We start from the raw sequence: 57,671 nt of genomic DNA on the forward strand, positions 1-57,671 counted from the left end.
ATGACTCGTCCCATGTCCATGGTGGTCCTTGTCTGTGGTGTGGTGACTGTCGCTTCGGAGATCGTGGATGTGCGCGTTACGGGAAAGTGGTCCGCGACTCCGTCCGGTGGCGAGATCATGCGTGCTGTTGTGGACGGGGGCCACTGGTGTGGGTGGTACCCGATGCGCCGACGGGTGCGCCGTCGGCTTCCAAGGGGGTGGCGCTGAGAGCGAGAAGGGCCACGTCGTCCGCCGGGCCGACGGGGAAGGTCGCCAGCAGGGCGGCGAGGTCGTCGATGACGGCGGCTGCGCGGGGGGCCGTACTGGTGGCCGCGTGATGGGTGAGGTGCGCGGCCAGGCTTTCCTCGTCGAAACGGGCGCCGTGGGAGGTGCGCGAGGCGGTCAGGCCGTCGCTGTGCAGCAGGAGTGCCTCGCCCGGTGCCAGGCGCAACGTCCGGGAGACGATCGGGACGCCGTCGAGTGCACCGAGAAGCATGCCGCCGGACAACTGCATCGGTTCAGCACGGGGGCGTAGTCCCCGGCGGGCCGGGCGCAGGTGGTATGCGGGAGGGTGGCCGCCTCCGGTCAGGGTGATGGTGAACCCGCCTGCCGGGTCGGGAACCAGGGTGCCGAAGATCAGGGTGCACAGGCGGACGCCGGCGGTCGGGTCCGCCAGCAGAGCCGTGTTCAGCGTCTCCAGCACGGTGTGCGGGTCGGGCTCCAGCAGCGCCGTGGAGCGAAGCGTGTGGCGGATCATCGAGGTGAGCGCGGCCGCCGTCGTACCTCTGCCGCTCACGTCACCGAGGCAGAACGCCCACCGGCCGGCGCCCAGGGGGAAGATGTCGTAGAAGTCGCCGCCGATGTCGTGGACGGAGGCAGTCGTGTAGTGGCAGGCCGCCTGGAGGCCCGGCACGTGGGGCAGGGCCGGCGGCAGCAGGGAACTCTGCAGGGCCGTGGCGAATGCGGCGGTCCGGGCCCGGTCCTGCTCGGCCCCGTCGCGTGCCGCGCGTGCGACCTCCAGTAGTTCGCGTTCCCTGCGCAGCATGTGCAACGCGGACAGCCTCAGCTCCAGTTGGTCCATGACCAGCGTGGCCAGATCGGTCAGCGCGGCGGCCTGCTCGGGGGTGGTCCGGCGGGGCCGGGTGTCCAGGATCTCGACGGCGCCGAGCCGGTGGCCGTCGGCAGTGGTGATCGGTGCCGCGGCGTAGAAGCGGGTGCCGGCGGGGCCGGTCACCATCGGGTGTGCGCGGGTCAGGGCATCGTGATGGGTGTCGGGGATGACCAGGGGCCCGTCGGAGAGGATTGCCGAGCTGCTCAGACTTGCGTCCCGGCCGGTCTGGGTGGCGCCTTCCAGCCCGTAGGCGGCCTTGAACCAGACTCGGTCGGTGTCCACGATCGTCACCGTCGCCATCGGGACGTCGAAGAGGCGTCCGGCCAGCGCGGCGATCCGGTCGAACGCTCCGTTCGGCGGAGTGCCCAGGATGTCGTAACGGCGAACCGCCGCGATACGTCGCGCTTCTCGTTCCCGGCCGTCCTCGGAGGCGAGTTCAGGCTTCCTGCTCTGTTTGTCGTCCGGCATGTGCCCACCTCGTTTCCGGTTGCCCAGGGCGCTGCGTACGGGTGTCGTGCGCGAGGACGCGGCGGGCAGCATCGTGCCCGTTGCGCCACCGGTCCGGAGAGCCTGCGGACCTGTCCGATGTCCTGCCACCCCACGCCGGAAAGGCACGGTGGGCGGCGTGGCCGGCCTGATCCGCCGAATTCGCGCTGAGCGAGGCGTGGACCGCTCCTGGCCTGGTCCGGGTCTGGTGCCCGTCACGGTGTGCCTGCCGGAAAGGGAGCTGGCCATGGTGAGGACGTGCTTCCGCGGTGGCTCGCTGTAATGCCGCCCAGCAGCAGGGCAGAGTTGCCGTGCGAGAGGATGCGTCGTAGAGCGAGCGGCGGATGATGCAGTCGCAGCCTTCTGCCTGTCTGCGTGGCCTGCGCGGCGGCGTGCAGGAAGGCGTTGAGGCCGCTCACGTCGCAGAAGGTGACGGCGGTCAGGTCGATGTCGATGGTGCGCATGGTGCCGTACAGGCATTCCCGCAGGGACGCGCTGACCAACGGCGCCGTCGTCAGGTCGATCTCACCGGCCAGAGTGATCAGTGCACGGTCCCGCTTGTCGTGCCGGTAAACGTTCAGACCGGGCAGGGACATGGCGCCTCCGGTTCCGGGCGTCCGGGCCGGGACGGCCGGCGGCGGTGCGGGCCGTGGTCCCGGCAGGTGTGCGCTCAGCAGCAACGCGCCGTCGGGGTCTGGAAGGTCGACGTCCTGATATGAGGGTAGCCCCGGGCCCAGCGGACCGGGAGCGGGAGGCCTCAAAATGCTCACGGGCGGAGCCAGTTCGGGTAGGACGCTAACGGGTCGGTCAGGGTCGGGGAAGCGGTCGAGGGCACGGCAGCGCGCAAGACGCGGGTCCGGCCGGGCTGCGCGTGGAGCCCGACTCGGGCATCGGCGCGACCGCCGGGAGGTGTGCGGGGGCGCGGCGACTACACGCACATCGGCGCGGCTCGTCGGCCCTCGAATCCGTACGGGCACCGAGTGCCGCCCGCGGCAGGCCCATGATTGCTGCCGCGGCACGGCAGGCCCGGTCACAGGCCCGCCACGTCGCGCTGTTCTCCCTGTCAGAACCTCCGGCCCTTGAAGGATCCGGTGGTCCTGCGCCGCGGGCGCAGGCGTCCGCGGCCTCCGTCCCTGTGGTCCCGGCGGGTGTGAACGGGGAGAGAGGCGGCGGTGACCTGCTGCGGCCGGGCCGGGCTGCGGGAGCCGCGGCGGTCCGGAAGGCGGCGGCTGTATCGGTGCAGCGCGATCCGGTCGTTGTGCTGGGCGTTCAGAAGGTGGATCACGAATACTCCCAGAGCGATCATCGCGAGTATGACGGTGACGGTGAGGCCGGTGCCCATGGCCGTGTCACTTCCCGTCGGTCGTGGAAACGGGCGCGGCCATGGCGCCGCCCTCCGCTTCCCATGTCTCGGTGCGGCCCGGCGAAGCCGCCTCGGCAGAGGCCGTGGGGTGACGAGCCAACTCGGCCCCCAGGAGTTCGCTGCCGGTACGGGCGGTGTGCGGGTCCGAAGCGGCGCACATGAGCCGTGCGGCGGCGGCCGCGCCGGTCTCCGGAGGGACGATCAGCAGGTCCCAGCGCCCGACGCGGTAGGAGAGCAACAGGAGCTGATGCGGGTCCTGCTCGTCGGTGAACCAGCCCACCTTGATCACACGGCCGTTGGCAGGGATCTTGCGTGGCACGACCGGCCAGTGCGTCGGGTTGACCGTGATGCGCGTGATGCGGCCCCACAGGGGTTCCAGCTGTCCGGTCAGGGTGGGAAGTTCACGTGCGAGGTCGCGCGAGCGTGGCCACCAGGCGCCGTCGAGCAGCCCGGTGCGCGGGCTCGAGGGCTTGAGGGAGAGCCGGACCGGCGGGTGGCCGGAGGGGCTGACAGCCGGCGTGGCCGGCGGGGCTCGTTCGGTGATCACCGTCATGGTGTCGACCCGTCCCCGGACCCGGCGTGCTCGGCCCGGAACTTGGAACCGGGAGAGATACCGGCAAGGAAGCCGGTCAGGAAATGCTCTCGGTACCACCAGCGTACTCTGCCGGCAGTGCCAACCACGACTGCCGACTGCCGGAGCCCTGGGCACAGACCCTGACCAGGGAAGCGGTGGTTCAAGAGTAGGCTGGTGACACCGAGGGCTCCTCGTACGCGGGCTCCGTTTCCCGTGTCGTTCTCGGCGAAGCACCATACCGGGGCTGCCCCGGGCGAGGTCGCGTGATGACCACGAACACACTCGGTCCGCCGGTGATCGGCAAACGAGCCTCCGGCCATGGACGCCTCAGCGACTGCTGCCGCATTCGGGTGCGGACGGTGCGCCATGACCGTTGACCCTTTGCTACCCGTGATGCTGCCGGACGGCGTCCGAGTTCATCAGGCGGGCCCAGGGACAGCCGTACTGAGAATGGAGACGACTCCTCGCCGCGACGGGACCTTCGACGGTACGTGGTGGCCGAGGTCCCGGCATCTGGAGACCGAGTCGCCCGGCTTGATACGCGTGTTGACCGAGCGGCTGGGCCCCCTCGCACGTCTCGGACTGGACGCGAGCGCCTGGGACGCGCACCCGCACCACTTGGTCGTCGACGGTCACCTGATCCGTATCGACTGGTCCGAGGTCGGCGACGGCACGATGCTCGTCACCCGCGGGCGGCAGGACATCTTCTCTTTCCTGATGCTCCCGCCACAGGCCGACGCGTCCGCGGCACGCGCAGCCATGGCCATGGCTGTCCAGGACGGCAACAACACATCGGCCGCGGAGATCTTTGCCGCCACCGGAGTCGTTCCCGCTTGAGGAGCAGAGCCCCGGCCGGCCAACGGCCAGGGTGCGGTGGCCACGGTCGTCCAGCTGTTCCCCGGCACGGCGCTCACCGTGCGCGGCGCGGCCGACGCCCTCCTCGACTCGCTCCGCAACCCCACTTCGTTGCGCACGTACGCGATCGGCCTGGGCAAGACCGTCGAGCGGCTCGGCGAGGCCCGGCCGGTCGCGGGATCGCGGACGACGAGGTTGGCGAGGCCCTGGAGCAGTCGTGGGGCACCGCCGCGGTCAACACCTGGAACGCCCGGCGGGCAGCGGTGCTGTCCCGCCTGGCCTGGTGCCGCGAACGCGGCTACGAAGTGCCGGCGGTGCTGGCCTGGACCAATCGGCTGGCCCGCCGGACAGTGGGACTCCGGCCCGCTCGAAGATGGCGACCGACCGGCTGATCGCCCGCCGGGAGGTGCATCTGCGGTCTGCGGGAGAAGACGCTGTGGCGGATGCTGTACGAAACCTGCCGCGCGGGCGGAGGAAATTCTCGGCGTCAACCTCGAAGAGCTGGACCTGGCGGGGCGCCGGGCTGCGGTGAAGGCGAAGGGGGCGAGGCCGCGGACCCGATGGCGCGGAGAGGGAGGGCTTCGTGCCGGCGACCGTGTTTTGGGATGACGGTACCGCCCGGCTGTTGCCCCGGCTGCTCAAGGGACGCGCCCGTGGGCCGGTGTTCACCACCCACCGCAAGCCGGGCCCGGCAAGGTCGTCAGTCCGCGCGATGTGTGCCCCGGACACCGGGGCCCGCATGCTGCTGGACGCGCACACCGCCCGCGGCGACGCGACGGTGACCGGCTGGAATCTGCACGCATACCGGCACTCCGGGCTGCCCCACCTCGGCGAGACCGGAGCGTCCCTGCCCATGCTCATGGCCAAGTCGCGGCACAAGAAGGCGGAGAACGTGCGCCGCTGCTTCCATCCCTCGCCCGAGGCGATCACCGAGGACACCAGTCTGCTCGCGCCCGGTGACCGCACCCGCTGATGTGGCGGCGGCCCTGGAGAGGATGGTCATCACTCGTTCGAGTCGGGATCCGAACAAGTCGCCCTTCTGCAGCATCCAGCGCCGTAGCCTCGGGTGGTTGGCTCGGCCCCCAGCCCCTGGTGAGGGCTTTCGCTCGCGCTCTTCGCAGACCGCTCATTCGCGCACGTCACCAGGGATCAAGGGCCTCATACCCAACCCGCCGCGTACATCCCCGCTTGACCCCCGGCAGCATGGGCCCTGCGTCGTTGCGACGCTGCACGGCGAGATCGACATGCTGGTGGCGCCGGTGCTCGCCGTACAACTGGCCCGGCTGACCCACTGCCTGCAGTTGGATGTGCTGGTCCGCCTCCGGCAGGTGACCTTCATCGACGGAGCCGGCATCGAAGCCCTCGCGGTCGCCCGCGTTGCCGCCATCGCTCACGAAGGGCATCTCCGTCTGCTCTGCCCCCTCATATTGTGGATCTTTCGCCATCCGCGGCTGGTCCTTGGTTTCGATGTCCTCCGGGTACTCCCCGTGGCAGCCTGAGCAGGTCCGAGGCCTTGGCGGATCGGGCTACGGCCAGGGGTTGTCGGGGTTGTCCAGGCGGAGTCGGTGGTGCAGGACGTCACGGGCGGTGGTCAGCAAGGAGCGGTTGTGGCTGAAGGCATGGCTGCGCAGCCGGATGAGGGCCTGGGCGCAGCTGATGTGCAGTTGGGCGGAGAGCATCCCGGTGGCCTGGTGAACCTCGGCGAAGTGCAGGCCGGGCTCGTCCAGCAGTCGTGCGTCGGGGATGTCGGCCCAGGCGGCCTGGCTGATGATGGCCTGGGCCAAGGTGTCGGCGAGCCCGAAGGCGTCGGCCAGCTGGTCGGGGCTGAGCGGGCCGGGCCGGGAGCGGTGACCGGTGAGCGCGCCGAGGGCGATGACCCCGATGCGCAGCGGGAAGGCGAAGACGGCACCCACCCCGATCTCCCCGATGGCGCCGGGCAGTCCGGGCCAGCGGGTGGGGGCGAAGGCGGTGGGATCGGACAGATCCGGCAGCAGCATCAGCATCCCGTACTCGGCCGCGTCCAGGCTAGGCCCTTGCCCTTGGACACGCTGCAGGTCCTCCAGGGCCGTGGCGTGTTCGCCGAAGGACTGCACCAGCTCAGGAGGGTTGCCACTGGGGCCCAGCAGCAGCGCCAGGCCGTCCAGGCCCAGCTCCCGGGCGCATCCCTGCAGCGGCACCGGGCCCAACCCGGTGCCGTGATGCTCGGTGATGGCCCGCAGGTAGGACACCATCACCCGTTCCGGCACCATCCTTCACCCCCCTTGCAGATGGTCTGGCGACACGAGGGCCACCGGCCCGAGCCGGGCGGCGGTTCACTGCCCGGAGTCCAGCAAGGAGGAATCCGCGGTGCCGCGCAGGACCTGGCGGGCGATTTCGGTGAGCCGGATGCGATGGGTGCGGGCGTAGAGCCGCATCAGTGTGAAAGCCTCCTCGACCTCGACCTGGCGACGGTGGGAGAGGAAGCCCTTGGCCTGTTCGATGACGATCCGGCTGTCCAGCGCGGCCTGCAGCTGCGCGTTCACTGTCATTTGCTCACTCACCGCCCGCTGTTGGAGGACGCCGATGGTGGCGGTGTCCGCCAGTGCCTGGCCCAGCCGCAACTGGGCGGCGGGCAGCGGGCCGGGTTCGTCGCGAAACAGGTTCAGTGCGCCGATCACCTGGTCATGCAGCCGCAGCGGCGCCGCCGCTACCGAGGTGAATCCCAATTTCACGGCCGCCGGGGCGAAGTACGGCCACCGGGCCTGCACGGCGGGATCGTCGAGGCGGTCCACGGCGACCTGGGCACGGGAGCGGAAGCAGTCCCGGCACGGGCCCTCATCCCACTCGGTGCTGGCCAGCTCCAGCTTGCGGGTGCGCTCGTCCGAGGCGGCCGCGTCCACCAGCTGGCCCTGCGGGGTCGCCAGCAGCACCCCGGCCGCCGCCACGTCCAGCAGATCCACGCAGTGCTCGGTCAGGGAGTGGAGGAAGTTGATGACGTCGAAATCCTGCACCAGCGTGTCGGCAAGGTCGACGAACGCCAACGCCAGCCGGTCCTCATGCGACGACTCAGGCATGCCCCGCTCACCCCCAAGGGCGAAGGGGACACCCGCCGGGAGGCATCCCATCCAGGCCAGTCTCCACCTTGGGCGGCAAAGGCGCCAGCATGCCCACCCGGTGCACGCCGACGACCGACTGCGTGCGAAGTCGACCGACTGGGTGTACGGGCAAGTCCATAAATGCTGGACCCCCGCCGGGCACACGACTGTGCGGTGCCCCCACGGCCCGGTGTCGATCCCCTCCGCGCCTGGGTGGCCTGGCCCCGGCGTCCGTCCTCCCCCCCCCGGGAGTGGGACCTGGACCGGCCCCACCCCACAAAGCTCCCCGAGACCGGCCGCGGCGGGGGACGGCGGCCGCAGCCGCCCACGGGGCCTACCCGCTACGTCGCCACCGTCGGGTTACTCCTCGTCGCCTGCGTCCTTCTCCCACAGCGGCCGCAGGCCGCCGGGCAGCTCGGGAAGTCGGAAGGAATGGCGGCCCAGCACGTTGAGGTGGTGGCGCACGAACGGCGAGAGCCGGGCGACGTCCTCATCGCGGACGTCGAAGCCTTCCGCGCGCAGCTTCCTGACGGAACGTTTCTCCGTAGCGGAACTCTAAGCCGGTTGTCAGTGGACTCGGTCTTCGGTGTCTTCCTTGGTGTCGTCGTCGGGCAGGTGGACGTCGTTGACGGAGATGTTGATCTCGACGACTTCCAGGCCCGTCATCTGTTCCAGGGCTGAGGTCACGTTGTCGCGGACGTCGGCGGCGATGGTGGGGATGCTGCCCCCGTACTCGACGACCACGTCCAGGTCGATGGCCGTCTGCCGTTCACCGACTTCGACCTTGACCCCGCGGCTGAAGTTCGAACCACCGCCGGGGACTTTGTCACGCATCGCCCCGAAGGTACGGGCGAGGCCGCCTCCCAGTGCGTAGATGCCGGGCACTTCACGGGCTGCCATTCCGGCGATCTTCTCCACCACGCCGTCCGCGATGGTGGTCTTGCCCCGGGGCGAGGACAACTGGGCGGGGCCGGTCCGCCCGGATGGTGTCGTCGCGTTGTCCGGGCGGCGAGGCTCAGCGGATGTGTGCGTGCTCGGGCTGATCGGCTCCGTCATGCGAAGCCACCTCCTCAGGTGGTCCACCGGCTCCCATACTCCAACGGTCAGGGCTTTTTCGTACACCGTGAGTACCGGCCAACTCAGCAACTACGCAGGCTGTTGACGATGCCTCCGGGGCCTCGCGCCCCCGTCCGGGGCACCTGCGGCTGTGAGGTCCGGCTCCGCTGTTCATGACGGCCCCGGACGACAGAGTCACCACTACCCGGTGGGCGTGTCAGGGGCGGCCCGGGTCCCCTGGCGGATCGGGGTGCCGGCGTGGTGCAGGCTCTTGAGAACCTGCCGGTAGGAGGCGAACAGGCCGGCCTCCAGGTAGTCGATGTCTGCCTCCTGGCAGTACCGGCGGACGATGGGCTGCGCCTTGCGCAGATGCGGGCTGGGCATGTTCGGGAACAGGTGGTGTTCGATCTGGTAGTTCAGGCCGCCCAGTGCGATGTCGATGAACCAACCGCCGTGTACGTTGCGGGAGGTGAGGACCTGGCGGCGCAGGAAATCGAGGCGTTCGGGGCCGGCCAGGGTGGGCATGCCCTTGTGGTTGGGAGCGAAGATGGAGCCCAGATAGACGCCGAACAGACACTGGTGGACCGCCAGGAAGGCCACCGCCATGCCGGGCGGGAGCACCACGAACAGCGCCGTCAGGTAGAGCGCGAAGTGCGCGAACAGCAAGGTTCCTTCCAGGCCCCGGCGCTTGAGCGAGCGGTTGGCCAGTGCCCTGACACCGGCCACGTGCAGGTTGAAGGCTTCCAGAAGGATCAGCGGGAAGAACAGGAACGCCTGGGCACGGCCGAGCAGCCGGGGAAGTCCGGTGGCGGCACGTGCCTGGTTCTGGGACCAGACCAGCAGGTCCGGTACGACGTCCGGGTCAAGCTCTTCATGGTTGGGGTTGGCGTGGTGGCGGGTGTGCTTGTCCTGCCACCATCCGTACCCCATGCCGATGCCCAGATTCGCAGCCCCCCGGCCGGAGCGTTCACTGGCCCGGCGCAGCCGGAACACCTGGCGGTGCGCCACATCGTGGGTGACCAGGGCAACCTGGCCGAAGACCAAGGCCAGGAACGCGGCCACGGCCAGGCTCCACCAGCTGTCACCGACCAGGGCGAAAGCGGCCCAACCGACGGCGTACAGCACGGCCACCGAGGCTACCCGCACTGCGTAGTAGGTCGGCCGCCGTTCCAGCAGGCCGGCCTCCGCGATCTTCTTGGAGAGCCGGGCGAAGTCGCTGCCGCCCTTACGCCGGGGCGGCGGCAGAACCTGGTTCAGCGGGGTGTCAGAACTCATACAGCCAATCTCGCCGGCCCCGACGGGCCGGCTGTGCTCACGGAAGACGACAGGGCCGGACGCTGCCCGCGGTGCGACGCCACGGTGCACCGGCGTCGGGCCACACGGACACGTGCCGCAGGCGCACCGGAAGACGGGTCACCACGCTGAGCGAGGTCCGTGAACTCGTGGGCAGAGGGTCGAGTGTTGGGGCACTTGGCCCTCCGGGCGGATCCTCACGCGGTCGGGGGCTGGGGCCTCTGCGTTCACCGTACCCCTCCCCGCCCTCCTTGAACAGACGCGACTCCAGCCATGTACTCACACGCAGCAAGGGGGAAGGGAAGGGCCGGGAGTGCGGTCACCTTGCCGGATGGGAGGAAGACCGGAGGTCGGGCAGTCAACCGCTGGCCCGCCGCACGTTTCCAGGAGGCACCGCCGCCGCCATGGCTATCAAGCCAACAGGCCTCGGAGTTTGTCATGTGCGGTCGGCAGGGCTGTCATCACGCTGCATACTTGATTGATCCGGGCGGGCGGTCAGGCCCCGGCGCAGTTGCTCATTACTCGGCCCTCAGGACGCCCTGGGCGGCGTCCTTCACCGAGGAAACCGCCACCAGGCTCCACTCTCCATGTATCGCCTCACGCATGACGTGAACCATCTGTCGGCTATCGGTGCTCCCGATCCCGTTCGCGCTCCTCGCGGTGTCAACGGCCCCGGTGCTCCCGGCGGTACAACGGTCCCAGCGGGCACGGCGGTCGCGGCCCTCCCGACTGTTCTGTGAACCTTGGAGGGGGTCGGCCTGGTCGTCGAGCGGGTGACGGGAGTGCCGCTGCCACAGGCCACGGTCTGGCGCCTGCTGGCCGGCCGGTTGGGATGGAGTCCGCAACGGCCGGAGCGTCGGGCGGTGGAGCGGAACGAATCCGAGATCGCCCGCTGGGTCGCGCACGAGTGGCCACGCATCAAAAGGGGCGGTGAACACACGTGCCTGGATCGTGTTGCTCGACGAATCAGGCGTCTCGCTGTTGCCTGAGATCCGCCGCACCTACGCTCCCGGGGCGCACTCCGCTCCTTCGGCACCGGTTGGGCTGGAAACGGGCGCCGTGGACTGCAGCCGTCGGCTACCAAGCCACCGTCCCCGTTCTCCGTTCGCGCCTGTGTTTCCACCTCAAGCCCGGCAGCTACGACACCACCGCACTGATCGAGGTACTGGAGCAGGTCAAGGCGTGCTACGGCGGGGAGCGCGTAGTACTGGTCCGGGACGGGCTGTCCGCCCACCGGAGCCGTGCGATGCGCGCCAGCTTGCTGCTCAGGCGCTCGACGGTGTTGCGCTTCGTGCAGAGACCGGTGTCGTGGCGGACGGGCCGCCCGCCCGTGGCGCCTTCTTCTTCTGGTGGGCAGCCCGGTCCTTCGTCTCCGAAATGATCGCTTCGCTGTTGCGTTTGCGCAGGTAGGCACAGTTGTCGCGGGACGAACAGGCGTTGTCCGCGACAACCGCGCCGGTCGGCCTGGCGGCAGCCCCGACCGGCCTTCCACCCCGTCCGGAACCGCACTCGTGCCGCTGGCCGGACCGAGCCTGCCTGGAACCGGGTTGGCCGCCTCTGCCACACGTTCCACGGTCCGTCCAGGCCCTCACACCGGGCCGTCGGAGATAGCGCCTGCAGCGGGTGGGAGCCGGGCAGCGGCGGAGGAGGATGCGGAACCGTCCGCGGCCGCCGTCGGCTCTCCGTTCGCATGGTCGGCGGCGGTCATCCGCTGCCGCGACTCCCGTGGCCGGCCGGCTCCTTGTCGTGGGTCTTCTGCGGGCCGGCCTCATACATCTGCTGGAGCCGAAGCGGAAACGCGGGGATCGTCGGCTGTGGATTCCTCGGTGGTGCCCGGCGTGTAGAACAACTCGATGACGTCGTGCACCTCGATGTGCCGGTGCCAGTGGCCCTGGGGCACGATCGTGAACTGGCAGGCCGTCAGTGGTACGCGGTAGCGGTCGGTACCGGTGAGGATTTCGAGGGTGACACTGCCCTCCAGGACCATCAGCAACTCGTCGGTGTCGGGGTGCAGTTCCCAGTCGGACTGGTCGAGCCGGTCGCCGTAGTACACACAGAGCGGGGCGCCGTTGAACGGTGCGAGTTCCCGGAAGTCGAACGGTGCGAGTTTCCTGGCGACGGCGAGGGGGTCGTGTTTGCTCATGTCCCCACCATCACGGCCTTATGGGCGCCGGTCTTGTACGAATGGTCCCTGACCCGCCCACGCGGTGCCGTCCACCGCCAGCCCTGGGTCACCGGCCAGGATCGCCGGAGTTACTCCGGTGAACGCCCTCACCTCCCGATGGAGGTGGGACTGGTCGGCGTAACCGCCCTCCGGCGCGACCCGGGCCGCACTCGTGCCCATGGCCAGGTGGTGGGCGGCAGGGTTGAAGCGGACCAGCTTCGCAGCGCGCTTGGGAGAGCAACCGATCTGCGACCGAAACCGGGACCACAGGCGCCTTCGGCTCCATCCGACCTGGAAGGCCAGATCATCGATGCGCACCCGGCCACGGCTGACGACGATCCGGTCCGTGGCCCGGGCCACCTCCGGGGCCACGCACGGCCCCGTCTCGCATCGACGGGCGAGCAGGACGTCGGTCAACGCGAAACGACTCCCCCACGACGGGGCATCCCTCAGTCACTCCCTAAGCAGTGACGCGTCCCGGCCCCACAGATCGTCAAGGGCGATCACGGCGCGGTCCAGTTCCGCCGGGCCGGCGCCCAGCACGGCGCGCGCGACCGCCGGGGACAGATGCACCTCCACGCACTTGATGTTCTCGCCCCGCGTACGAAGCTCGCTCAGCGCGAGCCCGGCGACGAGGCTTCCCCGCCGCTGCCGGCCGGTGGCGTCGTCCACGACGAGTCAGCCCTCACCGAACTCCACAACCAGCGTGACGGCCGGATGCGGGACCGCCCGCAGATCGACCGGGCCCGTACCCCGGTCACGGAACCCGGCCATGCTGACACCCGACACCCGGCCGGGCCGCGACGGCCGCGCGACATCCCACCCAGTCACAGCATCCTGCTCGTGCACGGTGGATCGCATCTCCCCATACTACGCGCCGAAGACCGCCGGAACATTTGTCCAAGAACCGGCGCGCGGGGACGGTGACAGTGGAGTCATGCATGCTGCCACAAGGCTTGAGAAACGGATCCGAACGGCGGAAAGGCGCGTCGCCGCCGCCTACGGACTGACGATGACCGAACACCCCATCATGCTCGAAGATCCGCCGGTCCGGCTACGCGCCCTGACCACCGGCTCGGGTGCACCGGTGATCCACGTCAACGGTCTCTCGGTTCCGGCCATGGGGTTCGCCCCCCTCATTGCCCAACTGCCCGGCCACCGCCACGTCCTGCTCGACCTGCCCGGGCACAGTCTCGCGCCGCCCTACCGCTGGCAGGGCCGACCCGTTCGCGACTTGGCGGTCCGGGTACTGACAGGAGCCCTGGACGCGCTCGGACTCCAGCATGCGGCCTTCGTCGGCAGTTCCCTGGGCGGTTTGTTCACCCTGTGGGCGGCGATCGACGCACCGGCTCGCATTTCCCGGGCAGCGATCATCGGCACGCCCGCGACAGCACTGCCCACGATCCGCGGAACCGCTTCGATGGCGGCACTGGCCTCCCCGGTACGCGGCCCACTCGTCCAGTGGTCGATGCGACTGCCGTCGCCGAGGGCGCTGGCACGCGCGGCCCTCGCCGAGGCCATCGGAACCAACGCGGCGCACGGCATGACCAACGATCTGCTCGACCTGCACCGCCTCCCGCTCCGCCTGCCGGGGCAGGCAGCCTCCTACCGCGCGCTGCTACGCCGCCTGATGCACGGGCGCGCCGCACGCCGGGAGAACATCCTCACCGACACCGAACTGGCCGGTATCGCAGCGCCGCTGCACTTCATCTGGGGCGAACAGGACGTGTTCTGTTCCCCCCGACAGGGGCGGCCAAGCGTGGCGAAGATCCCCCAAGCCCAGTTGGCGGTCGTACCCGGCGGCCACAACCCATGGCTCGAAGACGCCGCCGGTTGCGCAACGCCGGTCCGCTCCCTCCTCACCGGCGCGCCGAAAACATGACACACAGATGGGGGCGGCGCCTGGGTGCCGTACGAGGCGTACCGCACCGCAGACGACCTCTACACCGACAACGAAAGTCCCACGGTACGGCAAACGCGTTCCGATAGGTCGCTTTCATCGGCAGAGTCCTATTTGCTTCCAACATATCCTCGTGGCGAGGTGGCACTCAGAGCTGGCGGTGGCTCAGGCGACGCCTGTGGTTCACGGTAGGCCCGTATCGCCTGTCTCATCCCGCAGGATCTGTCTCACTCCACGAGGTGTAGTTCATCCCGTTACGCACCTATCCGTCACGCGCAGATCCAGGAAACAAGCGGCGCCTGTGAAGCACTGAGACGCATAGTGGAGAACAAACCAGCAAAAACGACTCTCAGGGGCCTCGCCAGAGGTGCCCGGCTGTGGGCTCAGCCGGTGTGATCGGGGTCAGGGCGGGTGCCGGCCGGCCAGAGGCGGTCGGGGAAGGCTGCGGTGTCGGTGTCGGTGTCGGGCATGAGTGTGGTGAGCATCTGCTGGGCGGTCTTAGCGTTGTCGGTGGCGCGGGGCAGCATGACGGTTTCGTAGGCGTCGAGGGCCTCGCCGATGGTGGGGTGGCCGATGACGGCGCGGGCGAGGTCGGCGCCGTCGAGCAGAGCGAGGTTGGCGCCGACGCCGATGGGCGGCATCAGGTGGGCGGCATCGCCGAGCAGGGTGATCCCCGGGACGCGTTGCCAGGTGTGGGGCACCGGGAGGACGAACATCGGCCGGTTGATGAAGCCGCCCTCGTTGTCGCGCAGGATGCCCAGCAGGTTCTCATGCCAGTCCTGGTACCGGGCAAGGAGGCGGTCGCGTACGGCTCCGGTGTCGGTGAGGTCGAGTCCGGCGTGCCAGTCCTGGGGGCCGCGGAAGGTGATGTATGCGCGCACGTGTCCGTTGCTGTTGCGCTGCAACACCAGGCTGTGGCTGCCCGCTTTGGCCGACATGGTGCCGCGTCCGACCAGGTGGGCGATGTCGGGGTGGCGGTGGTCGACATCGTTGAAGTGGGCTTCCACCAACGTGACACCCGCGTAGGCGGGTTGGGCGTCGGAGAGTGCGGGTCGTATCCGGGACCAGGCGCCGTCGGCGCCGATGACCAAGTCGAAGTCGTCGGCGTGCGCGCCGGTGCGGTCGTGATGGTGCAGGCGGGCGGTGCCGTCGGGCTGCGGGGTGACGGCTTCTACGGTGCGGCCCCAGCGGACCGTGCCGGGGATAAGGGAGTCGAGCAGAAGCGCGCGCAGTCGGCCGCGGTCGATCTCGGGCCTGCTCAGGTCGCCCTCGCCGGCGCGGTCGTGACGTACGAGGGCGGCGTGGCGGTCGTACAGGCGCCATTCCTGGCCTTCGGGCCGGGACAGGGCCAGGAACTGGTCGAACAGTCCGGCTACGCGCAGGGCCGCCTGGCCGGTGTCTTGGTCGATGTCGAGGGTGCCGCCCTGGGAGCGGGCGTGGGGATCGCTCTCCTGCTCGAAGACCGTGACCGGCATGCCGTGCTGTTGCAGGATCCGCGCGCAGACGAGACCGCCGAGGCCGGCGCCGGCGATGGCGATGCGAGGGATGGTGGACATGAGGGTCACGCTCCATTCGGTGGGTGAAGAAGGTGCCGGTGTTGTGTGGTGAAGCCCTGTCCGGCGTAGCGGAGCAGTCATTCCGGTGGGAACGCTGCCCGAGTTCCGGTGGCCGGCGCCGGTCAGGCATGCCGCCCACAGAAGCACAGCAACTACAAAAGTACAACTGATCTGATTTTGCAGCCGATCGTCTTTGCGATCCGATTCCCCCACCGGGGTAGGGTGGAGGCATGGCCGAGACATCGACAGGACGCCGCGAGCGCAAGAAGACCCGGACACGGCAGGCACTGGCCGATGCCGCGGTGCGGCTGTTCACCGAGCGCGGCTTCGACCATGTCGGTGTGCGTGAGGTGGCGGAGGCGGCCGACGTCTCGCTGAGCACGCTCTTCAAGCACTTCCCCAGCAAGGAAGCCCTCGTCTTCGACCTGGACGCCGACATCGAGAGCGACCTGGTCGCCGCCGTGCGCGACCGGTCGCCCGGCCAGTCCCCGCTGCATGCCTTGCGCGACCACATGCTGCGCACCCGCACCGCCGTACGCACCGACGACCCCACATTCGTCCTCGTCGAATCCACCCCCGCGCTGCGGGACTACGCCCGGCGCATGTGGTCACGCCACGAGAAGACACTGGCCGCCGCCCTCGCCGAGGCCACCGGGCTCGCCCCGGAAGACCCCGCCGTCACCGGCCTGGCACGCTTCGCCCTGGAAGCTCCCGGCATCGCCCGGGCAAGCCAAGACCCGGCCCAGGCCGTACGCGACTTGTTCGCCCTGCTGGAACACGGCTGGGCCACCACCCCCCTGGCACGACAGGAGACCGCCCCGGCCGGAACTCACAACCGCGATCAGCGGCCGCATCGGCCTTCCCAGTGACGCACACACTTCGCCGCCGACTGCGGGGAACCGTGGTGAGTCGTACTCCAGCAGCGGTTCGTGTCCTGAGGTGCGTTTTCGGTAGTGGCAGCGGCGGGCGACGGCCTGGCGATGTCTTCTCCAGGCGGACCACTTCAGTGCATGGACGACAAGATCGCGGTCGGCTCGTGGGCGGGGCAGGAGAGCATCCAGGAGTCGCCGGATTTCTGCCACGGTGAGCGGGACGGGAGCCGATCCGTTTCTGCGGCCCCCTTTGCCTCGCCGCCGCCTCCGGCTTGTGCTGCGAGAGCGGCCAGGACGGCGTGGGCGAGCATGGCCAGGGTGATGTGCCGGTACCAGCCGATGTAGCGGCGGACCTCGTACTCGTCCAGGCCGCACTCGTTCTTCGCGGCCTGGAAGCATTCCTCGATCGCCCAGCGGGAGCCGGCGATGCGGGCCGGCCCAGCGAGTTCGACACTCACGGGTGCGTAGGCCAGGTAATATTAGCGCTTCGTTACGTCGGGTGATCTCGCCTGGTGGTGGACATCTTCCTCGTATGAGGCTGGGGGAGGTGGAACGGCTCCGGGGTGAGTTATCGGGGTTCGTTGCGGATGTGTTCGGGTCACTGCCGCGGCGGGATCAGCGGCGGTGGGGCGAGTGTTATATGCGGGGCCTGATGCTGGATGGCCGGCGCAAGTCGGTCCAGCCGATGGCCGAGCGGCTGCCGGACGGCAACATGCAGGCCCTGCAGCAGTTCGTGAACCAGTCGCCGTGGGGTCCCCGGCCGGTCAGGCAGCGGATCACCGAGCGGGTGTCGGAAGTTGTCAGGCCCGAGGTGTGGGTGATCGACGACGTATCGTTCCCCAAGTGCGGCAAGGCGTCGCTCGGGGTGGCCCGCCAGTACTGCGGAGCGGTCGGGGCTTGTCCGTGAATAACTGTCAGCGTTGACCTATGGGACGGTCGTCAGTGCAACGCTGAGACATGACTGTGCCTTTGCAAGTACGCCGTCGGGCTGCCGGTTTGCAGTGCAAGTTCGAGCAGATCCTGCCGCATCTCGACGAGCGACGTCGCCGGCTCTACCTCGCCAGCGAGGCCGTCTCTCTCGGTCATGGCGGAATCGCCCTGGTAGCCGCCGTCTCCCGGACCAGCGCCGCCACCGTCGCGCGCGGCATCACCGAACTGGAGGCGCACGCGGCGCCGACGCACCGTATTCGGGCTCCGGGAGGCGGCCGCCAACCGTTTACGGTCACCGACACCGGCCTGCTGCCGGCCTGGAGATGCTGATCGAGCCGCATACCCGCGGTGATCCCGTCTCCCCGCTCCGCCGGACCACACTGTCGCTACGGAGCCTGGCCCAGGCCCTGTCAGCGCAGGGGCACCCGGTCGGCGCCACGACCGTCGGACGTCTGCTGCATGCGATGGGCTACAGCCTGCAGGGCACGGCCAAGACCACGGAAGGTGCCCGCCATCCGGACCGCGACGCCCAGTTCGCGCACATCAACGCCACCGCCACCGCCTTCCTTGACGACGGCCAGCCAGTGATCAGCGTCGACACCAAAGCCAAGGAATGGATCGGCGACCGCGACCGGCCCGGCCGCGTCCGGCGCCCCCGCAAGGAACCGATCAAGGTGGACTGTCACTCCCACCTCTTCGATGACGACCAGCCGGCAGCCATCCCCTGCGGCGTCTACGACCTGGCCACCAACACCGGCTGGGTCAACCTCGGGACCGACCATGACACCGCCGAATTCGCGACGGAATCCATCCGCCGGTGGTGGCACCGTCGCGGCCGGGCGGACCATCCGGACGCGAACCGCCTGTTGATCACCGCGGATGCCGGAGGCTCGGACAATCCCCGCTACTGGACCTGGAGACAACAGTTGCACACCTTCGCCCGCGAGAGCGGGCTGAAGATCACCGTGTGCCACTTCCCGCCGGGTACTTCGAAGTGGAACAAGATCGAGCACCGGATGTTCTGCCACATCACCGCCAACTGGCGTGGTCGGCCACTGACCAGCTACCAGGTCGTGCTCGAGACGATCGCCGCAACGACCACCGCGGCCGGGCTGCGGATCGGCGCCGGGCTGGACACCGGCAACGACCCCCTCGGCGCCACCGTGACAGCCGCCGATTTCCACGCCCTACCGATCACATCCGACGCATTCCACGGCGACTGGAACTACACCCTGGCCCCGGACCCCCCGAGCCCTTCCGAAGAACCGGCGACTCGTCGGCCGATCGATCCCGCCGTGACTCTGCTGCTTACCACTCCGGCACTGACCGGCATGGCGCGGTCGGAGTTCGCGCACCTCGTGGCGGTCTCGGAACCGTACTGGGACGCCCTGGCCGAGGCAGCCTTCCAACGCCGCTTCCACCGCCCCCGGGGCTACCTCCATCCGCAAGCCAGCAGCCTGGACCATTTCCACCGGCTCCTGACCGCCCTCCTACGCCGCCGCAGAGCCGCCACCAGCACCCTGATGGCGCAGATGCTGGGCGTCACACGCACCAACCTGTCCAACCAGTTCCAAGACGGCTACCGAATCCTCGATCTGCACCGCATCGCCGCCACACCGATACCCGGCTCGCCTGCACGCACGCTCCAGCAACTGCAGGCTCGACTCACGCCCGCAGAAAAGAGCCTACAGATCAACCCTGACAGTTATTCACGGACAAGCCCCGGAGGTTCCGGTGTACTGTCGGCCGACCCAGGCCGAGGTGGTGCCCTTCTTGATGAACCCGGTGTCGTCGACGATCAGCACACCGTCCGGTCCGAGCCGTTCGGCGACGTAGGCACGCACGTCGTCACGCAGGGCGTCCGCGTCCCAGCGGCTGCTGTTCAGCAGCCGCTGGAAGCCGTCGGGGGTCCGGTGGACTGTCCATTCCGCGAGCTGCCAGCCGTTCTTGCGTGCCGCCCGCCCCAGCAGACCGCGGACGTAGTCCCGCATCCGCCACCGCAGGTCCACCCGGGCAAACCGGCCCCCCACCCGCACGAACTGTCGCCGCGCCGCCTGCCGGCCGCAGGATACCTTCGCGCTGGGTGATGCCTGGATGGGTGGGGACGCGCCCCAGCGGCTCAACGTTCCATCGGACGTACGGTCGCGTCACGCTGGCCCCGGCCTGCCACGCATTCATCACGGTCGGCGTACTGACCGCGCCCCCTTCCAGCGCGCCCGCGATCAGCCCGAGTACGTCAGTGGCGATCCCGAGCCCCCCCCCCGCAGGCAGCATGCCGTTGCCGTACTTCGGCGTCTGGGCACCGGTGGAGACGACGCCGTGAGCCCGAACGAACTCGGTGCAGCCTTCTACGACTTCTCCACCAGCGACGCCCCGGGTTGCGCTGGCACCTGCTGTTCGGGCCCTTCCCCGCTGAGCCGGTTATCCGGCACAACCGGGCACAGCCCTTCACCGCCCCCATGCCGTTCCCCTCCCCCCCCGGACGTGTCCGGGAGGTCATCGCCGCCCCCCAGAATCCGGACAACCGACACCACGACGATCGAGCACCCACACCCCGGTCAGCAACCACGCAGGTCAAGACACCACACTGGAGAAGAGCCGCACCCGCGGGCTTTCCGGCCGGGACCGCTTGTCCGGATAGGCGGGGGCTCGCGTGGATGGGTAGGGTCCCGCTGATCGCCGTTGGCATCGAGAAGTGGCGCCGGTTCGTGGACGGGCAGCAGTACAAGGTCGTGCTGGTCGGCGACGGGGCGGTAGGCAAGACGACGTACGTGAAGGAGTTCCTGACCGGGGAGTTCGAGGAGAAGTACGCCGCAGGATGCACCTCGTATCCTGTGGCGTCCCAACGTACGGCCAGCCGCGCCGCCTCATCCATCGTCAAGTCTCTTGCGGCGGCATTGCCTGGCCCAGGCGGCCCCCAGGGCCAGGACTGGCAGGCCGGAGGTGGAGGCTACGCCTCTGTGGCGTCGCCCTGCCTGGATGGGGTCTCCGAGATTGTTGCGGGCCTGGAGGGTGAGCTGCCGGGTGGAGAGATCGGCCAAGGACGCCTGCAGTTGCGCGGGCCCGTGGGTCAAGGCGCTCAGCAAGTTGAGGGCCGTCTGAGCGGCTTGTTCTTCGGAGAGTGTTTCGAGGATGAGGTCCTGCATGACGTCTTTGAGTGTGCCGCGCAGGGCGGTGGACAGTTTCAATCCGGGGTACAGGCAGCGAACGGACCCTTCGATGTTCGCGACGGATTTGCCGACGACGGAGGTCAGCGGGGTGATCTGGATCCCGCGTTGAGAGGAGTAGCGCAGCAGGGTCATCAGGGCGACGCCGAAGTTGAGCTCTTCCAGGGAGGCGTCGGTCCAGTGGGGGACGATGCGGCTGATGTCCTGGATGAAGGCCGAGGGGTTGCTCCACGGGGTGGCGGTGCCCAGGCTCACCCAGTGCCGGGCCATGGCCGCTCCGTCGTTCTGCGCCAGGGCGAGAAAAACTCCGAGGGTGGCGATGCTGGTGCCACGGTCGATGCGTCCGACCATGCCCCAGTCGATCAGGTGGGCTTTGCCGTCGGTGCTGACGATGATGTTTCCGGGGTGGGGGTCGGCGTGGAAGCGGCGGTCGATGAAGTAGCCGCGGAACATGAACTCCATGAGCTGGTAGGCGATGGCCTTGCGTTGCTTCTTGCTGAGTTCGTCGGGTTTGATCCGGTTGACCGGAGATCCTTCCGCGTAGGTTTGCACCAGTACCTTCGGTGTGGCGGTCAGCGGTTTGGGGACGCAGACCCGGTTGAAGCCCTTGGCGGCTTTGCGCGCGTCCTTCATGTTGTGTGCTTCTCTGGTGAAGTCCAGCTCGTCTTGCATGACGGTGAACAGGACCTCCAGCATGGCGCCGATGTCGACGACTTCGCTGAAGTGCGGTGCCGCCTTGGCGAACAGGCGGACGACCGTCTTCAGGACCGACATGTCGCCGAGAACGGCTTCGTGCGCGTCCGGCCGCTGTATCTTGACGACGCACGCTCGCCCGGTCGCGTCCACGGCCTTGTACACCTGGGCCAGTGAAGCCGATCCGAGGGGCTCTTCCGTCTGGATTTCCTGAAAGCCCGCTCGCCATCGGGGCCCGAGGTCCTGCTCCAGGACGGTTTCGAAGCGGGCGAACGGTTCGATGCTGGCTTGGTCGTTGAGGTTTTCCAGCTCGTCGCGGATGTACTGCGGAACGAAGTCGGGGCGAGTGGCCAGGATCTGGCCGACCTTGACGTACAGCGGCCCCAGTTCTTCCAGGGTGCGCCGGATGTGCCGGGCCCGGTCCAGCTTGGCGACTTCCGGCGGCTGCTGCGCCTGAGGCCGTCCGGCCCATGAGCGCACCGCCCGGGCGGCCTCGGCGCCGGCCAGCCGGGAGACGATGCGGGCAGTACGGCGGGTACGCCCTTTGGGCATGTTGCCTCCTGAGGGCGTAGACCGCCGGCCGCGCCGGTGCTAGCGGCCGGCTTCGCTGTCCTTGCGGGCGTCGGCCACGGTCGAGGTGAGCGCGGAGACCTGTTGGGTGAGGTGCCCCATCTGCTCGGTGAGGGCTTCGAGGTGCCGCTGGTTCTGCTTTGCCCGGGCCTTGGCCCCGTTCTTGTTCTTCTTTTTCTTCGTGCCGACGATCGTGTGGATGCCTTTGCGGGTGTCTTTGTCCATGCGGTCCACGCCGCTCATCACCCTGTCGAGGGCATTCTTTTTCCGTTTCTTCGTCATGGCGCACCTTTCTGGTGTGCGTATCGGACAGATGGAGGGCACCCACAGCCAGGCGCCAGCAGCACATCTTGTCTGGGCTTGAGTACGCGTTGGGGGACTCGGCCGGTGACCGCTCAGTAGAGACTCGCTCGAAGCGTTCAACATATGCCGCACTCGGCGGGAAGAGCGTCAGCAAACAGTCGCATCGCTGCATCTTTTGCGTGTTGCGCTCTTCGACGTTATCGCGATCGGACGCCGTAACGTCAACAGCCGCGATAAAAGAAGGCGAGAACGCACCTCTCGGCTGCTGTCTACGCTTCACCTCATTCGCCACAACGCAGGCCGGACGGCGCTGCCGTCTCTCGAACGCGAGCCCAGGGCAGGCGGAACCATTCGACTGAGAGGACCGTGGCGACCAGTCAACGGGTAGTGAAGGCGTGACGCGAGAAGTCGCCTGAGGTTACTGGTTGCCTCCTTTTTCTGATGTGGTGAGCTTTTTCGGCCACGTGATGGGGCGCATTCAAAAGTGCGTTCTGCTGTGCGGCGCGCCCATCTCACCGAGCGCCCCAATGCAGCGCTGCCGTGCGCCGCCTGCGCCTCTGTGCTGCTTTCCGTCGCGGAGTGGCCAGCGTGAGTTCCTTTTTTCGGGGTAGTGCGGATGAAGGATTCTTCCCCATCTCCGAAGGGCGGGTGCCGCATGTCCGAAGCCGAAGGAGGTTCGGGGAAAGTGAAAGCCGTCCTCCAGGGCGGACCGTCGACTTTGCCGAAGACGTTCCCCCTCGCCCAGGCGTTGATCGCGGACAGAAACCGGCTGGTGATCGCTCATTGTGGCCGCAATGAGCATTTCGCTTTCACCGGCAGACTCCTGGAACTGGAAGGCATGACTATGCCGGTCGCTGAATGGATGTACAGCACGGCAATCGCTGAGTGAATTGACGTTCACGGCCGTTCGGTTGCGTAGCTGATCGGCAGTTGAAGGGCGTCAAGGCGCGACATGCCCAATAGCAGGGGGCGTCCTCCCGACCGCGCGATGGCATCTCACGGACGCAGCGCTGCACAGGTTTCTCGATCGAGGAAGGAAGGTTTGCAGATGGCGGACTACCGGGCCGATGAGCCCGTCGCGGTGGTCGGAGCAGGATGCCGCTACCCGGGGGGAGCTGATTCGCTCCAGGCCCTGGAGGAGCTCCTGTTCGCGGGACGCGAGACGGTCGGCGAGGTGCCGGCAGGCCGGTGGACGCAGGCGGACCTGGCGGTGCTGCCGCCGCCGGTGGCCGACCGGATGCGTCGGGGCTGTTTCCTGGAAGGTGACGTGTATGCGTACGAGCCCGAGTTCTTCGGGATCAACGCACAGGAGGCGGCCTGGGTCGATCCGCAGCAGCGTCTGCTGTGGGAGGTGACGTGGGAAGCTCTGGAGCACGCGGGCATCCCGCCGCTCTCCCTGGCAGGGTCGCGGACCGGCCTGTACTTCGGCCTGTACGGCCGGGACTATCTGCTGCGCACGCAGCGGTCGTTGCAGGACAGCGACCCGTACGCCCTGTACGCGAGCAGCGACAGTCTGGGGCTCGGGCGCCTGGCTTTCCTGCTGGATGTCCGCGGTCCGCAGCTGCCGTTCGAGATGGCGTGCGCTTCCGGTCTGGCCGGCGTCCATCTGGCCTGTCAGAGCCTGCGCGCACGGGAGGCGGACCTGGCGCTGGCGGGCGGCGTGATGCTCAATCTGCAGCCCGAGTCCATGGCGGCCATGGCCCACTGGCTCGTCTTCTCCCCCACCGGCCGGTGCCGGGCCTTCGACGCCGGGGCGGACGGCTACGTACGAGGCGAGGGCTGTGGAGTGGTCGTCCTCAAGCGTCTTGAGGACGCGCTGGGCGATGGTGACCGGGTGCTGGCGGTGCTGCGCGGTTCGGCCGTCAACCAGAACGGCCGGGGCACCCGCGTGACCGCCCCCTCGATGACGGCCCAGCACGATGTCTACCAGGCGGCCCTGCGCCGGGCCGGAGTGGAGGCGCACCAGGTCAGTTTCATCGAGGCGCACGGTACGGGCACGGCTGTGGGGGATCCGATCGAGTTCGCCGCCCTCGCGTCGGTCTACGGTCCGGGCCGTACGCCCTGCGCTCTGGGCGCGGTGAAGACCAACATCGGGCACACCGAGCCGGCCGCGGGGGTGGCGGGCCTGCTGAAGTTGATCATCAGTCTGCAGTGCGAAGCCATCCCGCCGACCTTGAACTTCACTGACTGGAACCCGCAGATCGTGGCCGCCGGCACCCGGCTGTTCGTACCGACCCGGACGCTGCCGTGGGACGAGAGCGGCGCCAGTCGGCTGGCCGCCGTCTCGGCCTTCGGCATCAGCGGCGCCAACGTCCACATGATCGTCGAACAGGCGCCACCGCAGCAACCCGCACACCCTTCCGTCCCGCCGCTCGCCGGCCGCCTCGCACCGGCACGGCCGCAGGCTATTCTCCTGTCCGGCGGCACCCCCGCGGCAGCGCGTCTGGGCGCTGCACGTCTGGCGGAGTGGGTGGAGCAACAGGGCGCCGGCCACCGGCTCGAAGACATCTCCCACACCCTGGCCGAACGCCGTTCGCACAGCCGCTGCCGTGCCGCCGTGGTGGCCGCCTGCCACCGCGAGCTGGCGGACGGGCTGCGCGCGTACGCCGCGCAGGAGGAGACGGAGCTGGTCGTGGGGCGCACGGTCTTGTCCGAGCCGGGGCCCGGGCCGGTCTGGGTGTTCTCCGGGCACGGATCGCAGTGGGCGGGCATGGGCACGGGACTGCTGGACCAGGACGCCGCCTTCACGCGGGTGATCGACGAACTGGAGCCGCTGATCGCCGAGGAGGCGGGCTTCTCCGTGCGCGCGGCCCTGGACAGCCCACAGGTGGTCACCGGAGCCGACAAGGTGCAGCCCGCCATCTTCGCCGTACAGCTCGCCCTGGCCGCGATGTGGCGCGCGCGGGGCATCGAACCCGCCGCCGTTATCGGCCACTCCATGGGCGAGACGGCTGCCGCTGTCGTCGCCGGCGCACTGAGCCGGCACGACGGAGTACGGGTGATCTGCCGCCGCTCCCGCCTGGTTCTGCGCGCGGACCAGGCCGGAACCATGGCCTCGGTGCTCCTGCCGCACGAACAGGTCGCACGCGACCTCGCCGGCAGCGGCGTCGAGGGGGTCGACATCGCGGTGCTCGCCTCCCCTTCCACCACCGTGGTGGGCGGCGAGGCCGACGCCGTACGGGAGATGATCGCCTTCTGGGAACGGCGCGCAGTCACCACACGGCTGGTGGAGGTCGATTACGCCTCTCACACCCGGCACATGGACCCGATTCTGGACGACCTGCGTGCTGCCCTGGCCGACCTGTCTCCGCAGCCTCCCGCTGTGCCGTTCTACACCTGCGTGCTCGACGATCCGCGGGCCACGGCCACCATGGACGCTGCCTACTGGGCGGCCAATCTGCGTAAGGTCGTGCGGTTCACCGATACGGTGCGTGCCCTGGGCGAGGACGGCTACCGGCTGTTCCTGGAGATCAGCCCGCACCCGCTGCTGGCATCCGCTGTCCGCGAGACGCTGGCCGAGGCGGGGTGGCACGACACCTCGGTGATCGCCGGTATGCGCAAGGGGCACGACACCCCGGCCGACTCTGCGGCGGTTCTGGCCGCCTTGCACTGTGCCGGGCACTCGGTCCCCTGGCGTGCGGTCTGCCCCCGCGGAACGTTCGTCGCGCTGCCGCCCACCAGCTGGGAGCGCAAGCACTACGAGATACCCCGACAGGAACACGTGGACTCCGCAGCGGCCTCGCGCCCGGTGCACCCGCTGCTCGGTACACACCTGTCCGATCCCGAGCAGGACGGCATCCACTACTGGCAGTGCCGACTTGACCCGCACGACGTCACCTGGCTCCAGGACCACCAAGTGGGCGGTGTCTGCGTGTTGCCCGCGGCAGCGATGTGCGAGATGGCCCTCGCAACGGCCGCCGAAATCTTCCACGCACAGCCGCGGGACGTCCGGGTCGAGAACATCGAGCTGCTGCGCCTTCTGCCGCTGGATGCACCCGTCACGGCTACCGGCAAAGTCGTGACGGACCGCACCGACAAGGCACGGTGGGAACTGAGCGTGCCGGACGGAGCAGGGGGCAAGGCGGTCCACGCCGAAGCCGTACTGCGCCACCGTGCGACGGCCGCACCCCGGCAGTACGACCTCGACCGGCTGCGAACCCGGCATCCCCACGAGGTTTCTGCGGAGACGATCTACGCGCGGATGCGCGACGACTATCGCATCGCCCATGGACCGGCCTTCTCCGGCCTGGTGGCGGCCTCAGCCAGCAGCGGCACCGACACCGACACCCCGAGCCTGCTGGCGGAAGTCCACCTGCCTGACCTGGCACGCCGACATGTGCGCGAACTGCTCTGGCACCCAGTGATCATGGACGTATGCGGTCAGGCAGGGTTGTGGCTGGCCGCCGGCGACCTGCCCGACGGCTCGATGCTCCCGGTGCGTATTGGGGCCGTGGAGATCCATGGCGACACCTCCCAGGGCCGGTTCTGCTACGCCCGCCGGGTCGCGGGCCAGGGACAGACGTGTACAGCGGACATCGACCTGCTGGACGCCGGGGGGAACCTCGTCGCCCGTCTCGGTGCCGTCGAATACGCCTGGCGGCCCGCCAGCACCCCGCAGGAGATCTTCGACAGTCGGCTCCTGCAGACCCGCTGGCAGCCCGCCGCCCTGCCGGGTGAGGCCCCAGCGGCCGCGGGCGAGTGGCTGGTGCTCGACCTGACCGGCGAAAGTGACGCTCAGGATCTCGTCCGCGCCCTGGGCCGCCGGGGTGCCACCGCAACCCTCGTCGAGCTGTCCGCCGCAGTCAGCCCTTCGCTCCTGGGCAAAGCCGTCGGACCTGGCGCTGTTGCCTCGCCTCTCGACGGGGTCGCCGTGATCTGCGGCCATGCCCAGGCCGCCACCGGAACACCTGCCCAACTGGCTCTGCGAGCCGTCAGCGGCCTGCTGCACGGTGTCCTGCAGCCTCTGCTGGCCCAGCCTGCCGACCAACCACCACGCCTGTGGGCCGTCACCCGCAACGCTCACCACGTGATCGCCGAAGACCAGCCGAACCTGGGGCAGGCTGGCATCCGCGGTCTGATGCGCACCCTGAGCTACGAATATCCCGCGTGGCACCCGTCCACCGTGGACTTCGATGCCCGAACCCCTGTCGACACGGTGGCCGGTGAGTTGCTGACCTGTCCCGCCGACCAGGACGACGTCGCTTACCGGGACGGGCAACGCCACACAGCCGGACTCCACGTGCAGCCGCTGACCCCGCACGACCTGCACCACACGAAAGCCGAATGGGCCGACACTCCGCTGGCTCTCGACCTGCAGCACCCCGGCGACCTCGGATCCTTCCGCCTCGTGGCCACAGGCCGACGTCCCCCGGCCCCCGGGCAGGTAGAGATCCGTGTCCAGGCCACCGGACTGAGCTTCATCAACGTGCTCCAGGCCCTGGGTGTCTACGACCGCTTCCGCACCCCCGGAGAAGAACCCGCACCCCACACCTTCGAGTGCGCCGGAACCATCACGGCGCTCGGTGAAGGCGTCACCGGCCACCAGGTCGGCGACCGCGTCATGGCCTGGGCCCTCGACACGCCCATGGCCTCCTTCCTGCACATGCCCAGCGCAATGACCCAGCCCGTGCCCGACACCATCACGCTCACAGACGCCGCAGCCGTGCCACTGGCCTTCATCACCGCACAGTACGCACTGCGCCACCTGGCGCGCCTGCGCCCGGGAGAGACCGTACTGATCCACAGCGCCAGCGGAGGAGCCGGGCTGGCCATGGTCCGCCACGCGCAGGCGCTGGGCGCCACCGTGCTGGCCACCGCCGGCTCCGAGACCAAACGCGGCTTCCTGCGTGACCTCGGCATCCGCCACGTCATGGACTCCAGGTCCCTCGACTTCGCCGACCAGGTCCGCACCCTCACCGAAGGGCGCGGCGTCGATGTCGTCGTCAACTCCCTGACCGGACGCGCCCTGAGCGCAAGCCTGAACCTGCTCACCCGCCACGGCCGGTTCATCGAACTGGGCAAGCAGGACATCTACGCCGACACCCGGATCGGCCTCCTGCCCTTCCGCCGCAACATCGCCTTCCACAGCGTGGACCTGCTCGCCATCCGCAAGGACGAGCCCACGCTGGCCGCGGAACTGTGCGCAGAAGTGGCCGAAGCCCTGGCCGCCGGCACCATCACGCCGCTGCCGGTCACCACCTACCCGGTACACGAAGCCGCAGACGCCTTCCGCACCATGGCGGCCGCCGAACACATCGGCAAGCAGGTCCTCACCTGGCCCGCGACGGGAAAGACCGACGTCGAGGTTCTGCCGCGGGACGTCACGGTGGTCCGGCGGGACGCCAGCTATCTCATCACCGGCGGCCTGGGCGGCCTCGGACTGCTCGCCGCCCGCTGGCTCGCCCGCAACGGCGCAGCCCACCTGGTCCTCACCAGCCGCTCCCGCCCCGACCGCACCGCGCGGCAAGTGATCGGCGACCTGCGTTCCGCGGGTACCCGTGTCGACGTCGTCTGCGCCGACATCGCCGGCCCCACCACCGCCCCCCGCCTGGTGGCCACCGCCGAAGCGGCCGGCCATCCGCTGCGCGGAGTGCTGCACTGCGCCGCCGTCGTCGAAGACGCGACCCTCACCGGCATCACGCCCGACCTCATCGAGCGGGTCTGGCGCCCGAAGGCAGAGGGAGCCTGGTACCTGCACCAGGCCACCACCGACGCGGAGCTGGACTGGTGGGTCGGCTACTCCTCCGTCGCCAGCATCCTCGGCAGCCCCGGCCAATGCGCCTACAGCGCCGCCAACGCCTGGCTGGACGAGTTCATCACCTGGCGCCGCGCCCAGGGCCTGCCCGCCACCGGCATCAACTGGGGCCCCTGGGCCCGCGTCGGCCGCGGCGCCGGCCTCGAACAACGCGGCCACACCATGATCGAACCCGAGGACGGCACGGCCGCCCTGGAACAGATCCTGCGCCATGACCGCCCCCGGGCCGGCTACAGCCCGCTGCAGGCCGACCAGTGGCTCGCCTCCTATCCCGAGACCGCCGCTCTGGCCTACTTCACCCCTCTCGCCAGTACGCCGGACGGACAGCTCTCGGGCACCTCCGACACCTTCCTGGAAGACCTCCGCCAAGCCCCTGAGCCCGAGCGCCGCACCCTGCTGCATGAGCGCACCACCCAGCACGTCACCGACGTCCTGCGCCTGACAGCCGGGCGCTGCGACAGCAGCACCTCACTGACCATGCTCGGACTGGACTCCCTGCGCGCCGTGGAACTGCGCAACCGGCTGCAGCGCGACCTGCGCCTGACCTTCCCCCAGACGGTGCTGTGGACCCACCCCACGGTCGCCGCCCTGACCGACTACCTCCTGGACCAGCTCTCCGGACCGTACGAGCCCCCGCACGCACCGGCAGCCTGAGCAGCACGCCGACCGATGGGCGAGACAGATGACACACCCCACCGCCGAACGCGGCCCGCACGCCGCAGCCACGAGACCCGAACCGCACCGACCGCACTCCGTCGTACGGGCCACCGACCGGGACGGCCTCCACCCACCCCCGTGACGCAGGACACCCGGCACACGCCAGGCACCTGGGTACTCGCCACGACCGCCGAGTCGGTTGGGGAAGACCCACTGCCCGCCCAACTCGGCCAAGCCCTCGAAAAGCGCGGTGGACACTGCACCATCCTCGGCAGGAAGGCGGTCATCGGACAGCTCACCGGGGCCACCGGCATCATCGCCGTGGTCCCGTCCGGACCGGCAGCGGACCGGACGGGCAGCGGGGCCGACCGCGGGCTCACCCGCTGGCTGACCCGATTGATCCACCACCTGCCCGACCTCTCAGACACACCGCCCATCCTCTGCGTCGTCACCCGCACACACCGCACCGCCTCCAGTGACGCCGCACCGTCGGCCGCCGACCGGCAGCTCATCGATCTGCTGCACACGGTCCGGGCCCGCTACCCCCGCCTACCGACCACCCACATCACCCTCGACGACGCCACAGCCGTCCAAGACGTCGCCACAACCCTCTTGGCGGACGCCGTGACCGAGCAACCGATCACAACACGCCACGGACAACGCCGTACCGCCCGACCGCAACAGCGGAGCACCGAGCCATGAGCTGACACGAACGCGCCCCTGAAGCCCTGATCGCACCCGCCTCGCTCGGGCGGAAACGGACGGGCACGGGCCCCGGGCGCCCCAGGCACGAGTCAGCTCCGTCCCGGGCACCGCCCTCCCCCCCCCCGGCGCGCCGGCCTGAGGAACGCCACACCGGCGTGCCCGCACCCGACGGCTGAACCCGCCCGCTGTCCGGACGCCCGGCAAGAAAGGGATCACCGTGCTGAGTACCCCACGCGGACTGCTCTTCTGGCTCGTCCTGATCATCTTGCTGTTCCTCATCGCCATCGCCCCCGTCCAGACCGCCCACACCCTCATCGACCTCGCCCACGGCATCGGCAAGTTCTTCACCGGCCTCAAGAAGTTCGTCGAAACCCTCAGTACCTAGCGATTCCGCTGCACACGCACCGAACCGGAGGCGAACGCCATGCGAATCCTGCTGTTCGTGCTCGTCTGCTGTGCCGTCCTGACCGCCGCAAGCTGCGCCGGCCTCCCCTCCATGGGCACTGACACACGCCCCCTCCCCGCCTGGTCCACTCCACAACCCACACAACCCGCCGCCGAGTCCACACCGCCCTCACACCCCGCGACCATCACGATCGTCCCGACCTACGTCGTACTGCCCCACCTCACGGACGTCGCACCTGGACCGACCACACCCACCCCGACCGTCACCGAGCCGCCCCCGCGCGGTGACACACCTTCCCCCACGCCCACCCCGTCCGCCTCCCTGCCCACCTGCCCGGTCACCTCAACGACACCTTCTCCAACAACGCCCAGGCCCACGCCCCCCGTTGCGACATCATCCTCATCCTGCCCCGCAGATCCTGCACAGTCCTTCCCCCCGAACACCACAACGCCTGACGAGCAGGCAGCAGCGCAAGCGGCTTCGCAAGGAACGCTTACCGACGCGGCCTCGTGTTCGCCGAACAACTCCTCATCTCCTGAGACATCGCGGTAGAGGGTGCCGGAGAAGCCCCGTGGGCAGACCACCCGTCGTGATGCAACATGAGTGTTGACACCCTTGTCAGGCAGATCGCTCTCCTGGCAGGCGGCCGGGTGCTCATAGCCCTCCATCGCGTGTACTCGACTACGCCTCACCTTGACCTTGGTGACCGATCACCGGCTGCCATGGGTGAAGCCACCGCACCCGGAGCAGCTGACTCTCAAGCGAGTCCGGCAACGGTTTCACCTTCTCCAGGCAGCGGCGCCCTCGGCCCGCCGTAACTCAGAGCGTTCCGGGCCCGGTTACCTCAAGCAGCCCGCTGAAGACCGACCTCACCGGCCAGCGGGCAGAACCACCGCATGGCCAATGGTGCTCCGTCTGAAGGGGATGAAGCTGATCGGGGAAGTAGCACGCGACATGGTGCTGGAAGTGGGCAGAGCCGCCCGAACCGACGGAAAGCACCATGGCGGCACCGACGTTCAGTGCCCCGTGACAGCCCGCAGAAGTTGGCAGGTCCAGTCGCCGTGCGAGGGGAGGGGCGTGATGAAAGTCAGGGTCGTGGTAGACGGTCGGTAAGGCGGGAAGCCGTGTGGCAGCACCTCTCCAGGCGCAGCCCGACCGCACCCAGTAAGCAAGGTCGTTGATGATCTCGCGACGTGAGTGTTTCGGCGCTGCCCACCCTGCCTCGTCGGCGGCACCAGCGGATCGAGCACCGCCCACTCCGCGTCAGACAGAACCGTTGAGTATGCACGACACCGCCCGGCCACCCCCAACACAGCAACTACCGACTCCCCTGCCGTGAACGGGCCTTCTCAGACACCTTCGAGGTGCCCACCCACCGCTGCTGTGCTGGTGCCCGCCCAGGCGACGTACCGGCTACGCCCCGACAGTCGCCTCGCGCCGTGGCTCCGTTCCCCCGCGCCCCCAGTTCGGGATGGCCCGTTCGGTGCTCGGCTGAGGTCTCCCCGTCGAGGCGGCGCCGAAAAGGGCCGGCTCGGTTTGGTCTCGGCGTTGGTCCGTCGTTTTCGAGCCACACCGTCGTTCGTTCCGCGAATGTCTCAATTTTTTCCTCCAGCAGGTGGTGCAGTTGCCGGTGGTCGCGTACGCGTGGCCTGTTTCCTGCGTGATGCCGTTAAGAAGTCATCTCATTTGGCGAGTCTGCGGTAGCAGATCAGGGTGCACGCGAGGCTTGTGAAGGCGAGGAAGTGCTCGGCTTTGCGCTCGTAGCGACGATGGAGGCGACGGCATCCAGCGAGCCAGGCCATCGTGCGTTCGACGGTCCAGCGGTGCCGGCCGAGCCGCTGCGAGGTCTCGATTCCCTTGCGGGCTATGCGGTGCCGGATGCCCCGCTGGGATAACCATTGCCGCAGATGGGAGTAGTCGTATCCCTTGTCGGCGTGCAGTTTGCCGGGCTTGCGCCGACGGGGACCTCGCCGGGACCGGATCGGCGGTATGCCCTTCACAAGCGGGATCAGCGCCTGGCTGTCGTGGAGGTTGGCACCAGAGATGCCGACAGACAGGGGCAGACCGGTCCGCTCAGTGATCAGGTGGATCTTCGAGCCGTACTTACCCCGGTCGACAGGATTCGGACCTGTCAACTCCCCTTTTTCAGGGCCCGCATGTTCACCGAGTCGATCGCACATCGCGACCAGTCCAGGTCGCCGCGGGACCCGAGTTCGTCGAGGACCAGGCGGTGCAGTTTGGCCCACACACGAGCCTTCGTCCATTCGGTGAACCGGCGGTGAGCTGTGGCTCCGGACGGTCCGAACGACGACTTCGGCAGCTGCTGCCACGTGCAGCCCGACGTCGCCACGAACACGATCGCCGCCAGCACCTCACGGTCGCCGTGCCGACGCCGACCGCCACCTTGGGGCCGCGAGGGCGCCTCCGGCATGACCCGCTGGAACAGTTCCCACAACTCGTCCGGCACCAGCCGCTCAATGATCCCCACCACAGCCGACAGCCTACTCAGCCAAATGAGATGACGTCTAAGTGTGAGTTCCGGACAGCCGACAAAACCGGTTGCACTGGCCAGAGCACGTTCATGCACCCGTATTCACGCAGTTGCACTGCCTGGATTCATGTTCTGCATCCAGTTCAGCCGACCTGCCGGCAGTGAACGGTCATGGCGGATTGCCGTCCCGGTCGTCTGAGCAGCACCGTTGCGGGAATACACGTGTACGGAGAATCTTTCTGTGGGACGGGGCGCACCTGCGCCGTCTTGTCGGCATCGGTCGACGTACACACACTCCGAATCGAGGGGGCTTTCTTGCCTGCCACCGAGTTCATCGAAAGGGTCGGCCTCAATGTGCCCGACCACCTCAACGCCAATGAATTCCTCTCCCTGGCACGGGAGAAAAGGATCGGGAAAGAACATCTGCAGCGGTTCGCGCTCGCCGAGTTCCAGTCGCAGGAAGCCGAGTTCACCGCTTACGGGCTGCTGTTGTCCCGGTTCCCGCACGAGGTACCCGGCGGGTTCTTCTCCTTCGTCGGTCACGAGCTGATGAAGGCGCGTCACCGGATGGTCAGCGGTCTGGCCCCTGCGCTGGGCATGTCGCCGGACGAGATGCGCCGCATGCCGCGGCTGGAACCGGTGCGGCGCTTCACGGAGTTCATTTCGTGGACGGCGCTGCATGCCGGAGCCGGGGAAGCAGCGCTGCTGGCCCGCACCGACTTCACCCTGTGGTGCAACACGTGCGCGGTCCTCGCCGACGTCCTGCGTGAGGCGCAGGACACGCCCACCGAGGCAGTGGCCTACATCGACGCCTACCGGGAGAACCCGCCGGAGGTGGCCGACGGCGTCCTGCAGGTGATCGAGTACGGCCTGGCGCATCACGAACCGGACGAGTGGATCACCCGGAGCGCGGTGCGGATGGAGCCGGCGCTTCGCGACTGGTGGAGAGCCGTGGCCACCGCCGGGTGATGGAGGCCACGACAATCGAAGCACGGAAGGCGGGGCTGGTATGGGGCGACACGTCGGTGACGTCACGTTCGCCGCGGAAGACTTCACCCACTTCCGCAGCCGCTTGCGGCAGTGTCTGGAGACCCTGCCGCGTGTGATGGGCCATGGTGACTTCGGTGTGCTGCCCGCCATGGTCGGTGCGGAACTGGAGCTGTCTCTGGTGGATGCGAGCGGCCGTCCGGCCCCGGTGAACACCGCCGTCCGCGCCACGCTGGACGACGATCGGATCGCTTTGAAGGTGGCGCGGTCCAACGTCGAGGTGAACCTGACACCGGTCACCCTGGCGGGGCGGCCGTTCACCGCGCCGGCCGGGGAGGCGGAGTCGATGCCGGCCCATATCACCGTGGTGTCGCTGCCTCAGTACGGGGCACGGGCCGTGCCGATCGGTACCTTGCCCACGCTCCGGGCGGCGGACCTGACAACGGGCGCCTTGACCCCGCAGCCGCGTTTTCACGCGCTGGAGGAGGCGTGGGCCAGGCGCCGGACTGCACCGTTTCTTGTGCGCGTAAGAGACGGGACACAGGGCTTCGTAGCGGCGGAGTCGGTGGCGGTGCAGGGGGCCGCGTGTTCCTGGCAGGTGCATCTGACGGTGCCGCCCCACCGGTTCTGCCGCACCTTCAACGCCGCCCAGGTGGCCAGTGGCCCCGCCCTGGCCGCAGCAGGCAACTCGCCCCTACCGTTCGGGGGTCGCGCGTGGCAGGAAGCACGTATTCCGTTGTACGAGCACGGCTTCGGTGACCGGCAGGGCACCGCGAGGCAATGGGCACGCCTTCCCCGCGTCGGCTTCGACCACGCCTGGCTGCGCGGCGGGCCGTTGACCGCGTTCGAGGATGCGGTGCGCAACTACGATGTCCTGCTGCCCGCGCCCCGCAGTGCCGACAGCCGGCCAGGTGAGCCGTATCCGGCGTTGGAAGAACTGCGGCTGCACCTGAGCACGCTCTGGCCGTGGAACCGTCCGGTGTACGACCCGGCCGGAAACCTGCGGATCGAGTTCCGGGCTCTTCCCTCCGGGCCGACCCCGCTGGACATGGCGGCGAACACTGCCTTCCTGATCGGCCTGACCTACTGGCTGGCGGCAGAGGAACGTGATGTGGCGCAGTGCCTGCCGTTCGCCCACGCCAGAGCCAATTTCTACCGGGCCGCCCGCAATGGTCTGGACTGTGCCTTGTGGTGGCCGCCGTGTCCCGGGAAGGCCGTCACTCGCGAACATCAGGCGGCCAGTCTCGTCAGGCGGCTTCTGCCGCAGGCTCGGGCAGGACTACGGCTCGCCGGCGTGGCCGCCGACGAGGCGGACGGGTTCTTGCACCTGCTGGAGTGCCGGGTGGCATCAGGCCGGACAGGCGCATGGTGGCAGCAACGCGCCCACGAAAGCCTGGGGGACCGCACCGGCCAGGCCGCCGGTCCTCGCGAGCTGGGGGAGCTGCCCGAGCGTTATGCGCGGCTGGCGGAGCACAGGGCCCCTGTCCACACCTGGAATCTTCCCTCAGACGTACGACGGAGACCGTGATGTACCAGAGCGCGCCCCCAGCCACGGATCTACAGGTCGACTTCCCCTTCGACTACGCCGCCTTCGTCGCGGGTGACCGGCGCGCGGGACGGCTGCCCGACGAGGCTCTGGGTGCGCGGGTCGCGGTCATCGGGGCCGGCGGCAGCGGTCTGACGGCGGCCTATGAGCTGATGCGGGCAGGATGCCACCCCGTGCTGTACGAGGCCGAGTGCAGTACGGACGGGCCCGGCGGGCGCCGTCTGGGCGGGCGTATGGACAGCCGGCGCCTTGCCGATACGGACAGTGCCGTCGTCGAACTGGGCTGTATGCGGTTTCCCGACTCCGCTGCGCTGGTGCGCCAGTACGCGCGCACGTTCGGGGTACGGCTTTGTCCTTTCCGCGACAACTACGTTCCCGAGGTGACCCCGGTGACCGTGCTGGACGTCGACGGCCGGCAGTACCCCGCCCAGCAGATCACCGACCTCTACGCCCTTCATGACGGCTTCCGGATCGCACACACCCGCTGGCAGGACACGCTGACGCGCATCGGTCTGTTCCAGCTTCAGCGGGATGTCGCCGCACGGGACCTGGGCGCCGTACGGCGGCGCTGGTGCGACCTGACGGCACGCTTCGAGCAGTGGTCGTTCTACCGTTTCCTGCGCGACGCCGCAGGCGCGGGACTCTCCCACGAGCAGGCCAGGCTCCTGGGCACCGCTGGTGTGGGGCCGGTCGCCTGGGACTGTTTCTTCGACCTCAGCATCGTGGAGATCCTACGGATGCTGCTGTGCACCGAAGGAGGCACCCAGCTCTACGCCCCCCAGGGCATCAGCCGCCTCGCCGAAGGATTCTGGGCCCATCGCACCCCCACCGCGCAGGGCCGCATCCGCAGCCTCGAAACGCTCAACCACGGCGCCCTGCGGCCCGCCGTTCGCACGCTGGACGTCACCGCGGACGCCGCCGGGGGCGTCGTGGCACACAGTGAGGACGGCCGCAGCGAACACTTCGCCGCCGCCGTGTTCACCCCGCAACTGCGACTGCTGGAGACGGGCATGGAGCTTCGCTCCACCGATGCCGGGACTCCGGCCCTGGGGCCCCGGATGTGGCGGGCCGTACGCCGGCTGCACTACTTCCAGTCCGCCAAGACCGCGCTCGTCACCCGACGCCCGTTCTGGGCAGGCACCTCGCTGGACGGTGTCACCCTCACCGACCGGCTGCCCCGCGCCTCCTACACTCTCGACTACGGACCCGCCCCCGGCCCCGGGGGCCGCCGGGCCGTGCTGGACCTCAGCTTCACCTGGGCCCAGGACGCGATGAAGATCGCACCGTTCACTGTGCAGGAACGGGTCGCCCTGTTCGTCCGCGACCTGGCCGCCATCCATCCCGAAGCGGCACCGGACCTGCGCGCGCACGCGGCCGCCGACCCGGCGGTCACCGTCTCCTGGGAGGACAGAAGGAATTTCCAGGGGCTGTGCCGCTTCTCCTGGCCGGGCGACCACCCCTACCAGCGTGACCTGTTCTGCCATTTCATGAAGGACTTCACCGGCACACCGGCTGTGCCGGGCGAACCTGCCAACGCCCTGTTCCTGGCCGGCGACGACACCTCCTGGTCCCCGGGCTGGCTCGACCACGCCCTGGCCTCGGGCCTCAACGCCGCCTGGGGCGTCCTGCGCCAGCTCGGCGCCCGCAGCGAGCCGGGCAACCCGGGTCCCGGCGACGTCTGGAACGACCCCCGCTACTTGCCGATCACCGTGCCCTGACCACAGCGCACCCCGCCCCGCCCGGCCTCGTCCCGCCGCCCGACCCCGGCTCAATCCGTTCTGGCCCTTCCGGAGGCACCATGCCCGCATTCCCCGGCCGAGACCTCCTGCTGCGGCCCGACCGCATCTGGGACGCCGTTCAGGACGGCCCCGTCGAGGAACAAGCCGTCCTGGTACGTGACGGCCGCATCGCAGCAGTCGGCCACCACCTCACCGCCACAGCGCAGACGGACACGGTGGCCATGCCCGGCTGCACCCTCATGCCCGGCTTCATCGACTGCCACGTCCACCTTCTGGACGAGGCCGCCGAGCAAGCACCATCGGCCTACCAGGCCCTCACCGCCGTCCCCGCCCTGCGCACCCTGCTGCACCACGGCTTCACCACCGTGCGCGACCTGGGCAGCGCCCATTTGCCCCTGAACGTCTCACTGCGCCGGGCGGTGGAGGACGCCCTGATCGAAGGCCCTCGCATCATCGCCGCACCGAACATCCTCTCCCCGCCCGGCGGACACGGCGACAAAGCACCCGAACTCGCCCAGCGCTACGGACACCAGATCGGCACCCTCGCTCACGGGGAGCACGAGCTGCGCCGCGCGGTACGCGAACAGTCCCGGGCCGGCGCCGACTGGATCAAATTCGCCGGCAGCGGCGGCTTCACCTCAGCGGTCGCCAGCCCCGACAGCACCTCCTACACCCACGCAGAGATGCACGCCATCACCGCCACCGCCGACGACCTGGGCCTGCCGTGCGCCACCCACGCCCTGAGCGACCGCGCCGTACGGCGCGCCGTCGCCGCCGGCGTGCGCAGCGTGGAACACGGCTACTTCGCCACTGCCACGACCTACCGGACCATGAAGGAGGCGGGCACCTTCCTCGTGCCCACCCAGTACGTACAGACCTATTTCCTCGACCGGCTCGACGACGACAGCTTCTGGACCAGCGGTACCGCCGCGATGCGCCGCAACTACCGGTCCCACGCCGAGCACCTGCGCGAAGGGCTGCAAAGACCCGCGCGAACCGAGGTCACCATGGCCTTCGGCACGGACGCCGGGCTGTTCCCCTACGCCGACAACTGGCGCGAGTTCCCCACCCTGGTCGCCAACGGGTTCTCCTCCCTGCGCGTCCTTCGCTCGGCGACCAGCACCGCAGCCGCCCTGCTCAAACGCCCGGACCTGGGCACCCTCACGCCCGACGCGGCTGCGGATCTCGTCGCGGTGGAAGGCAACCCCTTCCACGACATCACCGCCACCGGCCGCATCCGCTGCGTCATCCAGAACGGCCACCTCATCACCGCGCACCCCACCACGTCATGACACGTCAGGTACCGCGCGGGACGTGTTCTCACCGGCCCGGCCTCCCCGCCCTTCGGCTTCAAGGCTCCGCTCCGGGCCGATGCGTGTCTCATCGGCCGAGCAGGCCGGTAAGAGGTCGACGGGCAACGGGAGCGGCGGCAGATGCAGCCGTACCCGCCCTGGCACCAGATGCACCGGCCGGGGGCATCTGCGTGGCCTGCGCGGGACCGTGCCCACTGCCGGGCAGGCTGTTGCCGCCGGAGTCCGAGTGGCACGGCACACCCAGCGGGCCGGCGACGGACGCCAGCTGTGGGACCGCCCCCGCTGTCTCGCAGAACAGCCCGATGCGGGTCTCCTGGCCCGCATCGGGCTGTTCAGTCGGTAGGCGCGGGCCGCATCGACCGACCATCCGCATCGGGCGCATCAGGTGCTGGCTTCTCGCCCGCAGTGCGTACCCGAAGGCTGGGGACGCGTTCTGGCGGCTGGACTCCGGTGGTGGGCTGGTAGGGCCTGCGCGAGCCAGTTGGGGTCGGCGGCGAAGGTGCGGGCGCGCAGGCGGTCCAGGGCGCTGGCCGGTGGCAGCTCCGTCCCCGGGGCCGGTGGCGTCGTGCGTCCCGGGGCCCTGAGCGCGCCGTCTGGTTCGGCTCCGGCCCCCGCGCGGACTGCTCGCCGAAACCTGTGGCACGCTTCGGGGCCGCGTCCGAGCAGGGGTACACGGACGGGCAGGGATACACGGACGGAAGAAGAACGTCATCAGATTCGTCCACGCCGCCTGCCGCGTAGTTCCAGCCGATGTGGTTCTTCCAGAGAATCACCCGGGTGCCTCGTGGGGAGGCTGGCGACCATGCCGTCACTGCGGGCTCACGAACACCAGCGAACCCGGGCGGCGCATGGCTGGAACCACCCTCCCGCGGCGCCCAAACCGTTGGCCATTGAACCTCTGTTCGCGCCGGGGCGTATTCCCGGTAGCACGGTGGAGGCACCTCCGTCAGGGGCCGTCCGCACGAGTCGCCGGTGCGGCCGTCTGCCGATGGACTCTCGCACAGGCCCGTGGCACGCCTGCCCGTGTACCCGGGCAGGGCTCCGGGGCCGGCCGTGGTACTGGTCCGTTCCTCGAACCCGTCAAAGGGAGCGTCATGGGGTCCAACGCACGACCGGAATTGCAGGTCCGCGGCCGGGATCGGCAGTTGGCGCAGGTCCGCGCCAACCTGCGGCGGGTGGCGAGCACCCGGCACAGTGGCGTCCTGGTCGTGGAGGCCGCGCCCGGGGCGGGCAAGTCCCGCCTTCTCAGGGAAGCTGTCACACTCGCCGGCGGCAGCGGCTTCGCTGTCGTCAACGGCACCACGGCCGGCCCCGGGGCCGCCTCCGATGGGCCGGCGGCGCTTGCGGGCGCCCGCTCGGGCATGCCGGGTCCCGCCGACCACCGGTGTCACTCTCCGCAGGTGACGTCCGTGATCGAGTCGGCGCGGACATGGTTGCGCGACGACAGTGAGCGCCGGCGCGTCCTCGTGGTGCTCGACGACCTGCATCTGGCATCCCGGCCCGCCTGGACAGCGTTGTGCGAGCTGATCGAGGCCTTCAGTACCCGGCCAACGCTGTGGCTTCTGGCCTTCTCCTCGGACCGTGACGCCGTCTCGTCCGAGGCGGTGCGGACCTGCCTCGGCAAGCTGAGGAGCAGGGTTTCGGTGGAAGCGCTGCACGAGCTGGGGCCGCTCTCGGGTGAAGCGTTGACGCAATTGGTCACCGATGTGACCGGCGCCACCCCCAGCTCGGCCCTCCTTGCCCTGGCCGAAAGCGTCGACGGCACCCCCCGGGCAGTGATCGAGCTGATGCGCGGGCTCGTGGAGGACGGCGATGTCTGCCTGGTCGACAACACCTCGCGCTTGCATCCCGACGTCAGCGGCGGCACCGCGGACGGGGCCGGTGTGTGCCTGCCCGCGCCGGTGCCGAAGCGTTTCGCCGGGCTGCTCGAAAAGGATCTCCAGTCGCTGTCCGAGGCGACCCTGAAGGCTCTTCGGGTGGCAGCGGTGCTCGGGTCCCCGTTCGCGCCGGAGGATCTGTCGGCCCTGCTCGGCCAGACACCGGTCGCCCTGCTGGCTGCGGTGGACGAAGCCGTCAGCCGCAAGCTGGTGGTCTGCGGCGAGCACGACCTCGCGTTTCGCAGTGAGCCGATCTGGCGGGCCCTGCTCGACTCGGTGCCCTTACCGGTGCGCGCGCTGCTGCGCCGGCAGGCGGCGCAGGTGCTGCTGTCGCGCCGCGACGGCCTCGCGCGCGCCGCCCTCCAACTGGTGCACATCGTCCAGCCCGGCGACATGGAGACCCTGCGTATCGTCTCCGAGGGGTCCCGGAAACTGCTGGCCGCCGATCCGTCGACCGCGGCGTCACTGGCGATGCGCTGCATGGAGTTGCTGCCTCCCGGGCAGGCCGAGCGCTTGCGGTGCGCGAAGACCGCGGTCGAGGCGTTCACCCGAGCCGGCCACCTGGAGAAGGCGGTCACCTTGGCCGAGGACACCATCGACGAGGCCACCCGGCTCGCGGCCCTGGCACCGGGCTCGCTCGCCGAGGACGTCGCCGCGCTGCGGGCGACGATGGCGGCCGCACTGCTGTTGCAAGGAGACGCGCCCAGGGCGCACCGAGCCGCACGCGACGCGCTGACGGCTCAGGAGGCCGGCTTCGGGAGCCGCCAAGCCGTGATCGCTCATCTCGCCTCCTCCTGGCTGACCGGTGACAGTGCCGCGCGCAAGCGGGTCCAGGAGATCCTCGACGCCCCCGGGCGTCACCCACAGGCCGTGCACGTCGGCGCGATGGCCTTCCACGCGTTCGGCCAATGGCGCGCCGGCCGGGCGGGCGACGCGCTGCAATCCCTGCGCCAAGCGGTCGCCCTCGGTGGCGGGGACCAGGTCGCACAGTTTCTGGATCCACGCTGGTTCCTTGCCTTCACACTCACCCGGCTCGACGAGTACCAGGAGGCACAAGAGGTCGTCGAGTGCTGCGCACCGTTGGCCGCCGCGCAGGCGGGCACCCCGGCCGCCGCCGTCGCGGCCGTCCTGCGGGCACCGCTGTATCTGGCCCAGGGACGTCTGGAGGCGGCCGAACAGGCGGCGCGGAACGGTGTGGGCGCCGCCGGCCCGTGCGTGCCGATGCTCGCCCCCCAGGCGTGGCTGGTGCTGGCCCTGACCGCGCTGCGCCGGGGGGCGCTCCCCCAGGCCGAGGACCACCTCAAGACCCTGGAGAAGGACTTCCCGACAGCTTCCTGGAGTCCCTGGTGGTCCGCGCGCCTGCTGCTGAACGCCCGACTGGCCGAGGCGCGGTCGGACTTCGGTGCGGCCGCGGAGATGCTGGCGGAGATCGCTTCGGAGGCCGGAGCGCTGCGCGAACTGGCCCTGGAGGACTCGGCGGCCGCGGCCTGGTGTGTGCGCTGCGCGCTGGCGGCGGACCGGCCGGACCTCGCCCGCGCCGTCATCGAGGCGACCGAGGACCTGCGACGGCACAACCGCGGCGTTCCCGCGGTGCTCGCCGCGGCCCTGCACGCTCGCGCGCTCGCCGACAAGGACGCGGACGCCCTGGACCGGGCCGGCCGGCTGCACCGCAATCCGTGGGCCCAGGCCGCGGCGGCCGAGGACCAGGCCGCCCTTCTGCTCGACCGAGGCGACCAGGAGAACGCAGTCAGCGCGCTGGACCGGGCGCTGGGTGCGTACGGCGCGCTCGGCGGCGAACACGACGCCGCCCGCGTACGGGCCCGACTGCGCCGGCTCGGGGTGCGGCGCCGGCACTGGACGCGCACCGAACGCCCGGTCTCCGGCTGGGAGAGCCTGACCAAGACCGAACGGAAGGTGGCGGAACTGGTGGCGGGCGGTCTTACCAACGGGCAGGCCGCCCGCCATCTGTTCATCTCCCCGCACACGGTCGGATTCCACCTGCGGCAGATCTACCGCAAGCTCGGCATCCGCTCCCGTACGGCCTTGACCCGCTTCACCCTGTAGCGCCTACCTGCCCCGGTCGCAGCCGCTCACCCGGTCCCCTGCATCAGCGGCCGCCACCACCGGCGGTTGGCGGCGTACCACGCGACCGTCTCGGCGAGCCCCCGCTCGAAGGTGACCCGCGGCGTATGACCCAGGGCCCTGAGCTTGGCGTCGGTCAAGGAGTAGCGGCGGTCGTGGCCCTTGCGGTCGGGCACGTGCTCGACGCACCGCCAGGGGGCCCCGAGCGCCTCCAGCAGCCGGGCGGTCAGCTCCCGGTTGGTCAGCTCGGCGGTCCCCGCGACGTGGTAGACCTCGCCCGCCTCGCCGCGCTCGGCGACCAGCCGGACGGCCCGGCAGTGGTCATCGACATGGATCCAGTCGCGTACGTTCCGGCCGTCGCCGTACAGCGGCACCTTCAGGCCGTCGAGCAGACGGGTGGTGAACAGCGGGATGACCTTCTCCGGATACTGGTACGGCCCGTAGTTGTTCCCGCAGCGGGTGATGCTGACCGGCAGCCCGTGGGTGCGCGCGTAGGCCAGGGCGATCAGATCTCCGCCGGCCTTGGCCGCGGCGTAGGGGGAGTTCGGGTTGAGCGGGGCCGACTCGTCCCAGGACCCGGCCTCGATGCTGCCGTACACCTCGTCGGTGGAGACGTGCACGACCCTCGGGGCGCCGGCATCGAGGCATGCCTCCATGAGGCACTGCACGCCCAGGACGTTGCTGCGGACGAAGTCGCCCGCGCCGGTGATCGAGCGGTCGACGTGTGTCTCGGCGGCGAAGTTGACGACGACGTTGTGGCCGGGCACCACCTTCCGGAGCAGTTCGGCGTCGCAGATGTCGCCGTGGACGAAGGTGAACCGGCCCTCGGCGGGCGTTAGGTTGGCCGGGTTCCCGGCGTAGGTCAGCTTGTCGAGCACGGTCACCTCGTCCGCGCCGGCGTAGGACCGTACGAAGTGCGAGCCGATGAAGCCGGCGCCGCCGGTCACGAGGATTCTCATGAGGTGACCTGCACCTTGCTGTGATCGCCGAGGACCAGGCGGTGGGCCCGCAGGGCCCCGGGAGTGGACGTCACCTCGACCTCGCGTCCGATCAGCGAGCGTTCGACGCGCCGCACCCCGGCGAGGGAGGCCCCGCGCAGCACGATGGAGTACTCGATCTCGCTGTCGGTCACCGCGCAGTCGCTGTCGATGGAGGTGAACGGGCCGACGTAGGAGTCGCGGATGTGGGAGCCGGCCGCGATGACCGCCGGGCCGACGATCCGCGACCGGGTGACGGTGGCGCCCTCTTCGACCACCACCCGGCCGACCAGTTCGCTGGAGCACACCTCACCGGCGCAGTCGGCCGCGATGCCGTCCAGGACCAGGCGGTTGACCTCCAGCATGTCGTCGACGTTTCCGGTGTCCTTCCAGTACCCGGACACGACGCTGGAATCCACCCGGCACCCCGCGTCGATCAGTTCCTGGATCGCGTCGGTGATCTCCAGTTCACCGCGCCAGGACGGCTTGATCCGGCACACGGCGTCGTGCACGCGGGCGGTGAACAGGTAGACGCCGACCAGCGCCAGATCGCTCTTCGGATGCTGCGGCTTCTCCTCCAGTCCGATCACCCGGCCGCGCGGATCCAGCTCGACCACGCCGAACGCGCGCGGGTCCGAGACCCGGGCCAGCATGATCTGGGCGTCCGGTCGGTTGGTGCTGAACCGCCGCACGAGCGAGCTGATGCCGCCGACGATGAAGTTGTCGCCGAGGTACATCACGAAGTCGTCGTCGCCGAGGTAGTCCCGGGCGATGTGGACGGCGTGCGCCAGGCCCAGCGGGGCCTCCTGCGGGAGGTAGGTCACCTCCAGGCCGAAGCGTGAGCCGTCGCCGACCGCTGCCTCGATCTCGGCGGCCGAGTCGCCGACGACGATGCCCACCTCACGGACCCCGGCCTCGGCGACCGCTTCCAGGCCGTAGAACAGGACCGGCTTGTTGGCGACCGGCACGAGCTGCTTCGCCGAGGTGTGCGTGATCGGCCGCAGCCGGGAGCCGGAACCGCCGGCCAGCACGAGCGCCTTCATCGGCGCCCCTTCGCCGGGGCGGCCGCCCCGGGGCGGCGCACGGCCCCGCGCCCGTCCGGCTCAAGCAGGTCCGGCCGGCTGCCGAAGGCGTCCGGCCTCAGCCGGGGCGTCCCCCGGTCGCGCGGTACGTCAGCCACAAAGCTAGGAGCCATCATCTTCCCCATATCCGTGAGCGGGCCGATTCCGTGGCGCGTCCTGGTGAGAGCCCGTGTCATGGCCCCGGCAGGGCGCCCGCCGCCCGGCACGGCCGGGCCTCTGCTTCCCGCGTCGGTCGGCGCGGGGACCCGCCGGCCCGGCGTGCCGCGGCTCGGTCGCCTTCAGGCCAGCGTGGCGGGCAGGGCGCTCAGCCGGCGGATCATCCACTCCGATTCCCACTGGACGGCGGTGTCGCTGCTCAGCCGTGCCCGCGGGAACCGGCGCAGGAAGCCGCGTACTGCGATCTGTGCCTCCAGCCGGACCAGCGAGGCGCCGATGCAGTAGTGCATGCCCAGGCCGAAGGTCAGGTGCCCTTGTCCCTTGCGGGCCGGGTCGAAGCTGTCGGCCTCCTCGCCCGGCCCGCGGTTCGCCGCCGCGATGCTGACCTGCACCGGGGCGCCCTTGGGGATCAGGTAGCCGCCGAGGTCGAGGTCCTCCATGGCAAAGCGCCAGGTCGGGTGCGGGAACGGCGGGTGCACCCGCAGAGCCTCCTCGATCCACTCCTTGATCTCCTCGTCGGTTCGCGGCCGGTCCTCGGGCGGCCGGCGCAGCGCCTCGTACAGCGACGCGGAGATCGCGCTCCCGGTCGTCTCGTAGCCGGTGATGATCATCCCGACCGTCCAGACGATGACCTCGCCCTCGGTGATCGCGTCCGGCCCGTCGGAGGCGGACAGGAAGCCCGTGATCACCCCGTCCCGCAGCGGGGCCGGGTCGCGCACCCAGTCCTGGACCGCGCCGAACAGCGCCCCGACCGCCTCGGTGCGGGCCGGGTAGTCGGAGGAGTAGAGCATCACGTCGGTGATGCTGCGCAGCCGCCGCTCCGCCTCCAGGGGCAGGCCGAGCATCTCGGAGATGAACGCCAGCGGGATGCGGTGGGTGTAGTCCGTGACCACGTCGACTTCGGCGGAGTCCGCGGAGCGGGACTGCTCCAGCTCGTCCAGGAATCCGTCGACCTTGACGCTGACCCGCTCGCCCCACCGCTCGGTGTTCCGGGGGCTGAGCACCGGTGCGTGCAGCCGCCGGATCCGCGCGTGGTGCTCCCCGTCGCTCATGATCATGGCGCGGGCGTACTCCGGATCGGGCTGCGAGCCCACCATCAGGCCCGGCTTGCGCATGAAGTCCGGGACCAGGCTCACGTCCTTTTCCATCCGGGGGTGTGTCAGCGCGATCCGCACCAGTTCGGGATCGCACACGACCCAGGCGTGCCGGCCGAGGTAGGGGATCCGCACGACCGGCGCGACGCGGGCGGCCGCCAGCAGGTCCGGCATGCAGTCGAACGGCCCCGGGTCCACCGGCATGCTCGCCAGGGGGGCTTGTGCCAAGCCGGTTTTCGTCGTGGCATTCACTGTGTGACACCTCCGGTGGGGACCTGGCCCTGGGAGCCGGCCATGGTCTCGATCAATTCGGCGGCCCGTCGCGGGGCGTCGCAGCTCCGGAACTCCCGGGACATCTCGCGTGCCCGCCGCCGGTAGCGTTCGTCGTTGAGCACGGTGGTCACCGCCTCGCGCAGGCCGGCTTCCGTCACGGCCCGCCGTTTGAGGACGACACCGGCCCCGGCCCACTCGACCCGCGCCGCCACATCGGGCTTCTCCTCCGAGCCCGGTGCGACGACCAGCGGTACCCCCTGGGCGAGGGCCGCGTTGGCGCCGTTGTAGCCGCCGTTGGTCACCATCACGTCCACGTGCGGCAGCAGGTGGTGGTAGGGGATGAACCGCTCCAGCCGGACGTTGTCCGGCAGCGGCCGCAGCCGGTCGACGTCCACGCCGCTGCCGGTGGTGACCACGACGAGGACGTCCTGCCCGCCCAGGGCCCGGACGGCGGGCGCGAGCAGCCGGTCGACGTCGTTGGCGGTGGTGCCCTGGGTGAGCAGCACGACCGGCCGGCCTGCCTGCAGCTCGTCCCACCAGCCGGGTGGGTCGAAGTGCTCCGGGGGAAGGCCGAGGAGTCCGCCCACGAAGTGGGTTCCCGGCAGCAGGTCGCTGCGCGGGAACTCGAAGGACCGCACGGTGCCCATCAGGTACAGGGCCGGCGGGCGCGCGATGTTCGCCATGGCGCCGGTCCGCAGCCGGGGCAGTCCCACCCGGGCCCGGGTCCGGTCCGCCTCCCGGCGTATGCCCCGCATCACCACCTGGTCGGCGACGAACCTGAGCAGCGCGTTGCGTGCCCGCCCCAGCAGCGACGCACTGGGCATCGCGCCCCGCCCGAGCGGGGCGGTGTCCCTGCTGCCGGCGATGTAGACCGAGTTGTTCAGCCAGACCAGCGGGATCCCGGTGCGCTCGCCGGCGAAGCAGGCGCCGTAGCACATGTCGTCGGCGAGGATGCACTCGGCCGCGAACCGTTCGAGCACCGCCAGGAGGTCGTTCATCTGGCCCGGTGCGGTGCGGTAGAAGATGTCCCGGACGCCGGTGGTGAAGTTGGCGACCCCGGACAGCCCGGCGTGGCCGGGGAACGCTTCCTCCCGGCTCCGGCCGCCGAAGTCGAGCCCGGCGTGCATGGGTTCGAAGTGCGCCCCGGTCCGCTCCACCTGTTCACGGAAGGCGCGGCCGGTGTACCACCGCACCTCGTGGCCGCGCCGGGTCAGTTCGCGTGCGACTTCGAGCATGCTGACGACGTGTCCCGGTGCCGGTGTGGTAGCGATCAACACACGCATCAGCTCTCGCCTCCGTCGGGTCTGGTGTCACCGTTGCCGCCGGACGGACCGGGCGCCCACGGCCCGGCCGTCCGGCCACGCACGCCAGCATCACCCGGCCCTGGCTCCGGGTGGGGGGAACGGGGCAAACCCCGCACGTTCGCGCGGGGTGGCGGTGCCGGGCCGCCCCGATGGCGCCGGCGTGTCGCCGATCAAACCGTCCGTCCCCGGGCCCGGCGGGGGATACGAACGCGCCGCCACTGCACGAACAATGACCGACAAGCAATCCCCGGCATCGCCCTTTCCGGGACCGGGAAGGCGCTGGCGTTCATCCAGGACATGCTCCCGGCCTTGGACATCGCGTACTGGAGGAAACCTGTGACGGCACCCTCGCAGAAGATCGACGGGGCGGATGAAGCGCTCGGCGGGCCGAAGAAGGTCACCGTCATCGGCGCCGGCATCGCCGGCCTGGTCACGGCCTACGAACTGGAACGCCTCGGACATCAGGTCCACGTCATCGAAGCAAGCTCCGGCATCGGCGGCCGCATTCACACCCACCGGTTCTCCGGCCGCGGCCAGGCCGGGCCGTTCGCCGAACTCGGCGCGATGCGGATCCCCGCCGGGCACCGGCTGACCATGCACTACATCGCCGAACTCGGGCTGCAGCACCAGGTGCGTGAATTCCGCACCCTGTTCTCCGACGACGCGGCCTACCTGCCCACTGCCTCCGGCTACCTCCGGGTGCGCGACGCGCACAAAACCCTCGTCGAGGAGTTCGCCGCCGGGCTGCCGGGCCGGCAGTACCAGGGGAACACCCTGCTGTTCGGCGCCTGGCTGGACGCCAGCATCAGGGCCATCGCACCCCGCCAGTTCTACGACGCCATGCACGACGAAATCGGCGTGGAACTGCTGAACCTCGTCGATCACATCGACTTGGCGCCCTACCGGTGCGGCAGCGCGCACAACCGGATCGACCTGCACTCCTTCTTCGCCGACCACCCCCAGGTGCGGTCGCTCTGCCCGCCGCGCCTGGAGCGTTTCCTCGACGACGTCCTGGACGAGACCAGCTCCACCATCGTGCGGCTGCGCGACGGCATGGACGCGCTTCCCCGGCAGCTCGCCGCGCGGATCCGGGGACCGATAGCGACCGGCCAGGAAGTGGTCGGTATCGATGTCCGCGACGACACGGTGGTCCTGCGGATCCGCCAGGGTGTCAGGTCCCTCACCCGGACCTGCGACTACGTGGTGTGCACCATTCCGTTCACGGTGCTCCGGAGGATGCAGTTGTCCGGCTTCGACCCGGACAAGCTGGATATCGTCCACCAGACGAAATACTGGGCCGCGACGAAGGTCGCCTTCCACTGCCGCGAAGCCTTCTGGGAGAAGGACGGGATCAGCGGGGGCGCGTCCTTCACCGGCGGGCACGTGCGGCAGACCTACTACCCGCCCACCGAAGGCGATCCGGAACACGGCGCGGTGCTGCTCGCGAGCTACGCCATCGGGCCGGACGCCGACGCGCTCAGCCGGCTGGGCGAGGCGGAGCGCAACGCGGTCGTCACCAGGGAACTGAGCGCGATGCACCCCGAGTTACGCCGGCCGGGCATGGTCCTGGGCGTGGCGGGCCGGGACTGGGGCGCGCGCCGGTGGTCCTGGGGGGCGGCCACGGTCCGCTGGGGCCAGGAGGCCGCCCTGCGCGAGGCGGAGCGGCGGGAGGCGGCCCGGCGGCAGAAGGGGCTGTTCTTCGCCGGTGAGCACTGCTCGTCGAAGCCCGCCTGGATCGAGGGCGCGATCGAGTCGGCGATCGACGCCGCGCACGAGATCGAGTGGTACGAGCCGCGGGCCCACCGCGTCTTCGCCGGCACCCGGCGGAGCCCCTCGCGGGAGTCGGCATGAGCGTCTTCGACCTGCCCCGGCTGCACTTCGGCGGGACGGCGACGACGCACCTGCCGACCGGCGCGCGCAGCGGCCTCGTCGATCTGGCGACCAACACGGCGCTCACCGACGACGGACAGCCCTTTCCCGCGCACCGCCCGCCCGGCGAGTACCACGACCATCTGGACCGGCTGGGGCCGCGGTTCGACAGCTCGGGCCGCCCGGCGGCCGACGGACCCTTCAGCGCGGCCAAGGGCGAGGACTTCGCCGGCAACGGGCACTTCTCCGTCGACGCGCGGATCACCGGCGTCGAGGTCCGTGCGGGCGATGTCGACACCGCCGACCCGGTGGTCGGCCGCGGTGTCGACATGTGGGGGCACTACAACGAGTACCTGGCCACCACGGTCAACCGGGCCCGCGTCTTCGACGTCGACCCGTCGTCCGACTGGACCACGACGCTCATGGTCGGGCAGTTCTGCTTCGGGCGGGACGGCCGCTCCCACGACGTCGGGTACATGGCCACCGGAGGCGTCCGCGGCTTCCATCCCCCACGGTGGCACAACGCCCGCCACGTCCGGGACGTCGGCGATCACTGGCTGGCGGAGCGGCTGCGCCGGTCCGTGGTGCACCAGTTCGCCGTGACCGAGCAGGACGAACTGACCTGGCTCGACGAAGCGGCCGTCTCGCCGGCCGTACGGCATCTGCGGGCCGCGGCCGCCGCCGAGGGGGCCGGCGGCCTGGTGGTGCAGTTCGCGCTGAGCCATCTGTCCGCTCCGCTCGCGCCCGACCGGCCTGGCCGGTGGCGGTTGCGCGGGACGATCGCACCGTGGCGCCCGCACGAGCCCCGTACCTATCCGGCGGGCCGGCTGCTCGTCCCGGAGCGCCACCCGCCCGGCCGGGCCCCCGGTGAGCTGCACAACCTCACCGTCGAGCTGACGGACGAGCACGTCACCCTCAACATGATCACTGCGGTGCCCACCCGTGCCCCAAAGGCAGCCCCCGGGGCCGCGGCCGGCCCGCCCGCCCCGGTCGACATCGGCGATCTCGAACTGCGCACGGCGGACAGCGACCGGCTGGTGGCCCGGGTGCCCCGGCAGGCGTACCTCGGGGAGAAATTCGCCCTGGCCGGCGGTTTGGTGACAGTCCCCATCGAGCTGCCGGCGCACGCCGCGGCCGACGAGGCGCTGCGCCTGGTGGGCACCGGCCCGAACGGCCCGGTGGTGCACCTGCGCGAAAAGGAGATCAACGTCCAGGCCGACGACGCGAGCCTCTTCCTGGAGCATCCACGGGACCCGGACGACGCGGACCAGGACGTCGACGTACTCGTGCGCTCCTTCGTGCGGGGCCGCCCGGCCGCCGTCGCCGGAATCCACGTACGGCAGTTCTTCAACCCCCGGGCCCTCCCGCGCGACCCGGCCGCCCGCTCCCCCGAGGCACGGTGTTCCGATGTCGGCATCGTCCACCTGCGCGCGGGACGGCAGGACGGCTCCGGCCCGTGGTCCGACACCTGCCTCCTGGACACCGACCAGGCGGGCCTCGGGTGGTTCACCCTACGGGGCGCGGCGGCCGGCACTGCCCGCGTCCTGCTGTCCGCCGGCGCCGACGACCTGCCGTGCGACGTGGACCGGCCCGGCTCGGCGGCCCTCGGCCACGACCACGACGACGCGCTCGGCTACTGGCCCGGCGCCGGCTACCTGTCGGTGCGGGTGCTGCCCGACGACTGGCGGCTGGCCGGCATCCGCCAGGACGAGGTGACCTTCGACCTGGTCTACACGGAGGTCTTCGCGTTCTACGAGCACCTGTACTCCTTCATGAAGGCGGAGGTCTTCAGCCTGGCGGACCGGTGCAAGGTGGAGACATACGCGAAGCTGATCTGGCAGATGTGCGACCCGCGCAACAAGGTGAAGACGTACTACATGCCGCCTACGCGGGACCTGTCCGAGCCGAAGGCACAGCTCCTGCTGACGTTCCTGCGGGCCCAGCAGGCGCCGGACGAGGTCCTGCTGACGGAGCCCGCGACCGGCCGCGCGAGCGGGAAGATCACCACCCGCGGCCGCCTCGTCGAGGTGCTGCGCGACGCCGCCACGATCGAACTGGCCGTCATGCTCCAGTACCTGTACGCGGCCTATTCGGTGCCCACCCACGGTGCCGGCCTGGAGTACGTGCGGCGGGGCACGTGGACACCCGAGCAGCTCCGGCTCGCCTGCGGCGACGGCGGGGAGACCCTAGACGAGGGCATCCGCAGCATGCTGCTGAACATCGCCCGCGAGGAGATGATCCACTTTCTCCTCGTCAACAACATCCTCACCGCGGTGGGCGAGCCGTTCCACGTGCCCCGGCTCGACTTCGGCACCGTCAACCACGAGCTGCCGGTACCGCTGGACTTCTCCCTGGAGAGGCTGGGGCCCGGCAGCGTCGAACGGTTCGTGCAGATCGAACGGCCGGAAGACCTCGTCCACGACGTACGGCGGGGCGACACACCGGCGGCCCCCGCGCCCCACGACGACCGGCACCCCTACGCCTCGCTGAGCGAGCTGTACACGGACATCCGCGAGGGCCTGCACCGCGTCCCGGACCTCTTCCTGGTGGAGAAGGGCAGGGGCGGCGGGGAACACCACCTCTTCCTGCGGAAGTCGGTCAACCGGCACCACCCCGACTACCAGCTCGAAGTCGACGACCTGTCCAGCGCGTTGTTCGCGATCGACGTCATCACCGAGCAGGGAGAGGGCGGGGTGCTGGACACGCGGACCGCCGAGCACTCGCACTACGCCTCGTTCCTGCGGATCTCCGACCTGCTCTGCGGGGCGCCGGCCACCCGGGCCCGCCCGGGCGGCGAACGGTGGAACCCCGCCTACCCCGTCGTACGGAACCCGACCCTCGGCCAGGGGAACGCGGCCATGGAGACGGTCACCGACCCGGACGCCCGGTCGGTCATGGGGCTGTTCAACCGTTCCTACTTCATGGCGCTCCAGCTCATGGTCCAGCACTTCGGTGAGTGCCCGGACGCGAGCCTGCGCCGCTCCGACCTGATGAACGCGGCGATCGACATGATGACGGGGCTGATGCGCCCGCTGGCGGAACTGCTGGTGACCCTGCCGTCGGGACGGCGGGGCCGGACCGCCGGGCCGTCGTTCGAGCTGTCCGAGCAGCCCGCGCCGGTGTCCCGCCCGGACGTGGCCAGACGCGGCATCGCGCTGCGCCTCGACCATCTCGCGGTGGCCTGCGGCAAGCACCCCCTGGTGCCCGCCCGGGTGGGTGAGATGAGCGCGTTCTGGGCCGACCACTTCCGGCCGCCGGGCCGCCAGGCGTCCCCGGCGGGCCCGTACGGAGCGGCGACGCCACACTCATGAGCGAAGGAGACCGCATGCCATCCGCGACGCTGCCGCGGTTCGACCTCAAGGGCTGGGACGGGGCGGACATCGCCCACCCGTACCCGGTGTACCGGCGCTACCGGGAGGCCGCGCCGGTCCACCGCGGTGCACCGGGCGCGGGCGCGCCGGACACCTTCTACGTCTTCTCCTACGACGAGGTCGTCCAGGTGCTGTCGGACCGGTGGTTCGGCCGGGACGCGCGCGTGGCGTCCGGCGACCCCGGCGCGGCGCCCGTCCCGGTCCCCGCCGAGTACCGGGCCCTGCGGACCGTCGTGGAGAACTGGCTGGTGTTCCTGGATCCGCCGCGCCACACCGAACTGCGCTCCCTGCTCGGTACGGAGTTCTCCCCTTCGATCGTCACCGGTCTGCGGCCCCGCATCACGCAGATCGCACACGAGCTGCTGGAACAGCTCGAACGGCGCCAGGAGGCCGACCTCGTCGAGGGCTTCGCGGCGCCGTTTCCCATCCTCGTCATCTGCGAACTGCTCGGCATTCCGCAGGACCACCACGGCTGGCTGCGCGCCAACGCGCTGGCCCTCCAGGAGGCCGGCAGTACCCGCTCGCGCAACGGCACCGGCGGCTACGCACGGGCCGAGGCAGCCGCCGGCGCGTTGACCCGTTACTTCCGGCAGGAGGTGACCCGGCGGCACGGGGACGACCACGGCGACCTGCTCACGCTCCTGGTCCGCGCCCGGGACGGCGGTGCGCCGCTGAACGTGGACGGGATCGTGGGGACCTGCGTCCACCTGCTCACCGCCGGACACGAGACCACCACCAACTTCCTGGCGAAGGCAGTGCTGGCGCTGCGGGCTCACCCCGAGGTCCTCGACGCGCTGCGCGCCGCTCCCGAGCTGACGCCGGGGGCGGTCGAGGAGCTGATGCGCTACGACCCTCCGGTGCAGGCGGTGACGCGATGGGCCTACCGGGACACCCGCCTCGGTGAGTACGAGGTGCCGCGCGGCAGCCGAGTCGTCGCCCTGCTCGGCTCGGCGAACCGGGACCCCGCGCGCTTTTCGCGCCCCGACGTCCTGGACGTGCGCCGCCCCGCCGACCGGCACCTGGGCTTCGGACTGGGCATCCACTACTGCCTCGGGGCGACGCTGGCCCGCGCGGAGGCCGAAATCGGTCTCCGGACGCTGCTGGACGGCATACCCGGGCTGGGCCGCGGCAGTCAACAGGTCGAGTACGCCGACGACATGGTCTTCCACGGGCCGACACGGCTGGTGCTCGGCAGATCCGACCTGCCGTGCCCCGCGGCGCCCCACCGACACCGCGCGAAGGAAAGGCACTCATGACACAACAGCCCGGCACCAGCCCCGACTCCGTCGGCCAGGCGTACGACGTGTTCGCCGACGCCGGGGCCACGACCGCCCTGGGCGGCAACATCCACGTCGGCTACTGGGACGACGACCCCGGCCTCCCGATCACCGAGGCCACCGACCGCCTCACCGACCTCGTCGCTGCCCGCCTCGACCTCCGGCCGGACCAGCGGCTGCTCGACGTGGGCTGCGGCAACGGCCTCCCGGCCCTGCGTATCGCGGGTGCGCACGACGTCCGCGTGACCGGCATCACCGTCAGCCACCAGCAGCTCGCCCAGGCGGACAAGGAGGCGGACGGCTCCGACGCGCGCGACCGGGTCTCCTTCCGGTTCGCGGACGCCGTGGACCTGCCCTTCGACGACGGTTGTTTCGACGGGGCCTGGGCGATCGAATCGCTGCTGCACATCACCGACCAGACCGCCGCCCTGGCGGAGATCCGCCGCGTCGTCCGCCCCGGCGGGCGTCTGGTCGTCACCGACCTGTGTCAGCGGCAGCCGTTCACCGGCGAGGACCGGACCGTGCTGGACGGCATGCTGGACGTGTACGAGATCGCCGGGATCAACACGCCCGACGAGCACCGCGCGCGCCTGGCCGAAGCGGGCTGGCAACTGCTGGAGCTCACGGACATCGGCGAACAGGTCCGCGCCAGTTACGGGCACGCCGCGGCCGCCTTCCGGACCATCGCCGCCTCCCTCGAAGCCCCGGCGGCGGAGCAGATCAGCGCGGCAGCCGACCTGATGGACGCCTTCGGCAAGCACCCGCACGCGGGCTATGTCCTGATCACCGCGCAGCGGACCTGACCCCACGGGCGTGGCCGGCCGGGCGAACACCGTTCCGCTCTCGCCCCCGCAGACAGGGAGTACTTCGATGTCGTCTTGCCTCGGCCCACCGCCTGCCGCCCCCGTCGCCGTACGTCCGCGCAAGGACCGTTCGCTGGCCGGCCGTCTCGCCCTGTCGGCAGCGGCCCGCCGCGGGGTGCGGTCGCGGACCGAGGACGTGCACGCCTGGCTGGCGGAGCGCCGCCGGGCCCATGTCTTCCGCGTGGATCGCATCCCGTTCGCGGAGCTGGGCGAGTGGCGGTTCGAGCCCGGTACCGGGGGGGATCTCGTGCACCGCAGCGGGCGGTTCTTCACCGTCGAGGGCCTGCATGTGGAGGAACACGACGGGCCCTACGGCGACGGCCCCCGCCGGGAGTGGCAGCAGCCCGTCATCAGGCAGCCGGAGGTGGGCATCCTGGGCATTCTGGCCAAGGAGTTCGACGGGGTGCTGCACTTCCTGATGCAGGCCAAGATGGAGCCGGGAAACCCCAACCTGCTCCAGCTCTCGCCGACCGTGCAGGCCACCCGCAGCAACTACACCAGGGCCCACCGGGGCGCGGACGTGCGGCTGATCGACCACTTCGTGCGGCCCGACCGCGACCGGATCATCGTGGACGTGCTCCAGTCGGAACAAGGCTCGTGGTTCTTCCGCAAGTCCAACCGCAACATGATCGTCGAGACGGCCGGCGAGGTCCCCGCGACGGACGACTTCCGCTGGCTCACCCTCGGCCAGATCGCCGAACTCCTGCACGAGGACGACATGGTCAACATGAACGCCAGAACCGTGCTGTCCTGCGTGCCGTACCAGGACACATCGCCCGGCGCGCTGCTCTCCGACGCCCAGCTCCTGTCGTGGTTCACCGGCGAGCGCTCCCGCCGCGACGTGCGGACCCGCCGCGTACCGCTGGCCTCCGTGCGCGGCTGGAAGCACGGTGTCGAGGCGATCGAGCACGAGGACGGCCGCTACTTCAAGGTCGTCGCGGTCTCCGTACGGGCCGGCAGCCGCGAAGTGGTCCGCTGGGACCAGCCGTTGATCGAACCCGTCGGCACGGGGGTGACCGCGTTCCTCGTGCGCGAGATCGACGGGGTGCCGCACGTGCTGGTGCAGGCCCGGGCCGAGGGCGGCTTCCTGGACACGGTCGAGCTGGCGCCCACCGTCCAGTGCACGCCAGGCAACCACGCCCACCTGCCGGAGGCGGACCGCCCGCCCTTCCTCGACGCTGTCCTGAACGCACCCGAGGCGCGGATCCGTTACCAGGCCGTCCACTCCGAGGAGGGCGGGCGCTTCCTGAACGCCCGGAGCCGGTACCTCGTCGTCGACGCCGAGGGGACCGGGGCCGCGCTCGACCCGCCTGCTGGCTTCGTCTGGGCCACCCCCGCCCAGCTCAGGGCCCTCACCCGGCACGGGCACTACCTCAACGTGGAGGCCCGCACGCTCCTGGCCTGCCTCAACGCCATGGCGATACGGACCCGGGGAGAGGTGTGACATGGCACGCACACCGGCAGCCGCCGAACCGCTGATCACCGTGCTCGGCGCCTCGGGCTTCGTGGGATCGGCCGTCCTGCGCGCACTGGCGCAGCGCCCGGTCCGCCTGCGGGCGGTGGCGCGCAGGCCGAGCGCGATTCCCCCGGGCCCGGCCGGGACCACCGCCGTCACCGCCGACCTCACCGACCGGGCTGCGCTCGCCGAGGCCGTCGCGGGCTCGGACGCGGTGGTGCACCTGCTCCTGGCGGACGGCGGATGGCGGGCGGCCGAGACCGAGCCGGAGGCCGAGCGCGTGAACGTGGGCGTGATGCGGGACCTCCTGGACGTCCTGCGGCCGGCCGCGGGCGTCGGGACGCCCCCGCTGGTGGTGTACGCGGGCGCCGCCTCGCAGGTCGGCGTGCCGCCGCGGGAACCGCTCGACGGCAGTGAACCCGACCATCCCGAAACCGCCTACGACCGGCAGAAACTGACGGCGGAGCACCTCCTGCTCAAGGCCACGGCCGAGGGCCGGGCGCGCGGCATCAGCCTGCGTCTGCCCACGGTGTTCGGTGAGGGAGCGGCGCCCGGTACCGGCGACCGCGGTGTCGTGTCCGCCATGGTGCGGCGGGCGCTCACGGGCCTGCCGCTCACCATGTGGCACGACGGCACGGTGCGGCGCGACCTGGTCCACGTCAGCGATGTCGCGGCGGCGTTCGCGGCGGCCCTCGACCATCCGGACGCCCTGGTGGGCGGCCACTGGCTGATCGGCGCCGGCCGGGGCGACGCGCTCGGCGACGTCTTCCGGCTCATCGCCCGGACCGTGTCCGACCACACGGGGCGGCAGCCGGTCGCCGTGGAGTCCGTCGAACCGCCGGCCCACGCCCCCGTGACGGACTTCCGCAGCGTGACCATCGACTCCTCCCCGTTCCGGGCGGCCACCGGATGGTGCCCCCGGACCTCGCTTCCCGAGGGGCTGCGGCGCACCGTCACCGCTCTGGCCGGGCAGGAGAGCGAGGCCCGGTGACGACACGCACCTCTGATGGACGACACCCACCGCAGGCGTGCGGCCGCAGCACGGCCGTCCGCCGCAGTCCTGGAAAGGCTGGCACATGACCACGCGTGTTTGGGATTACCTGGCGGAGTACGAGGACGAGCGTCCGGACATCCTCGACGCCGTAGCGACGGTCTTCGGCTCGGGGCAGCTCGTGCTGGGCGCGAGCGTGCGCGGCTTCGAGGCGGAATTCGCCGCCTATCACGGGGCGGCCCACTGCGTCGGTGTCGACAACGGGACGAACGCGATCAAGCTCGGGCTGCAGGCGCTGGGCGTCGGCCCGGGCGACGAGGTGATCACGGTGTCGAACACCGCGGCACCGACCGTGGTCGCCATCGACGGCACGGGCGCCACCCCCGTCTTCGTCGACGTGCGCGAGGACGACTTCCTCATGGACACCGGCCAGGTGGCAGCGGCCATCACCGAAC

Annotated in this window: 41 protein-coding genes and 7 pseudogenes (2 of these 48 running past the window's edge); 25 read left to right on the top strand and 23 right to left on the bottom strand. The window is 70.2% G+C overall.

Annotated features, from left to right (window positions below; genetic code table 11):
- From AB0A97_RS24905 to AB0A97_RS24925, 5 genes are all read right to left on the bottom strand, one after another.
- On the bottom strand, positions 1–20 hold the 5' portion of the coding sequence (locus tag AB0A97_RS24905) for a CsbD family protein (RefSeq protein ID WP_361153824.1). It extends 154 nt beyond the left edge of the window; 20 of the gene's 174 nt are visible here — the first part of the coding sequence; the start codon lies at positions 18–20; its stop codon lies off the left edge, out of view.
- Between the two features lie 95 nt (positions 21–115).
- Positions 116–1,558, bottom strand: coding sequence for a GAF domain-containing SpoIIE family protein phosphatase (locus AB0A97_RS24910; protein ID WP_361153826.1), 1,443 nt, complete (start codon positions 1,556–1,558; stop codon positions 116–118).
- 233 nt (positions 1,559–1,791) lie between these two features.
- A complete protein-coding gene (locus AB0A97_RS24915; RefSeq protein WP_361153829.1) occupies positions 1,792–2,172 on the bottom strand; it encodes an STAS domain-containing protein in 381 nt (126 codons plus the stop codon).
- Positions 2,173–2,639: 467 nt separating this feature from the next.
- Entirely contained in the window at positions 2,640–2,918 is a 279-nt protein-coding gene (locus tag AB0A97_RS24920; protein WP_361153832.1) for a hypothetical protein, read from the bottom strand.
- Between the two features lie 7 nt (positions 2,919–2,925).
- Positions 2,926–3,492 carry a DUF5994 family protein gene (locus AB0A97_RS24925; RefSeq protein WP_361153835.1) on the bottom strand — a complete coding sequence of 189 codons (567 nt, stop codon included), beginning with the start codon at positions 3,490–3,492 and terminating at the stop codon, positions 2,926–2,928.
- A gap of 471 nt (positions 3,493–3,963) precedes the next feature.
- On the opposite strand from AB0A97_RS24925, the gene AB0A97_RS24930 reads away from it, so the two are divergent.
- The 3 genes and pseudogenes from AB0A97_RS24930 to AB0A97_RS24940 all read left to right on the top strand — a co-directional run bounded on the left by AB0A97_RS24930 (position 3,964) and on the right by AB0A97_RS24940 (position 5,867).
- Entirely contained in the window at positions 3,964–4,350 is a 387-nt protein-coding gene (locus tag AB0A97_RS24930) for a DUF5994 family protein (RefSeq protein ID WP_361153838.1), read from the top strand.
- A 36-nt stretch (positions 4,351–4,386) separates the two neighbouring features.
- Positions 4,387–5,341, top strand: a pseudogene (locus AB0A97_RS24935) (tyrosine-type recombinase/integrase).
- A 271-nt stretch (positions 5,342–5,612) separates the two neighbouring features.
- Positions 5,613–5,867 carry a hypothetical protein gene (locus AB0A97_RS24940; RefSeq protein WP_361153841.1) on the top strand — a complete coding sequence of 85 codons (255 nt, stop codon included), beginning with the start codon at positions 5,613–5,615 and terminating at the stop codon, positions 5,865–5,867.
- A gap of 27 nt (positions 5,868–5,894) precedes the next feature.
- Here the strand turns inward: AB0A97_RS24940 and AB0A97_RS24945 are convergent, their stop codons facing one another.
- From AB0A97_RS24945 to AB0A97_RS24960, 4 genes are all read right to left on the bottom strand, one after another.
- On the bottom strand, positions 5,895–6,617 hold the full coding sequence (locus tag AB0A97_RS24945) for an ANTAR domain-containing protein (protein ID WP_361153843.1): 723 nt from the start codon (positions 6,615–6,617) through the stop codon (positions 5,895–5,897).
- A gap of 63 nt (positions 6,618–6,680) precedes the next feature.
- Positions 6,681–7,388, bottom strand: coding sequence for a GAF and ANTAR domain-containing protein (locus tag AB0A97_RS24950; RefSeq protein WP_361153845.1), 708 nt, complete (start codon positions 7,386–7,388; stop codon positions 6,681–6,683).
- Positions 7,389–8,009: 621 nt separating this feature from the next.
- Positions 8,010–8,498, bottom strand: a complete 489-nt coding sequence (locus AB0A97_RS24955; protein WP_361153848.1) for an Asp23/Gls24 family envelope stress response protein — start codon at positions 8,496–8,498, stop codon at positions 8,010–8,012.
- Positions 8,499–8,699: 201 nt separating this feature from the next.
- Positions 8,700–9,773, bottom strand: coding sequence for an acyl-CoA desaturase (locus AB0A97_RS24960; protein WP_361153851.1), 1,074 nt, complete (start codon positions 9,771–9,773; stop codon positions 8,700–8,702).
- Positions 9,774–10,534: 761 nt separating this feature from the next.
- Here AB0A97_RS24960 and AB0A97_RS24965 point away from each other — a divergent pair.
- On the top strand, positions 10,535–10,780 hold the full coding sequence (locus AB0A97_RS24965) for a winged helix-turn-helix domain-containing protein (protein WP_361153853.1): 246 nt from the start codon (positions 10,535–10,537) through the stop codon (positions 10,778–10,780).
- Positions 10,781–11,045: 265 nt separating this feature from the next.
- Here the strand turns inward: AB0A97_RS24965 and AB0A97_RS24970 are convergent.
- From AB0A97_RS24970 to AB0A97_RS24985, 4 genes and pseudogenes are all read right to left on the bottom strand, one after another.
- Positions 11,046–11,257: pseudogene (locus tag AB0A97_RS24970) on the bottom strand (IS5/IS1182 family transposase); the annotation flags it as partial.
- A 302-nt stretch (positions 11,258–11,559) separates the two neighbouring features.
- Positions 11,560–11,934 (bottom strand): cupin domain-containing protein, encoded by a 375-nt coding sequence (locus tag AB0A97_RS24975; protein ID WP_361153855.1) that lies wholly within the window; start codon positions 11,932–11,934, stop codon positions 11,560–11,562.
- Positions 11,935–11,952: 18 nt separating this feature from the next.
- Entirely contained in the window at positions 11,953–12,327 is a 375-nt protein-coding gene (locus tag AB0A97_RS24980) for an AraC family transcriptional regulator (RefSeq protein ID WP_361154009.1), read from the bottom strand.
- Between the two features lie 81 nt (positions 12,328–12,408).
- Positions 12,409–12,627: a hypothetical protein gene (locus AB0A97_RS24985; RefSeq protein ID WP_361153858.1), complete on the bottom strand. Its 219-nt coding sequence runs from the start codon at positions 12,625–12,627 to the stop codon at positions 12,409–12,411.
- Positions 12,628–12,967: 340 nt separating this feature from the next.
- On the opposite strand from AB0A97_RS24985, the gene AB0A97_RS24990 reads away from it, so the two are divergent.
- Positions 12,968–13,837 (top strand): alpha/beta hydrolase, encoded by an 870-nt coding sequence (locus AB0A97_RS24990; RefSeq protein WP_361153860.1) that lies wholly within the window; start codon positions 12,968–12,970, stop codon positions 13,835–13,837.
- Between the two features lie 401 nt (positions 13,838–14,238).
- On the opposite strand, the gene AB0A97_RS24995 is transcribed toward AB0A97_RS24990, so the two are convergent.
- On the bottom strand, positions 14,239–15,411 hold the full coding sequence (locus AB0A97_RS24995; RefSeq protein WP_361153862.1) for an NAD(P)/FAD-dependent oxidoreductase: 1,173 nt from the start codon (positions 15,409–15,411) through the stop codon (positions 14,239–14,241).
- Between the two features lie 230 nt (positions 15,412–15,641).
- Here AB0A97_RS24995 and AB0A97_RS25000 point away from each other — a divergent pair, with 230 nt between their 5' ends.
- Complete coding sequence (locus tag AB0A97_RS25000) at positions 15,642–16,280, top strand: helix-turn-helix domain-containing protein (protein ID WP_361153865.1); 639 nt, start codon at positions 15,642–15,644, stop codon at positions 16,278–16,280.
- 134 nt (positions 16,281–16,414) lie between these two features.
- Here AB0A97_RS25000 and AB0A97_RS25005 read toward each other — a convergent pair.
- A pseudogene (locus AB0A97_RS25005) lies at positions 16,415–16,717 on the bottom strand (IS701 family transposase); the annotation flags it as partial.
- A gap of 98 nt (positions 16,718–16,815) precedes the next feature.
- On the opposite strand from AB0A97_RS25005, the pseudogene AB0A97_RS25010 reads away from it, so the two are divergent.
- Together AB0A97_RS25010 and AB0A97_RS25015 are read left to right on the top strand one after the other, a co-directional pair.
- Positions 16,816–17,178, top strand: a pseudogene (locus tag AB0A97_RS25010) (transposase); the annotation flags it as partial.
- Positions 17,179–17,240: 62 nt separating this feature from the next.
- A pseudogene (locus AB0A97_RS25015) lies at positions 17,241–18,846 on the top strand (ISAzo13 family transposase); the annotation flags it as partial.
- A gap of 88 nt (positions 18,847–18,934) precedes the next feature.
- Here the strand turns inward: AB0A97_RS25015 and AB0A97_RS25020 are convergent.
- Positions 18,935–19,249: pseudogene (locus AB0A97_RS25020) on the bottom strand (transposase); the annotation flags it as partial.
- Between the two features lie 621 nt (positions 19,250–19,870).
- Between AB0A97_RS25020 and AB0A97_RS25025 the strand changes: the two are divergent.
- A pseudogene (locus tag AB0A97_RS25025) lies at positions 19,871–20,017 on the top strand (hypothetical protein); the annotation flags it as partial.
- 63 nt (positions 20,018–20,080) lie between these two features.
- Here the strand turns inward: AB0A97_RS25025 and AB0A97_RS25030 are convergent.
- The gene (locus AB0A97_RS25030) at positions 20,081–21,625 is read right to left on the bottom strand and encodes an AarF/UbiB family protein (RefSeq protein ID WP_361153868.1); all 1,545 of its coding nucleotides are present in this window, start codon (positions 21,623–21,625) and stop codon (positions 20,081–20,083) included.
- A gap of 39 nt (positions 21,626–21,664) precedes the next feature.
- Positions 21,665–21,925, bottom strand: a complete 261-nt coding sequence (locus AB0A97_RS25035) for a hypothetical protein (protein WP_361153870.1) — start codon at positions 21,923–21,925, stop codon at positions 21,665–21,667.
- Between the two features lie 676 nt (positions 21,926–22,601).
- Here AB0A97_RS25035 and AB0A97_RS25040 point away from each other — a divergent pair.
- The 4 genes from AB0A97_RS25040 to AB0A97_RS25055 all read left to right on the top strand — a co-directional run bounded on the left by AB0A97_RS25040 (position 22,602) and on the right by AB0A97_RS25055 (position 30,447).
- Positions 22,602–22,835 (top strand): DUF5988 family protein, encoded by a 234-nt coding sequence (locus tag AB0A97_RS25040; RefSeq protein ID WP_361153873.1) that lies wholly within the window; start codon positions 22,602–22,604, stop codon positions 22,833–22,835.
- A gap of 159 nt (positions 22,836–22,994) precedes the next feature.
- The gene (locus AB0A97_RS25045) at positions 22,995–29,354 is read left to right on the top strand and encodes a type I polyketide synthase (protein WP_361153876.1); all 6,360 of its coding nucleotides are present in this window, start codon (positions 22,995–22,997) and stop codon (positions 29,352–29,354) included.
- A gap of 141 nt (positions 29,355–29,495) precedes the next feature.
- Positions 29,496–30,059, top strand: a complete 564-nt coding sequence (locus AB0A97_RS25050; protein WP_361153879.1) for a hypothetical protein — start codon at positions 29,496–29,498, stop codon at positions 30,057–30,059.
- 220 nt (positions 30,060–30,279) lie between these two features.
- Positions 30,280–30,447, top strand: coding sequence for a hypothetical protein (locus AB0A97_RS25055; RefSeq protein WP_359294610.1), 168 nt, complete (start codon positions 30,280–30,282; stop codon positions 30,445–30,447).
- A 1,703-nt stretch (positions 30,448–32,150) separates the two neighbouring features.
- Here AB0A97_RS25055 and AB0A97_RS25060 read toward each other — a convergent pair.
- A protein-coding gene (locus AB0A97_RS25060) for an IS5 family transposase (protein ID WP_361154010.1) occupies positions 32,151–32,899 on the bottom strand; the annotation gives its coding sequence in 2 pieces (ribosomal slippage) (positions 32,151–32,611 and positions 32,611–32,899; 750 coding nt in all).
- A 375-nt stretch (positions 32,900–33,274) separates the two neighbouring features.
- Here AB0A97_RS25060 and AB0A97_RS25065 point away from each other — a divergent pair.
- The 5 genes from AB0A97_RS25065 to AB0A97_RS25085 all read left to right on the top strand — a co-directional run bounded on the left by AB0A97_RS25065 (position 33,275) and on the right by AB0A97_RS25085 (position 42,485).
- Positions 33,275–33,928 carry a hypothetical protein gene (locus AB0A97_RS25065; RefSeq protein WP_361153882.1) on the top strand — a complete coding sequence of 218 codons (654 nt, stop codon included), beginning with the start codon at positions 33,275–33,277 and terminating at the stop codon, positions 33,926–33,928.
- 40 nt (positions 33,929–33,968) lie between these two features.
- Positions 33,969–35,474, top strand: a complete 1,506-nt coding sequence (locus tag AB0A97_RS25070) for a glutamate--cysteine ligase (RefSeq protein WP_361153884.1) — start codon at positions 33,969–33,971, stop codon at positions 35,472–35,474.
- Complete coding sequence (locus tag AB0A97_RS25075; protein WP_361154013.1) at positions 35,474–37,210, top strand: NAD(P)/FAD-dependent oxidoreductase; 1,737 nt, start codon at positions 35,474–35,476, stop codon at positions 37,208–37,210. Before AB0A97_RS25070 ends, AB0A97_RS25075 begins: the two co-directional genes overlap by 1 nt.
- A gap of 80 nt (positions 37,211–37,290) precedes the next feature.
- Positions 37,291–38,523 carry an amidohydrolase family protein gene (locus AB0A97_RS25080; RefSeq protein WP_361153887.1) on the top strand — a complete coding sequence of 411 codons (1,233 nt, stop codon included), beginning with the start codon at positions 37,291–37,293 and terminating at the stop codon, positions 38,521–38,523.
- Between the two features lie 1,115 nt (positions 38,524–39,638).
- Positions 39,639–42,485 (top strand): LuxR C-terminal-related transcriptional regulator, encoded by a 2,847-nt coding sequence (locus AB0A97_RS25085; protein ID WP_361153891.1) that lies wholly within the window; start codon positions 39,639–39,641, stop codon positions 42,483–42,485.
- Between the two features lie 26 nt (positions 42,486–42,511).
- Here the strand turns inward: AB0A97_RS25085 and rfbB are convergent, their stop codons facing one another.
- The 4 genes from rfbB to AB0A97_RS25105 form a co-directional block, all read right to left on the bottom strand.
- The gene (rfbB, locus tag AB0A97_RS25090) at positions 42,512–43,462 is read right to left on the bottom strand and encodes a dTDP-glucose 4,6-dehydratase (protein WP_361153894.1); all 951 of its coding nucleotides are present in this window, start codon (positions 43,460–43,462) and stop codon (positions 42,512–42,514) included.
- Complete coding sequence (locus tag AB0A97_RS25095; RefSeq protein ID WP_361153897.1) at positions 43,459–44,523, bottom strand: glucose-1-phosphate thymidylyltransferase; 1,065 nt, start codon at positions 44,521–44,523, stop codon at positions 43,459–43,461. Before AB0A97_RS25095 ends, rfbB begins: the two co-directional genes overlap by 4 nt.
- 317 nt (positions 44,524–44,840) lie before the next feature.
- Entirely contained in the window at positions 44,841–46,040 is a 1,200-nt protein-coding gene (locus AB0A97_RS25100) for a cytochrome P450 (RefSeq protein WP_361153901.1), read from the bottom strand.
- A 20-nt stretch (positions 46,041–46,060) separates the two neighbouring features.
- Positions 46,061–47,368, bottom strand: coding sequence for a glycosyltransferase (locus tag AB0A97_RS25105; protein ID WP_361153904.1), 1,308 nt, complete (start codon positions 47,366–47,368; stop codon positions 46,061–46,063).
- Positions 47,369–47,725: 357 nt separating this feature from the next.
- Between AB0A97_RS25105 and AB0A97_RS25110 the strand changes: the two genes are divergently transcribed.
- The 7 genes from AB0A97_RS25110 to AB0A97_RS25140 all read left to right on the top strand — a co-directional run.
- The gene (locus AB0A97_RS25110; RefSeq protein WP_361153907.1) at positions 47,726–49,240 is read left to right on the top strand and encodes an NAD(P)/FAD-dependent oxidoreductase; all 1,515 of its coding nucleotides are present in this window, start codon (positions 47,726–47,728) and stop codon (positions 49,238–49,240) included.
- The gene (locus AB0A97_RS25115) at positions 49,237–52,569 is read left to right on the top strand and encodes a ferritin-like domain-containing protein (protein WP_361153910.1); all 3,333 of its coding nucleotides are present in this window, start codon (positions 49,237–49,239) and stop codon (positions 52,567–52,569) included. Before AB0A97_RS25110 ends, AB0A97_RS25115 begins: the two co-directional genes overlap by 4 nt.
- Before the next feature lie 14 nt (positions 52,570–52,583).
- Positions 52,584–53,885: a cytochrome P450 gene (locus tag AB0A97_RS25120; protein ID WP_361153914.1), complete on the top strand. Its 1,302-nt coding sequence runs from the start codon at positions 52,584–52,586 to the stop codon at positions 53,883–53,885.
- Positions 53,882–54,709, top strand: a complete 828-nt coding sequence (locus tag AB0A97_RS25125; protein WP_361153917.1) for a methyltransferase domain-containing protein — start codon at positions 53,882–53,884, stop codon at positions 54,707–54,709. Before AB0A97_RS25120 ends, AB0A97_RS25125 begins: the two co-directional genes overlap by 4 nt.
- A gap of 67 nt (positions 54,710–54,776) precedes the next feature.
- Complete coding sequence (locus tag AB0A97_RS25130; protein ID WP_361153920.1) at positions 54,777–56,213, top strand: NDP-hexose 2,3-dehydratase family protein; 1,437 nt, start codon at positions 54,777–54,779, stop codon at positions 56,211–56,213.
- A 1-nt stretch (position 56,214) separates the two neighbouring features.
- Entirely contained in the window at positions 56,215–57,216 is a 1,002-nt protein-coding gene (locus AB0A97_RS25135) for an NAD-dependent epimerase/dehydratase family protein (RefSeq protein ID WP_361153923.1), read from the top strand.
- Positions 57,217–57,301: 85 nt separating this feature from the next.
- Positions 57,302–57,671, top strand: partial view of a DegT/DnrJ/EryC1/StrS family aminotransferase gene (locus AB0A97_RS25140; RefSeq protein WP_361153926.1) — the start only. It continues 740 nt past the right edge of the window; the window shows 370 of its 1,110 coding nt (coding positions 1–370); the start codon lies at positions 57,302–57,304; its stop codon lies beyond the right edge, outside the window.

It is taken from the genome of Streptomyces sp. NPDC045470 (assembly GCF_040646595.1).
Lineage (GTDB): Bacteria > Actinomycetota > Actinomycetes > Streptomycetales > Streptomycetaceae > Streptomyces.

Bases quoted from the DNA above. Each gene is read 5' to 3' on its own strand.
- AB0A97_RS24940 (WP_361153841.1), top strand. From the start codon at position 5,613: ATGCTGGTGGCGCCGGTGCTCGCCGTACAACTGGCCCGGCTGACCCAC.
- AB0A97_RS25040 (WP_361153873.1), top strand. From the start codon at position 22,602: ATGTCCGAAGCCGAAGGAGGTTCGGGGAAAGTGAAAGCCGTCCTCCAG.
- AB0A97_RS25115 (WP_361153910.1), top strand. From the start codon at position 49,237: ATGAGCGTCTTCGACCTGCCCCGGCTGCACTTCGGCGGGACGGCGACG.
- AB0A97_RS25105 (WP_361153904.1), bottom strand. From the start codon at position 47,368: ATGCGTGTGTTGATCGCTACCACACCGGCACCGGGACACGTCGTCAGC.
- AB0A97_RS25000 (WP_361153865.1), top strand. From the start codon at position 15,642: ATGGCCGAGACATCGACAGGACGCCGCGAGCGCAAGAAGACCCGGACA.
- AB0A97_RS25085 (WP_361153891.1), top strand. From the start codon at position 39,639: ATGGGGTCCAACGCACGACCGGAATTGCAGGTCCGCGGCCGGGATCGG.
- AB0A97_RS25045 (WP_361153876.1), top strand. From the start codon at position 22,995: ATGGCGGACTACCGGGCCGATGAGCCCGTCGCGGTGGTCGGAGCAGGA.
- AB0A97_RS24990 (WP_361153860.1), top strand. From the start codon at position 12,968: ATGACCGAACACCCCATCATGCTCGAAGATCCGCCGGTCCGGCTACGC.
- AB0A97_RS24910 (WP_361153826.1), bottom strand. From the start codon at position 1,558: ATGCCGGACGACAAACAGAGCAGGAAGCCTGAACTCGCCTCCGAGGAC.
- AB0A97_RS25135 (WP_361153923.1), top strand. From the start codon at position 56,215: ATGGCACGCACACCGGCAGCCGCCGAACCGCTGATCACCGTGCTCGGC.
- AB0A97_RS24925 (WP_361153835.1), bottom strand. From the start codon at position 3,492: ATGACGGTGATCACCGAACGAGCCCCGCCGGCCACGCCGGCTGTCAGC.
- AB0A97_RS24975 (WP_361153855.1), bottom strand. From the start codon at position 11,934: ATGAGCAAACACGACCCCCTCGCCGTCGCCAGGAAACTCGCACCGTTC.
- AB0A97_RS25120 (WP_361153914.1), top strand. From the start codon at position 52,584: ATGCCATCCGCGACGCTGCCGCGGTTCGACCTCAAGGGCTGGGACGGG.
- AB0A97_RS24995 (WP_361153862.1), bottom strand. From the start codon at position 15,411: ATGTCCACCATCCCTCGCATCGCCATCGCCGGCGCCGGCCTCGGCGGT.
- AB0A97_RS25080 (WP_361153887.1), top strand. From the start codon at position 37,291: ATGCCCGCATTCCCCGGCCGAGACCTCCTGCTGCGGCCCGACCGCATC.
- AB0A97_RS25125 (WP_361153917.1), top strand. From the start codon at position 53,882: ATGACACAACAGCCCGGCACCAGCCCCGACTCCGTCGGCCAGGCGTAC.
- rfbB (WP_361153894.1), bottom strand. From the start codon at position 43,462: ATGAGAATCCTCGTGACCGGCGGCGCCGGCTTCATCGGCTCGCACTTC.
- AB0A97_RS24920 (WP_361153832.1), bottom strand. From the start codon at position 2,918: ATGGGCACCGGCCTCACCGTCACCGTCATACTCGCGATGATCGCTCTG.
- AB0A97_RS25070 (WP_361153884.1), top strand. From the start codon at position 33,969: ATGGGGCGACACGTCGGTGACGTCACGTTCGCCGCGGAAGACTTCACC.
- AB0A97_RS24955 (WP_361153848.1), bottom strand. From the start codon at position 8,498: ATGACGGAGCCGATCAGCCCGAGCACGCACACATCCGCTGAGCCTCGC.
- AB0A97_RS24930 (WP_361153838.1), top strand. From the start codon at position 3,964: ATGGAGACGACTCCTCGCCGCGACGGGACCTTCGACGGTACGTGGTGG.
- AB0A97_RS24945 (WP_361153843.1), bottom strand. From the start codon at position 6,617: ATGGTGCCGGAACGGGTGATGGTGTCCTACCTGCGGGCCATCACCGAG.
- AB0A97_RS25035 (WP_361153870.1), bottom strand. From the start codon at position 21,925: ATGACGAAGAAACGGAAAAAGAATGCCCTCGACAGGGTGATGAGCGGC.
- AB0A97_RS25075 (WP_361154013.1), top strand. From the start codon at position 35,474: ATGTACCAGAGCGCGCCCCCAGCCACGGATCTACAGGTCGACTTCCCC.
- AB0A97_RS25095 (WP_361153897.1), bottom strand. From the start codon at position 44,523: ATGAAGGCGCTCGTGCTGGCCGGCGGTTCCGGCTCCCGGCTGCGGCCG.
- AB0A97_RS25130 (WP_361153920.1), top strand. From the start codon at position 54,777: ATGTCGTCTTGCCTCGGCCCACCGCCTGCCGCCCCCGTCGCCGTACGT.
- AB0A97_RS24915 (WP_361153829.1), bottom strand. From the start codon at position 2,172: ATGTCCCTGCCCGGTCTGAACGTTTACCGGCACGACAAGCGGGACCGT.
- AB0A97_RS25030 (WP_361153868.1), bottom strand. From the start codon at position 21,625: ATGCCCAAAGGGCGTACCCGCCGTACTGCCCGCATCGTCTCCCGGCTG.
- AB0A97_RS24960 (WP_361153851.1), bottom strand. From the start codon at position 9,773: ATGAGTTCTGACACCCCGCTGAACCAGGTTCTGCCGCCGCCCCGGCGT.